At 34.4% G+C, this 57,671-nt stretch carries 55 protein-coding genes and 1 tRNA gene (1 of these 56 running past the window's edge); 49 read left to right on the plus strand and 7 right to left on the minus strand.

The window, feature by feature from the left end; genetic code table 11:
* The first annotated feature begins 3 nt into the window (after positions 1 to 3).
* A complete protein-coding gene (gene tuf, locus AC07SW_RS04995) occupies positions 4 to 1,191 on the plus strand; it encodes an elongation factor Tu (RefSeq protein ID WP_109841423.1) in 1,188 nt (395 codons plus the stop codon).
* Between the two features lie 47 nt (positions 1,192 to 1,238).
* Here the strand turns inward: tuf and gloA are convergent, their stop codons facing one another.
* Complete coding sequence (gene gloA / locus AC07SW_RS05000) at positions 1,239 to 1,619, minus strand: lactoylglutathione lyase (RefSeq protein WP_034570916.1); 381 nt, start codon at positions 1,617 to 1,619, stop codon at positions 1,239 to 1,241.
* A 169-nt stretch (positions 1,620 to 1,788) separates the two neighbouring features.
* Here gloA and AC07SW_RS05005 point away from each other — a divergent pair, with 169 nt between their 5' ends.
* Positions 1,789 to 4,137 carry a tetratricopeptide repeat protein gene (locus AC07SW_RS05005; protein WP_119907733.1) on the plus strand — a complete coding sequence of 783 codons (2,349 nt, stop codon included), beginning with the start codon at positions 1,789 to 1,791 and terminating at the stop codon, positions 4,135 to 4,137.
* Here the strand turns inward: AC07SW_RS05005 and AC07SW_RS05010 are convergent.
* Together AC07SW_RS05010 and AC07SW_RS05015 are read right to left on the minus strand one after the other, a co-directional pair.
* Positions 4,118 to 5,353 (minus strand): PLP-dependent aminotransferase family protein, encoded by a 1,236-nt coding sequence (locus AC07SW_RS05010; protein ID WP_119907734.1) that lies wholly within the window; start codon positions 5,351 to 5,353, stop codon positions 4,118 to 4,120. The two genes, AC07SW_RS05005 and AC07SW_RS05010, sit on opposite strands and share 20 nt — an antisense overlap.
* A gap of 41 nt (positions 5,354 to 5,394) precedes the next feature.
* A complete protein-coding gene (locus tag AC07SW_RS05015; protein ID WP_162919145.1) occupies positions 5,395 to 6,321 on the minus strand; it encodes a tyrosine-type recombinase/integrase in 927 nt (308 codons plus the stop codon).
* A 244-nt stretch (positions 6,322 to 6,565) separates the two neighbouring features.
* On the opposite strand from AC07SW_RS05015, the gene purC reads away from it, so the two are divergent.
* From purC to rlmD, 20 genes are all read left to right on the plus strand, one after another.
* On the plus strand, positions 6,566 to 7,285 hold the full coding sequence (purC, locus tag AC07SW_RS05020) for a phosphoribosylaminoimidazolesuccinocarboxamide synthase (RefSeq protein ID WP_494632372.1): 720 nt from the start codon (positions 6,566 to 6,568) through the stop codon (positions 7,283 to 7,285).
* 27 nt (positions 7,286 to 7,312) lie between these two features.
* Positions 7,313 to 7,561 carry a phosphoribosylformylglycinamidine synthase subunit PurS gene (purS, locus tag AC07SW_RS05025; protein WP_034570911.1) on the plus strand — a complete coding sequence of 83 codons (249 nt, stop codon included), beginning with the start codon at positions 7,313 to 7,315 and terminating at the stop codon, positions 7,559 to 7,561.
* The gene (gene purQ / locus AC07SW_RS05030) at positions 7,562 to 8,236 is read left to right on the plus strand and encodes a phosphoribosylformylglycinamidine synthase subunit PurQ (RefSeq protein WP_074401990.1); all 675 of its coding nucleotides are present in this window, start codon (positions 7,562 to 7,564) and stop codon (positions 8,234 to 8,236) included.
* Positions 8,236 to 10,464 (plus strand): phosphoribosylformylglycinamidine synthase subunit PurL, encoded by a 2,229-nt coding sequence (gene purL / locus AC07SW_RS05035; RefSeq protein WP_494632373.1) that lies wholly within the window; start codon positions 8,236 to 8,238, stop codon positions 10,462 to 10,464. Before purQ ends, purL begins: the two co-directional genes overlap by 1 nt.
* Positions 10,449 to 11,888, plus strand: coding sequence for an amidophosphoribosyltransferase (gene purF / locus AC07SW_RS05040; protein WP_494632374.1), 1,440 nt, complete (start codon positions 10,449 to 10,451; stop codon positions 11,886 to 11,888). Before purL ends, purF begins: the two co-directional genes overlap by 16 nt.
* A 41-nt stretch (positions 11,889 to 11,929) precedes the next feature.
* Positions 11,930 to 12,970, plus strand: coding sequence for a phosphoribosylformylglycinamidine cyclo-ligase (purM, locus tag AC07SW_RS05045; protein WP_463685212.1), 1,041 nt, complete (start codon positions 11,930 to 11,932; stop codon positions 12,968 to 12,970).
* Between the two features lie 2 nt (positions 12,971 to 12,972).
* A complete protein-coding gene (gene purN / locus AC07SW_RS05050; RefSeq protein WP_494632376.1) occupies positions 12,973 to 13,554 on the plus strand; it encodes a phosphoribosylglycinamide formyltransferase in 582 nt (193 codons plus the stop codon).
* 22 nt (positions 13,555 to 13,576) lie between these two features.
* Positions 13,577 to 15,109 (plus strand): bifunctional phosphoribosylaminoimidazolecarboxamide formyltransferase/IMP cyclohydrolase, encoded by a 1,533-nt coding sequence (purH, locus tag AC07SW_RS05055; RefSeq protein ID WP_135022615.1) that lies wholly within the window; start codon positions 13,577 to 13,579, stop codon positions 15,107 to 15,109.
* A 71-nt stretch (positions 15,110 to 15,180) separates the two neighbouring features.
* Entirely contained in the window at positions 15,181 to 16,449 is a 1,269-nt protein-coding gene (gene purD / locus AC07SW_RS05060) for a phosphoribosylamine--glycine ligase (RefSeq protein WP_135022616.1), read from the plus strand.
* A 30-nt stretch (positions 16,450 to 16,479) separates the two neighbouring features.
* A complete protein-coding gene (locus AC07SW_RS05065; protein ID WP_119907743.1) occupies positions 16,480 to 17,127 on the plus strand; it encodes a GntR family transcriptional regulator in 648 nt (215 codons plus the stop codon).
* Positions 17,128 to 17,278: 151 nt separating this feature from the next.
* Complete coding sequence (locus AC07SW_RS05070) at positions 17,279 to 18,331, plus strand: YibE/F family protein (protein ID WP_238329372.1); 1,053 nt, start codon at positions 17,279 to 17,281, stop codon at positions 18,329 to 18,331.
* On the plus strand, positions 18,328 to 19,086 hold the full coding sequence (locus tag AC07SW_RS05075) for a YibE/F family protein (protein ID WP_135022618.1): 759 nt from the start codon (positions 18,328 to 18,330) through the stop codon (positions 19,084 to 19,086). The genes AC07SW_RS05070 and AC07SW_RS05075 overlap by 4 nt, the downstream gene beginning before the upstream one ends.
* Before the next feature lie 214 nt (positions 19,087 to 19,300).
* A complete protein-coding gene (pcrA, locus tag AC07SW_RS05080) occupies positions 19,301 to 21,526 on the plus strand; it encodes a DNA helicase PcrA (RefSeq protein WP_494632377.1) in 2,226 nt (741 codons plus the stop codon).
* A gap of 23 nt (positions 21,527 to 21,549) precedes the next feature.
* On the plus strand, positions 21,550 to 23,574 hold the full coding sequence (gene ligA / locus AC07SW_RS05085; RefSeq protein WP_494632379.1) for an NAD-dependent DNA ligase LigA: 2,025 nt from the start codon (positions 21,550 to 21,552) through the stop codon (positions 23,572 to 23,574).
* A 4-nt stretch (positions 23,575 to 23,578) separates the two neighbouring features.
* The gene (locus AC07SW_RS05090) at positions 23,579 to 24,730 is read left to right on the plus strand and encodes a CamS family sex pheromone protein (protein WP_034573634.1); all 1,152 of its coding nucleotides are present in this window, start codon (positions 23,579 to 23,581) and stop codon (positions 24,728 to 24,730) included.
* Positions 24,731 to 24,881: 151 nt separating this feature from the next.
* Positions 24,882 to 25,187: an Asp-tRNA(Asn)/Glu-tRNA(Gln) amidotransferase subunit GatC gene (gene gatC / locus AC07SW_RS05095; RefSeq protein ID WP_034570873.1), complete on the plus strand. Its 306-nt coding sequence runs from the start codon at positions 24,882 to 24,884 to the stop codon at positions 25,185 to 25,187.
* Positions 25,184 to 26,635 (plus strand): Asp-tRNA(Asn)/Glu-tRNA(Gln) amidotransferase subunit GatA, encoded by a 1,452-nt coding sequence (gene gatA / locus AC07SW_RS05100; RefSeq protein WP_494632380.1) that lies wholly within the window; start codon positions 25,184 to 25,186, stop codon positions 26,633 to 26,635. The genes gatC and gatA overlap by 4 nt, the downstream gene beginning before the upstream one ends.
* Before the next feature lie 14 nt (positions 26,636 to 26,649).
* Positions 26,650 to 28,080, plus strand: coding sequence for an Asp-tRNA(Asn)/Glu-tRNA(Gln) amidotransferase subunit GatB (gene gatB, locus AC07SW_RS05105; RefSeq protein ID WP_034570867.1), 1,431 nt, complete (start codon positions 26,650 to 26,652; stop codon positions 28,078 to 28,080).
* Between the two features lie 41 nt (positions 28,081 to 28,121).
* Positions 28,122 to 29,165 carry a diacylglycerol kinase gene (locus AC07SW_RS05110; protein ID WP_034570864.1) on the plus strand — a complete coding sequence of 348 codons (1,044 nt, stop codon included), beginning with the start codon at positions 28,122 to 28,124 and terminating at the stop codon, positions 29,163 to 29,165.
* A gap of 145 nt (positions 29,166 to 29,310) precedes the next feature.
* Positions 29,311 to 30,687, plus strand: coding sequence for a 23S rRNA (uracil(1939)-C(5))-methyltransferase RlmD (gene rlmD / locus AC07SW_RS05115; RefSeq protein ID WP_494632381.1), 1,377 nt, complete (start codon positions 29,311 to 29,313; stop codon positions 30,685 to 30,687).
* 47 nt (positions 30,688 to 30,734) lie between these two features.
* Here rlmD and AC07SW_RS05120 read toward each other — a convergent pair whose 3' ends face one another.
* A complete protein-coding gene (locus tag AC07SW_RS05120; protein ID WP_034570857.1) occupies positions 30,735 to 31,496 on the minus strand; it encodes a response regulator transcription factor in 762 nt (253 codons plus the stop codon).
* Between the two features lie 237 nt (positions 31,497 to 31,733).
* Here AC07SW_RS05120 and AC07SW_RS05125 point away from each other — a divergent pair, with 237 nt between their 5' ends.
* From AC07SW_RS05125 to AC07SW_RS05220, 20 genes are all read left to right on the plus strand, one after another.
* Positions 31,734 to 33,074 carry an acetaldehyde dehydrogenase (acetylating) gene (locus AC07SW_RS05125; protein WP_494632383.1) on the plus strand — a complete coding sequence of 447 codons (1,341 nt, stop codon included), beginning with the start codon at positions 31,734 to 31,736 and terminating at the stop codon, positions 33,072 to 33,074.
* A gap of 144 nt (positions 33,075 to 33,218) precedes the next feature.
* On the plus strand, positions 33,219 to 33,986 hold the full coding sequence (locus tag AC07SW_RS05130) for a GH25 family lysozyme (RefSeq protein WP_034570855.1): 768 nt from the start codon (positions 33,219 to 33,221) through the stop codon (positions 33,984 to 33,986).
* A gap of 27 nt (positions 33,987 to 34,013) precedes the next feature.
* The gene (locus AC07SW_RS05135) at positions 34,014 to 34,853 is read left to right on the plus strand and encodes a metallophosphoesterase (RefSeq protein WP_119907752.1); all 840 of its coding nucleotides are present in this window, start codon (positions 34,014 to 34,016) and stop codon (positions 34,851 to 34,853) included.
* Between the two features lie 100 nt (positions 34,854 to 34,953).
* A complete protein-coding gene (locus AC07SW_RS05140) occupies positions 34,954 to 35,310 on the plus strand; it encodes a YxeA family protein (protein ID WP_494632384.1) in 357 nt (118 codons plus the stop codon).
* A 209-nt stretch (positions 35,311 to 35,519) separates the two neighbouring features.
* Positions 35,520 to 36,545 (plus strand): YdcF family protein, encoded by a 1,026-nt coding sequence (locus AC07SW_RS05145; RefSeq protein ID WP_034570847.1) that lies wholly within the window; start codon positions 35,520 to 35,522, stop codon positions 36,543 to 36,545.
* Between the two features lie 111 nt (positions 36,546 to 36,656).
* Positions 36,657 to 37,457, plus strand: a complete 801-nt coding sequence (locus AC07SW_RS05150) for an aldo/keto reductase (RefSeq protein ID WP_311780079.1) — start codon at positions 36,657 to 36,659, stop codon at positions 37,455 to 37,457.
* 93 nt (positions 37,458 to 37,550) lie between these two features.
* Positions 37,551 to 38,255: a DNA/RNA nuclease SfsA gene (gene sfsA / locus AC07SW_RS05155; RefSeq protein WP_034570844.1), complete on the plus strand. Its 705-nt coding sequence runs from the start codon at positions 37,551 to 37,553 to the stop codon at positions 38,253 to 38,255.
* Between the two features lie 38 nt (positions 38,256 to 38,293).
* A complete protein-coding gene (locus AC07SW_RS05160) occupies positions 38,294 to 39,295 on the plus strand; it encodes a Gfo/Idh/MocA family protein (protein ID WP_034570842.1) in 1,002 nt (333 codons plus the stop codon).
* Positions 39,296 to 39,482: 187 nt separating this feature from the next.
* A complete protein-coding gene (locus tag AC07SW_RS05165) occupies positions 39,483 to 40,754 on the plus strand; it encodes a DEAD/DEAH box helicase (RefSeq protein WP_494632386.1) in 1,272 nt (423 codons plus the stop codon).
* Between the two features lie 65 nt (positions 40,755 to 40,819).
* Positions 40,820 to 43,492 (plus strand): sigma-54-dependent transcriptional regulator, encoded by a 2,673-nt coding sequence (locus AC07SW_RS05170; protein ID WP_494632387.1) that lies wholly within the window; start codon positions 40,820 to 40,822, stop codon positions 43,490 to 43,492.
* 253 nt (positions 43,493 to 43,745) lie between these two features.
* Positions 43,746 to 44,999, plus strand: coding sequence for a PTS sugar transporter subunit IIC (locus AC07SW_RS05175; RefSeq protein ID WP_034570834.1), 1,254 nt, complete (start codon positions 43,746 to 43,748; stop codon positions 44,997 to 44,999).
* 280 nt (positions 45,000 to 45,279) lie between these two features.
* Entirely contained in the window at positions 45,280 to 45,597 is a 318-nt protein-coding gene (locus tag AC07SW_RS05180) for a PTS sugar transporter subunit IIB (protein ID WP_034570831.1), read from the plus strand.
* Positions 45,598 to 45,632: 35 nt separating this feature from the next.
* Positions 45,633 to 45,962 (plus strand): PTS lactose/cellobiose transporter subunit IIA, encoded by a 330-nt coding sequence (locus AC07SW_RS05185; protein WP_494632388.1) that lies wholly within the window; start codon positions 45,633 to 45,635, stop codon positions 45,960 to 45,962.
* 75 nt (positions 45,963 to 46,037) lie between these two features.
* Positions 46,038 to 46,361, plus strand: coding sequence for a PTS sugar transporter subunit IIB (locus AC07SW_RS05190; protein ID WP_119907757.1), 324 nt, complete (start codon positions 46,038 to 46,040; stop codon positions 46,359 to 46,361).
* Positions 46,362 to 46,514: 153 nt separating this feature from the next.
* Positions 46,515 to 46,832 (plus strand): PTS sugar transporter subunit IIB, encoded by a 318-nt coding sequence (locus AC07SW_RS05195; protein ID WP_494632389.1) that lies wholly within the window; start codon positions 46,515 to 46,517, stop codon positions 46,830 to 46,832.
* A 34-nt stretch (positions 46,833 to 46,866) separates the two neighbouring features.
* Positions 46,867 to 47,196, plus strand: coding sequence for a PTS lactose/cellobiose transporter subunit IIA (locus AC07SW_RS05200; RefSeq protein WP_494632391.1), 330 nt, complete (start codon positions 46,867 to 46,869; stop codon positions 47,194 to 47,196).
* A gap of 91 nt (positions 47,197 to 47,287) precedes the next feature.
* Positions 47,288 to 48,685 (plus strand): PTS sugar transporter subunit IIC, encoded by a 1,398-nt coding sequence (locus tag AC07SW_RS05205; RefSeq protein WP_490427941.1) that lies wholly within the window; start codon positions 47,288 to 47,290, stop codon positions 48,683 to 48,685.
* A 194-nt stretch (positions 48,686 to 48,879) separates the two neighbouring features.
* Positions 48,880 to 49,101: a hypothetical protein gene (locus tag AC07SW_RS05210; RefSeq protein WP_034570817.1), complete on the plus strand. Its 222-nt coding sequence runs from the start codon at positions 48,880 to 48,882 to the stop codon at positions 49,099 to 49,101.
* Between the two features lie 13 nt (positions 49,102 to 49,114).
* On the plus strand, positions 49,115 to 49,303 hold the full coding sequence (locus AC07SW_RS05215; protein WP_119907759.1) for a DUF3188 domain-containing protein: 189 nt from the start codon (positions 49,115 to 49,117) through the stop codon (positions 49,301 to 49,303).
* The gene (locus tag AC07SW_RS05220) at positions 49,300 to 49,713 is read left to right on the plus strand and encodes a DUF3284 domain-containing protein (RefSeq protein WP_494632392.1); all 414 of its coding nucleotides are present in this window, start codon (positions 49,300 to 49,302) and stop codon (positions 49,711 to 49,713) included. The genes AC07SW_RS05215 and AC07SW_RS05220 overlap by 4 nt, the downstream gene beginning before the upstream one ends.
* 418 nt (positions 49,714 to 50,131) lie before the next feature.
* On the opposite strand, the gene AC07SW_RS05225 is transcribed toward AC07SW_RS05220, so the two are convergent.
* A tRNA-Arg gene (locus tag AC07SW_RS05225) sits at positions 50,132 to 50,204 on the minus strand.
* A gap of 98 nt (positions 50,205 to 50,302) precedes the next feature.
* Positions 50,303 to 51,541: an aminopeptidase gene (locus AC07SW_RS05230; protein WP_494632394.1), complete on the minus strand. Its 1,239-nt coding sequence runs from the start codon at positions 51,539 to 51,541 to the stop codon at positions 50,303 to 50,305.
* A 530-nt stretch (positions 51,542 to 52,071) separates the two neighbouring features.
* Between AC07SW_RS05230 and AC07SW_RS05235 the strand changes: the two genes are divergently transcribed.
* Positions 52,072 to 52,635: a TetR/AcrR family transcriptional regulator gene (locus AC07SW_RS05235; RefSeq protein WP_034570785.1), complete on the plus strand. Its 564-nt coding sequence runs from the start codon at positions 52,072 to 52,074 to the stop codon at positions 52,633 to 52,635.
* 62 nt (positions 52,636 to 52,697) lie between these two features.
* Here the strand turns inward: AC07SW_RS05235 and AC07SW_RS05240 are convergent, their stop codons facing one another.
* Positions 52,698 to 53,138 carry a flavodoxin gene (locus tag AC07SW_RS05240; RefSeq protein ID WP_034570784.1) on the minus strand — a complete coding sequence of 147 codons (441 nt, stop codon included), beginning with the start codon at positions 53,136 to 53,138 and terminating at the stop codon, positions 52,698 to 52,700.
* Between the two features lie 228 nt (positions 53,139 to 53,366).
* Between AC07SW_RS05240 and map the strand changes: the two genes are divergently transcribed.
* From map to AC07SW_RS05270, 6 genes are all read left to right on the plus strand, one after another.
* Entirely contained in the window at positions 53,367 to 54,122 is a 756-nt protein-coding gene (map, locus tag AC07SW_RS05245; RefSeq protein WP_494632395.1) for a type I methionyl aminopeptidase, read from the plus strand.
* Between the two features lie 93 nt (positions 54,123 to 54,215).
* Complete coding sequence (locus AC07SW_RS05250; RefSeq protein ID WP_494632396.1) at positions 54,216 to 55,145, plus strand: YihY/virulence factor BrkB family protein; 930 nt, start codon at positions 54,216 to 54,218, stop codon at positions 55,143 to 55,145.
* 246 nt (positions 55,146 to 55,391) lie between these two features.
* Positions 55,392 to 56,126, plus strand: coding sequence for a YveK family protein (locus tag AC07SW_RS05255; protein ID WP_135081357.1), 735 nt, complete (start codon positions 55,392 to 55,394; stop codon positions 56,124 to 56,126).
* A 12-nt stretch (positions 56,127 to 56,138) separates the two neighbouring features.
* Positions 56,139 to 56,858: a CpsD/CapB family tyrosine-protein kinase gene (locus AC07SW_RS05260; protein ID WP_494632398.1), complete on the plus strand. Its 720-nt coding sequence runs from the start codon at positions 56,139 to 56,141 to the stop codon at positions 56,856 to 56,858.
* A complete protein-coding gene (locus AC07SW_RS05265; RefSeq protein WP_494632399.1) occupies positions 56,855 to 57,622 on the plus strand; it encodes a tyrosine-protein phosphatase in 768 nt (255 codons plus the stop codon). Before AC07SW_RS05260 ends, AC07SW_RS05265 begins: the two co-directional genes overlap by 4 nt.
* A 12-nt stretch (positions 57,623 to 57,634) precedes the next feature.
* Positions 57,635 to 57,671 carry the start of a sugar transferase gene (locus AC07SW_RS05270; RefSeq protein WP_413537192.1) on the plus strand. The gene runs 626 nt beyond the window's last position, so 37 of the gene's 663 nt are visible here — the first part of the coding sequence; its start codon is at positions 57,635 to 57,637; its stop codon lies beyond the right edge, outside the window.

Here is a 57,671-nt window from a genome sequence, read left to right on the forward strand (position 1 = left end):
GTTATGGCAAAACAACATTATGAAAGAACAAAAGAACATGTAAACATTGGAACAATTGGACACGTCGATCACGGGAAAACAACATTAACAGCGGCAATCACATCAGTTTTAGCGAAAAAAGGTCTTGCAAATCCTCAAGATTACGCTAGTATTGATGCTGCCCCAGAAGAACGCGAAAGAGGAATTACCATTAATACAGCTCATGTAGAGTATGAAACAGAAAAACGCCACTATGCTCATATAGATGCACCAGGACACGCAGATTACGTAAAAAACATGATTACTGGAGCTGCACAAATGGATGGCGCAATTTTAGTGGTATCTGCAACAGATGGTCCTATGCCACAAACACGTGAACATATTTTGCTTTCACGTCAAGTTGGAGTAGAAGATTTGATTGTTTTCATCAATAAAGAAGATTTAGTCGATGATCCAGAATTAACCGATTTAGTTGAAATGGAAATTCGTGAATTATTAACAGAATATAAATACCCAGGTGATGACATCCCTGTGATTCGTGGTTCTGCTTTAAAAGCATTAGAAGGAGATCCAGCAGCAGAAGCAAAAATTATGGAATTGATGGATACCGTTGACAGCTATATCCCAACACCAGATCGCGATAATGCAAAACCATTCTTAATGCCAATTGAAGATGTCTTTACGATTACAGGTCGAGGAACTGTCGCAAGTGGTAGAATCGATCGCGGTACCGTTAAAGTTGGCGATGAAGTCGAATTAATTGGACTATTCCCTGAAACGAAGAAAACAACCGTGACAGGAATTGAAATGTTCCGTAAAACACTTGATTTTGGAGAAGCAGGCGATAATGTTGGAATTCTATTGCGTGGTATCGGTCGTGAAGAAATTGAACGTGGTCAAGTATTAGCAAAACCAGGCAGTATTACACCTCATACAAAATTTAAAGGTGAAGTATATGTCTTGTCTAAAGAAGAAGGAGGACGTCATACCCCATTCTTTAATAATTACCGTCCACAATTCTACTTCCACACGACTGATGTAACTGGAGTGATTGAACTTCCAGCAGGAACTGAAATGGTGATGCCTGGTGATAATGTAACAATTGATGTAACGTTAATTGCACCTATCGCCGTTGAAATGGGAACGAAATTCTCCATTCGTGAAGGTGGTAGAACCGTTGGTGCAGGAGTTGTAACTGAAATTGAAGATTAAACAAAAAAAGACACTTTTGAAGAAAATTCAAAAGTGTCTTTTTTTGTTTAGTTAGGAATAACTTCGATTTTATAACCATCTGGATCTGTAATAAAATAATAGCCAAATTCCAAACCAGGCAATCCTTTGAAATCCGTGACATTCAAACCAGCTGCCACTTGTTTTTCATGAAGCTCTTTAATATTATCCACGCCAATAGCAATATGACCATAGCCATTCCCTAAGTCGTAAGCCGTTTCTTGGTCATAATTATAAGTTAGCTCCAACTCATAGTCACTGTTATCAAAAGCGAGATAAACCAGTGTAAATTGATGCTCTGGAAAATCAAGACGACGACTTTCTTTTAAACCCAGTACATTTGTGTAAAAATCAAGAGATTTATCTAAATCTTTAACACGAATACAAGTGTGTAACATTTTTGAAGACATTATAAGCCACTCCTTTTGAAATTTAATTATTCTTTGTATTTAGGATACAGGGAAATGTGGAATAAAACAAGGGAGGAGTTTATAAAATTACCAAACATTATTGTAACGATAGTAATTTTATTCTTTATGTGATAAACTCAAAATAACTATAAATTATTTGGAGGTATTTATGAATGAAACAGTAAGTAATTTTGTTAAAGAAAATTTTTTTAATATAGTGACTGTTATAGTGACTGTTATACCACTTATTGTAGGAAAACCTTTAATTACGTATCTTAAAAAAAGAACTTTAAGAAAAAAAAGTTATCCACATTCTCTAAGACCAGACATTAAATATTTTACTGATCGAAAAGAAATTACTGAAGAAATATTTAATGAAATGAAGTCAGTAAAAGCTGGAGAAATTTTTACAATTTATGGCTCTGCTGGTATTGGAAAAACTGAATTTATGAAATTAATGAATTTATTTTTCAATTCGGTTTATATTAATAAGGATGAAAGAGGAAAAGAACTATATGCTAGATATACTACGCACAAAATATCCACAAAATCTGAATCTTATATGTATGATTGTAAAAAATTAGATATCTATCAAATAATTAATTTAATTTATGATTCTTTTGGATTAGAATATAAAAATTATAAAAACTTTGATAGAATTTCATCAGATCTTTGTCAGAAAAATAAGAAAAAAAATCAAATTGTTTTTATTTTTGAAAATATTGAAACTAATGACCTTGCTAGTTCTATTTATGAATTTTTTTCTTCAATTATTACACACAGTAAAAAAACGAAATTTTTCTTTTTTGCAGTTTACTCAAGTGCAATTATACCTAAGGATTTAAGTACTAGCAAAATAAAAAAATTAACTAATTTTTCTTTAGACCACACATCTGAATTTTTTTCAAATCATAATCTGATTTTTAGTGAAAATGAAATTGTAAAAATACATCAGATAACTAATGGTAATTTAGAATTATTAAAGACTGTTGTCCAATTTATACAGAGTAGAGGGCACAATGAATTAAAGCTAATACTAAAATCTAAAGATATGGCAAGTTATTATTTCGAACATTTAAATGAAAACAGTAATGATTTAGAATTTTTTAAGGCTTATTTAGCATTATCTATCTCTAATAAAGATGTTGGGAGTACAGATATCCAATTTTTTTTAGATAAGGATTTTGATATTCCAGTGACAGTTACTAGATTATTGAACGCTGGATTTATCTTTCAGTCAGTTAATTCTTATACAAAATTTTCAATATCAAAAACATTTTTACCGATTCTTTATGAATTTAGCTATTCAGATATAATTAGTAAACAAAAAAGAATAAATGAACTTATTGAAAAAAAAGTTATTTTTCTAGGAGATTTTAAAATTATTCATCAACTTTTTGATAATAGATATTCCAATAATATTGTAGATATATTAAATACAAAACAATCAGAAAAAAATTATACGATAGCATTGAAAATTTATGATTTGATGACATCTAGTGTAAGTTTGACAGAATATTTGGTTAATTTTAATGAGCAGTTTAATGAAATACTCTATTGTGTATTAGAGGCGCTTGTAGGCTCTGGAAGTTATAGTCAAGCCGAGGACATTATAGAAAATCAGCTATATGGAAAATATTTTAATATAAGAAATAAAAATATCACTAAAAAAAATTTAAAACTACATTTTTTTCAAGCAAACTTGTATCATCTTCAAAATAGATATGAAGATGCATTGAATATTTATGAATCTCTTTTAAATTCTGATTTAGTAAAAGAAAAAAATTATCCAAAAGCTAAGGCTAGCTGGGGTATTGCTCATGTATATAGACATATCGGAAAATTTGAGGAAGCAAATAATTATTATGAAGAGACGATTGAAATTTGTAAGAAAAAAGAAAAAGAGACGATTGATATATATATAAAATGCATGAATGAACGAAATAGTATATACATGTATTTAGATAGACCTATACCGTACGAATATGATTCTTATTTTGATAAAATTATTTTTAAATGTGAGAAAATTAGGAACAACAAAGTTGCTGAACTTTCTACAAATAAGTATAAAGCAATTTATCATACTAAAAATCAAAATTACATTGAAGCACTTAAGCTGATTAACAAGACAATTGATGAATATGAGTTAAAAAAAGAAAGGTTAAGATTTAATTTATACTATGAAAAAGCAGAAATTTTAAGGCAAATGGGTGATTATGATGAAGCTCTATACTACTATAAAAAAAGTCTCCATTCTTCTATGCATAATGGAGACAAAAATATTCAATTATATAGTTTATTAGGTATTATTTGTTTGGAATTAAAAACAAATAGATTATTAATACATGAAAACCAAGAAAAACAAATAGAAACGCTTGAAAGATGCTACTTACTTTGTAAAAATGGTGAAGAAATTTGTTTTCAATTAGGGCAAGAACATGTATATAAATTAAAAAAAATTGTAGATTTACAGAATGAAAATGATCTGTTTCTTAATACTATGTTGCCTCTGTTTTGAAGGTGAACTCAATTTCTCTAGGAATATTTAATTGATCCATTAAAGTCAATGTATCTTTTTGATTATCTTTAAGTGAGTCTATAATATTAGCTATTTCTTTGATGGGAGAATAATCCCACTTTAACCTTGCTATTTCTTGAGTACCTAATCTTATACCGTGAATATCAAATAGTTTTTTCACTTTTTTATTCAATGTAATATTGTATTTAAATGCATTTGAGTAAATTGTATTCATTAACTTTTCAGATGTTTTTATAAATATTTGATGTGTGTAGGTAGCTTGATTTCCAATAAAAGGAATATCAAATTCTCTTTTTCTCAATTCTAATCCTAATTCTTGGGCATAGTTGATTATTCTTTTTGAATATTCTACACCAAATATTTCCATTTCAAATAAAGCATACAATAAACTTACTACTTGATGCATTTGAGTATGCCGAATATATTTAGGACTTATATTAGAATCGATTTTTAGAGCCCATTCTTTTGAACATGTCATTATTAATCCGTTTGCCGGTCCAGGTAAAGTTTTATGGGTTCCTCCGAATACAATACTATTATCAATGGTGATTAATGGGTTATCCAGTTGATTTCCAGCTATTAATCCTAATGTTTGGCTAGCATCATATAAAAATACTGTATTTTCAGGTAATTTTAATTTACTATAGTTTGGAGGGTTTATAATATCAGAAGGGGCATAAAGAAAATAATTGATATTTTCTTTTTTTAATATTTGATATGTTTCATCATAATCAATTGAATAGTTCTCGAAATCAAAAGGCATATTAAAAATAATCAAACCTAACCTTTCGCAAACATTTTTCATAGATTGATGGCCTCCACATTGACTATCTGATACCATGATTTTATCACCATTTTCTGTAATTGACATTAATAATGAAGTTACACAATTCATACCAGATAATGTTCGGGCATCTGCATAGATAGAGCCGAATAATTTTGTACACTGCAAATTTATCAAGTGATAAATATCAAAAAGAAATGTACTTCCTATGAAATTATTTAAAGGGTCGTATGAATGTAATCCATTCATAATATAACGTTCCTGATAATCACTTGATAATGGAATCTTTACAAAAGGGGATATTAAATTTTCCGCTGCACATAATGGTAATGTATTAATCTTAGTTTTTAGGAAACACTTCTCTATATCTTGATAATTTTGATAGTACTCTAATTTTTTTAACTCATTCATTTAAAAACCTCCAAATAATTTATAGTTATTTGGAGGTTTTTCTATTCTTTTTTATTTTCAAATAATGAATTTCGGTAATTGTATTTCTCTAGAACGTATTTTTTTCGATTTGTTGAGACTTGTGTATAAATTTCAGTCGTAGAAATACTAGAATGTCCTAAAATTTCTTGAACTTCTCTAATATTTGCACCATTATTTAATAATTCAGTAGCAAAGGTATGTCTTAAAAAATGTGGCGTTGCAGCTGAATTAATATTGGCTTTTTCTTTATATTTTTTGAAAATATGCTCAATTCCAAAAATCGATAGCTGTTCTCCGTATTTATTAATAAACAGATGATCGGTTTTTGGTAAAAGTAAATCTCTAAGAGCTAGCCAATTTTGAATCGCTAATCGAACCTCGGTACTTGAAATGTAAATCATTCGTTCTTTTCGATTTTTACCATAAATAATAATGGTTTGTTCAATAAGATTGTAATTTTCCAACATAATACTAGAAAGTTCACCAATTCGGATTCCTGTACAAAAAAGTAATTCTATAATGGCAATATCTCTTGTACAAATCATTTTGCGATAAGTTGTTTTTAAAATAGTGTGCTCTAAGTAGATTGTGTGGATTAAATCGGCTATCTCATTTTTATTCAATGTTTTAGGTAAATTTTTTGGAATGATAAAATCATTTTTTTTAAGACGTAAAGGTTGATGTCCAACAATCATTTCTTTTTCAAGAGCATAATTGAAAAACATTTTATAAGTCGTTAGTTTTCTTCTTAGTGTTCGGGGTTTTAATTTTTGTTCTTTTTGCAAATAGGTTAAGTAATCGATGGTTCCTGAAGTCCAGTCTACTTTTCGTTCTTTGCAAAAAAGGTGCAATCCACTAAGGTCACAGCGATAGGCGTAAATAGATTTTTCAGAAAGATTGTTTAAGCTTTCTTTTTCTTGTAAAAATTGTTGAATGATTTTTTCCATTAGTCTGCTCCAATTTAAAAGAATGTGCGTGTAATCCCGCTTCCTTAGTATAATCATAATCTATAAAAAAAGAAACATGCTCCTAATGCGAATTATTTATACATTAAAAGTTTTTAATGTTCGTTATTTAAGTTGACATCGAATTGGCAGATTGTTAAAATGAATATGTGTTTAAGACGAACGATTTATAGTTTAAAACCTTTTATTGTTCATTTATAAGATAATGTTAATTGGAGGTCTTTTTTTGGAAAAGCAGGAGCTTTTATATGAAGGGAAAGCAAAAAAATTATATAAGACAAGTGAATCAGATGTGATATGGGTTGAATATTTAAACCAAGCAACAGCATTAAATGGGAAAAAAAAGGATTTGATTCAAGGCAAGGGTGAATTGAATAACCAAATTACAAGCCTACTTTTTAGCCTGTTAAAAGAAGCAGGTGTTCACAATCACTTTATAAAAAAACTGTCAAAAACCGAACAATTAATTGATTCAGTTACAATGTTTCCTTTAGAGGTCGTTCTAAGAAATATTTCTGCTGGAAGTTTTTCAAAAAGATTTGGCGTGAAGGAAGGAACTCCTTTAGCTAATCCAATCATTGAATTTTACTTAAAGGACGACAAGCTAGACGATCCGATGATGAATGAGGAACATATTCAATTATTAGAGCTAGCAACAGCAGAAGAAATCAAAAAAATTAAAAAAATGACATTAGAAGTAAATACAGCCTTACAAAAAGTATTCAAGAAAATCGATATCCAATTGATTGATTTTAAACTAGAATTTGGCAAACAAGCAGATGGAAACATTCTACTAGCTGATGAAATATCTCCTGATACTTGCCGCTTATGGGATGTGAAAACAGGCGAACATTTAGATAAAGACGTTTATCGCCGGGACTTAGGGAATCTAGTTCCCGTCTATCAAGAAGTATTCGAACGTTTGTTAAAACTTGAATCAATCTAAAAAAATAATAAAAAGGGAGTTGCTGATATGTATTTTGTAAAAGTTTACGTCACTTATAAACAATCGGTTTTAGATCCACAAGGAGAGGCCGTAAAAGGGGCCGTTCATCGTTTAGGTTATCAAGAGATTGAAGAAATTCGAATCGGAAAATATTTTGAAATTAAAGTGAAGAAAACGACTCGACCAGTTCAAGAAACCATCGAAGAAATTTGTGATAAATTACTCAGCAACGTTGTGATGGAAAGCTATCGTTACGAAATACAGGAGGAAAACTAAATGAAATTTGCAGTCATTGTTTTTCCTGGTTCTAACTGTGATGTGGATATGCTGACGGCGATAACAGATTGTTTAGGAGAGGAAGCAGAGTATGTTCGCCACGATGAAACCAGTTTAGCAGGATTTGACGGTGTTTTATTACCAGGAGGTTTTTCTTACGGTGATTATTTAAGGTGTGGCGCAATTGCACGCTTTTCTTCGATTATGAGTGAAGTCATCCGTTTTGCAAATGAAGGCAAACCTGTTTTTGGAACATGCAATGGGTTTCAAATTTTATTGGAAGCAGGCTTGTTACCAGGTGCGTTACGTCGTAATGAATCTTTGCATTTTGTGTGTAAAACAGTCGAATTGGTAGTTAATAATCAAACACCGTTTACATCTTGTTATCAAGCGAATGAAACTATTCAGATTCCAATTGCCCATGGGGAAGGGAATTATTATTGCGATGAAGCGACATTAAAAGAATTACAAGAGAATCATCAAATTGTGTTTACTTACGGAAATGAAAATCCAAATGGAAGTATTGCGAATATTGCAGGCATTATCAATAAAGAAGGAAATGTGCTAGGCATGATGCCTCATCCAGAAAGAGCGGTTGAACAATTACTAGGTTCCGATGATGGCTTAAATTTCTTTAAATCAATGATAGAGAACTTTAGAAAGGTGACAAACTAATGACAACAATCCAATACACAGAGCCGACAGCAGAAGAAATTAAAGAGCAAAAAATTTACCAGCAATGGGGCCTAACGGATGAAGAATACACAACGATTAGCGAGGAAATCTTAAAACGTTTGCCTAATTACACAGAAACAGGTCTTTTTTCAGTGATGTGGAGTGAACATTGCTCTTACAAAAATTCAAAACCGGTTTTACGTAAATTTCCAACTACAGGAAAACAGGTTTTACAAGGCCCCGGTGAAGGTGCTGGAATTGTCGATATCGGAGACAATCAAGCGGTTGTGTTTAAGGCGGAAAGTCACAATCATCCTTCTGCTGTGGAGCCTTATGAAGGAGCAGCAACAGGTGTTGGTGGAATTATTCGTGATATTTTCAGTATGGGGGCAAGACCCATTGCTATTTTAGATTCCCTACGCTTTGGCGAGCTAAACAACGAGCGAACAAAATATTTGTTTGAAGAAGTTGTAGCGGGCATTGCAGGCTATGGAAATTGTATTGGAATTCCAACAGTCGGTGGTGAAATTGCCTTTGATGATTGTTATGCAGGAAATCCACTTGTGAATGCTATGTGTGTAGGTTTAATTGATCATAAAGACATTCAAAAAGGACAAGCTAAAGGAATAGGGAATTCTATCATGTATGTTGGCGCTAAAACAGGGCGAGATGGTATTCACGGTGCGACCTTTGCTTCTGAAGAATTCAATGATGAAGAAGAAACCAAACGTTCTGCCGTTCAAGTAGGCGATCCTTTTATGGAAAAACTGTTATTAGAAGCCTGTTTAGAGTTAATTTACGATTATCAAGAAATTTTAGTTGGGATTCAAGATATGGGGGCAGCTGGGCTCGTTTCGTCAAGTGCAGAAATGGCTTCTAAAGCGGGGAGTGGCTTGATTCTTAATTTAGATGACGTACCACAAAGAGAGACACAGATGACACCTTATGAAATGATGCTTTCTGAATCACAAGAGCGTATGCTGATTTGTGTGAAAAAAGGGGAAGAAAACCAAGTAGTTGAGCTATTTAAAAAATATGAATTAGATGCTGTAACAATTGGAGAAGTGACAGACGATGGCATGTATCGACTGTATCATAAAGGAAGCCTAGTGGCTGATTTACCTGTAGATGCTTTAGCAGAAGATGCTCCAACTTATTATAAACCCTACACTGAACCAGCTAGAATCCAAGCTTTTAAGGAGATGGAAGATTATCAACCAGAAGCTAATTCGTTTATCGATACACTAAAAAAGCTGCTACAACAACCCACAATTGCTTCTAAAAAATCTGTTTTTGAAAAATATGATTCAATGGTTCGTACCAATACAGTGGTGGGACCAGGAAGTGACGCAGCCATTTTACGCGTTCGGGGAACAGATAAAGCCATTGCAATGACAACGGATTGCAATGCACGTTACTTGTATTTAAATCCTGAAGTAGGTGGACAAATTGCGGTTGCCGAAGCAGCTCGAAATATAGTGTGTAGTGGAGGGAAGCCTCTAGCAATTACAGATTGCTTGAATTACGGAAACCCCGATAAACCAGATATTTTCTGGGAATTATGGACGTCAGCTGACGGGATTTCAAAAGCCTGTGAAGTTTTAGATACTCCTGTAATATCAGGAAATGTATCTATGTATAACGAATTTAATGGTCAAGCCGTTTATCCAACTCCAGTGATTGGAATGGTTGGTTTAGTAGAAAAATTAACGCACATAACAACACAAGGCTTTAAAAAAGCAGGAGACTATATTTATGTCATTGGAAATACCAAAGCGGATTTTAATGGTTCTGAATTACAAAAAATGGAATTAGGAAAAATTGAAGGAAAGTTAATGGACTTCGATTTAGCAGTCGAGCAAAATCGCCAAGCTAAAGTACTATCAGCCATTCAAGCAGGTTTAGTTGAAAGTGCTCATGATACGAGTGAGGGTGGTTTAGCAGTTGCGTTAAGCGAGTGTGCGTTTGAAAATGAAGTAGGAATCGATGTGGCGGTTGATTTGCCAGATATGTGGCTATTCTCAGAAACGCAATCACGATTTGTGCTTTCCGTTAAGCAAGAAAATGCAGCAGCTTTTTCAAAACTGATGGGAGAAGAGGCTGTTTTAATCGGAGAAGTCACAGCTGAACCAATCGTGACAATGAAGACCCAACAAGGAACTTATCAAGTAGCAACAAATGAACTAAGACAACTATGGGAGAAGGCGATTCCGTGCTTACTGAAGTAAAAAGTTTAAACGAAGAGTGTGGTGTTTTTGGTGTTTGGGGTCATCCAGAGGCTGCACGCTTAAACTATTTTGGATTACACAGTTTACAGCATCGAGGGCAAGAAGGTGCTGGTATCGTGGCAAATCATCAAGGCGCGTTAAAAGGCCATCGAAACGTCGGCTTGATTTCAGAAGTCTTCAAAGATGAGAGAGAGCTAGAGCGTTTAAAAGGCGATTCAGCAATCGGCCATGTTCGCTATGGAACAGCTGGTAGTGGAGGAATCAATAATATTCAGCCCTTTTTGTTTAAATTTTATGACGAAGAGATTGCTTTAGCTCATAACGGCAATTTAATTAATGCCAAAAGTTTACGGTTAGAACTAGAACAGGGAGGTGCAATTTTTCATTCCAATTCGGATACAGAAGTTTTAATGCACTTGATTCGTCGAAGTAAGGAAGCCCAATTTATTGATAAATTAAAAGAAAGCCTTAAAACCGTTAAAGGTGGCTTTGCTTATATATTAATGACAAGTGATGCGATGATTGGAGCACTTGATCCAAACGGATTTAGACCTCTTTCAATCGGACAAATGAAAAACGGAGCCTATGTGTTAGCAAGTGAAACCTGCGCACTAGACGTTGTTGGAGCAACCTTTGTCAGACAGGTGATGCCTGGTGAGATTGTCATTATTAATGACGAAGGGTACACCATTGAAACGTACACAGATGACACCACAATGGCAATTTGTTCAATGGAATATATTTATTTTGCGAGACCAGATTCTGATATTGCTGGTGTGAATGTGCATACGGCTCGAAAAAATATGGGACGTAGATTGGCAGAAGAAGCGCCAATTGATGCAGATATTGTGATTGGTGTACCGAATTCTTCCCTATCTGCTGCTAGCGGATACGCTGAGAAAAGTGGCATTCCATATGAAATGGGTTTAATTAAAAATCAATATATTGCTAGAACTTTTATTCAACCAACACAAGAATTAAGAGAACAGGGAGTTCGTATGAAGCTGTCGGCTGTTCGAGGTGTTGTAGCTGGTAAAAAAGTGGTGATGGTAGATGATTCAATCGTTCGTGGAACGACAAGTCGCCGTATTGTGCAACTTTTAAAGGAAGCTGGAGCAAAGGAAGTTCATGTTCGTATTGCTTCTCCGCCATTACGCTATCCTTGTTTCTATGGAATCGACATTCAGACTAGAGAAGAATTGATAGCAGCCAATCATTCCGTTTCAGAAATTAAAGACTTAATCTTTGCAGATAGCTTATCTTTTTTAAGTGAAGAAGGATTGATTGAATCGATTGGTTTAAATTTTGATGCACCTTATTCTGGATTATGTATGGCCTACTTTAATGGCGATTTTCCAACAGATTTATATGATTATGAAGCAGATTACCTCAAATCATTAGAAACAGCACCGGTACTCAAATAAAAATGGTATCAAAAAGCAAAGAATTTGGAGGGAATTAGATAATGGCAAATGCTTATTCAAAAGCAGGAGTAGACGTTGAGGCTGGATATGAAACCGTTGAACGCATTCAAAAACATGTGAAAAAAACAGAACGCAAAGGTGTTATGGATGTAATTGGTGGATTTGGTGGTTGCTTCGATTTAACCCAATTAAATGTAAAGGAACCTGTTTTGGTTTCAGGTACAGATGGGGTTGGAACAAAGTTAATGATTGCTATTCAACAAGATAAACATGACACAATTGGAATTGATTGTGTGGCAATGTGTGTAAACGATATTGTGGCCCAAGGAGCAGAACCTCTTTATTTTTTAGATTATATAGCGACAGGAAAAAATGTTCCTGTTCGTTTGGAAAAAGTAGTTGCAGGTGTAAGTGAAGGGTGCATTCAAGCAGGAGCTGCTTTGATTGGTGGCGAAACTGCAGAAATGCCTGGTATGTACAACGATGATGACTATGATCTAGCTGGTTTTGCTGTTGGTGTAGCAGAAAAAAAGCAATTGATAAAAAAAGCGGATATTAAAGAAGAGGACGTTTTGATAGGTATTGCTTCAAGTGGGATTCATTCAAACGGGTATTCATTAGTTCGTAAGGTTTTTTTTGAACAAAATGAGTTTGATTATGACTCGATATTACCCGAATTAAAAGGTGAACCATTAGGATCTATTTTATTAACACCCACTAAAATTTATGTTAAAGCGTTGCTTCCATTAATCAAAGAAAGAAAAATTCATGGAATCGCTCATATAACTGGTGGCGGGTTTGTTGAAAATATTCCACGGATGCTTCCTAATAATTTAGCTGCCCATGTGCAGTTGGGAAGTTGGGATGTATTGCCTATTTTTCAAGCATTGCAACTTTACGGTACTATTCCTGCTCATGAGATGTACGAGATCTTCAATATGGGGATAGGAATGGTAATTGCTGTTTCAAAAGATGACGTTAAAAGCGTTTTAGAACAATTGAAAAAGGCCGGAGAAACAGCTTCAGTTATTGGATGGATTACGAAACGAACGGATGAAGCATTGATTTTAGAAGAGGTGTAGGGATGAAAATAGCCGTTTTTGCTTCTGGAAACGGAAGTAATTTTGAAGCGATTGCGAAAAGCATGAATCAAGGAGAAATTGAAGGTGCGATTGTGTTGGTTTTTTCTGACCGCACAGAGGCGTATGTTTTAGAGCGAGCAAAAAGCTTACAAATTCCAGTTCGGTCTTTTTCACCGAAACAATTTGCAAATAAAGTTGAATATGAAAGAGAAATTTTAAAAGAACTGGAAGCAAAAGAAGTGGAGATGCTTGTTTTAGCAGGATATATGCGTTTGATTGGTCCAACTTTACTAAATGCTTATCCAAATCGTATTTTAAATATCCATCCTGCCTTACTTCCTGAATTTCCAGGTTTGCATGGCATTCGAGATGCTTTTGAAGCAGGAGTTAAGCAAACTGGCGTGACGGTACACTATGTTGATAATGGCGTGGATACAGGTCCCATTTTAGCTCAAAAAAGAGTTAATATAGAAGAAAATGAAACATTAGCAAGTTTGGAATTAAAAATCCATCAAGCAGAACATCAGCTTTATCCAGAAGTGGTTCAAGAAGTCATTCAGGCGATTAAAAAAACTGGAAATTAAACATAAAGGGGCGTTTTTCAAAATGAAAAGAGCGTTAATCAGTGTGTCAGATAAAGCAGGAATTATTGAATTTGCAAAAGCATTAGTTGAAAATCAAGTAGAGATTATTTCAACAGGTGGCACAAAGCAAGTTTTAGTAGAGGCGGGAATTCCAACGATTGGGATTGAGGAAGTTACCAACTTCCCTGAAATGATGGATGGCAGAGTTAAAACCTTACATCCGTTAATTCATGGTGGTTTGCTAGGACGTAGAGACTTAGTGAGTCATACAAATGCAATGGAGGAGTATGGCATTCAACCAATTGACTTCGTTTGTGTAAATCTTTATCCCTTTAAAGAAACCATTCTGAAAAAAGATGTGACGACAGCAGATGCGATTGAAAATATTGATATTGGTGGGCCTAGTATGCTTAGAAGCGGAGCGAAAAATTACGCCTCGGTTACTGTTGTAGTAGATCCTGCTGACTATGCTCTTGTGATTGCCGAATTGACAGAAAATGGTGGAACAACTTTAAAAACAAGAGAGCGTTTAGCTGCCAAAGTATTTCGTCATACTGCTAGTTATGATGCACTGATTGCGAACTATCTAACAGATTTAGTTGGAGAAGAGGCGCCTGAAAAAGTAACATTTACTTATGATCGTAAGCAAAGTCTTCGCTATGGTGAAAACAGTCATCAAAAAGCTAGTTTTTATGAAGACCCTTTAACGGTTGATTTTTCAATTGCGAATGCAAAACAAATTCACGGCAAGGAACTGTCTTATAATAATATTAAAGATGCGGATGCTGCGATTCGAATTGCAAGAGAGTTTAGTGAACCAGTAGCGGTAGCAGTGAAACATATGAACCCATGTGGTGTTGGAATTGGAGAAACAATTTATGAAGCATTTGAACACGCCTATCAAGCAGATAAAGTCTCCATTTTTGGTGGGATTATTGTGCTAAATCGCGAAGTAGATCTTGCAACAGCTGAAAAATTACACACTATTTTCTTAGAAATTATTATTGCTCCAAGCTATACGAAGGAAGCCTTAGCATGTCTAACCAAGAAAAAAAATCTCCGTTTGATGACCTTGAATTTTGAACAGCCGGTTGTAAAAGGGACAGAACAAGTGAGTGTGTTAGGTGGACTGCTTATTCAAGAACAAGATTTATTATTAGGAGAAGCTCCTGAATGGGACGTTGTAACGGAAAGAATACCGACAGTTGAAGAATTAAAAGCAATGGAATTTGCATGGAAAGTCATGAAACATGTGAAAAGCAATGCAATTGTAGTAGCAAATGACCACCATACATTAGGGATTGGTGCAGGCCAAATGAACCGAGTAGGATCTGTTAAAATTGCGTTAGAACAGGCTGCTGGAAAATTAGAAGGAGCAGTTCTAGCAAGTGATGCGTTCTTCCCAATGAGTGACAGTGTTGAATATGCGGCAACACATGGAATTGAAGCGATTATTCAGCCAGGCGGAAGTATTAAAGATCAAGAATCAATTGAAATGGCAAATAAATACGGTATCACAATGGTCTTTACAAAGGTTAGACATTTTAGACACTAATAAAACCTGCCTTTACTAGTTTTAGTAAAGGCTTTTGCATTCTTATAAAATCAATCAAAGGCGGGATAATAATGAAAGTACTTGTAATTGGTAGTGGGGGAAGAGAACACGCGATATGTAAAAAATTAGCAGCAAGCCCGAAAGTATCAACTGTTTATTGCGCAAAAGGAAATGAAGGGATGCAACAAGACGGCATTCAGCTTGTTGATATTGAAGAAAACAATCACGCAGCGTTGATAGAGTTCGCTAAAAAAGAACGGATTAATTGGACCTTTGTGGGGCCAGAAATGCCATTAATGAATGGAATTGTGGATGATTTTCTTGCAGCAGGATTGAAAATATTTGGACCAACTAAAAAAGCAGCTTTGATTGAAGGTTCAAAAGATTTTGCTAAACAGCTAATGACAACCTACCAAATTCCAACAGCAGCTTACCAAACATTTACAGATTATGAACAAGCTTTATGTTATGTAGAAGAAAAAGGAACGCCAATTGTCATTAAGGCAGACGGATTAGCAGCTGGAAAAGGGGTCGTAGTTGCTGAAGATATGAATGTTGCAACGTTAGCATTAAAAGATATGTTGTTAGATGGGAAATTTTCAGGAGCAGAAAAGCGAGTAGTCATTGAAGAATTTTTAAGTGGCGAAGAATTCTCATTATTGGCGTTTGTAAGCAATAATAAAATTTATCCAATGCCGATTGCCCAGGACCACAAGCGAGCTTATGAAGGAGATAAAGGACCTAACACAGGAGGGATGGGAGCCTATTCACCTGTTCCACAAATCCCCGAGAGCATGATTGAAGAAGCTGTTGAAAAAGTTTTAAAGCCTGCCGTACAAGGAATGCGTTCTGAAGAAAGAGAATTCACTGGGATTTTATATGCAGGCCTTATTGCTTCTGAAAAGGGAGTCAAGGTAATTGAATTCAATGCTCGATTTGGAGACCCAGAAACGCAAGTTGTCTTAAATCGCTTAACAAGTGATTTTGCACAACTCATTGATGATTTATTAAATAATCAAGTTCCAGTTGTTGAATGGCAAAAAAAAGGATATGATATTGGCATTGTCATTGCAAGTGATGGGTATCCAGAAGCCTATCAAAAAGAAATAATACTACCTGATTTAACGAAACTTGAAGAGGTACAAGTTTATTATGCAGGAGTCAAAAAAAATAAAACTGGAAATTTAGTTTCAAATGGTGGTAGAATCTATTTAATAGAAGCTCAAGGTGATACCTTAAAGGAAGCTGCAGATAAAGCTTATCAGCAATTGAAAGCAGTGGATACTGAAGGAACCTTTTATCGAATGGATATCGGGAAAAAAGCAATGAAACAGAATTGAAATAAATACTGAAGTTGGTGGGAATTCATTATGCCTAGGTCGAAAAACTTAGAAAAAGTTGCGTATCATTATTTAAAGGAACAGATTCAATCAAAAGAATGGTTGCCACAAACGCATATCACAGAACAAAAGATTTCAACTTGTTTAGGAATTAGTAGGACGCCTATTCGAAATGCTTTTTTAAAGCTACAAGAAGAGGGCTATTTAACGATTATTCCTCATAAAGGTGCAGTGGTAACAGAACCTAAAATTAAATTTAAAGAATACGCTGACCGACTAGAGTATATTGAATTGATGATTGTTCATCAACTTCATTTTATAGAACTAAAAGAGATTCAACTTGACTTTCCTAAATTAGATTGTTTATTGAATCAGATGATCGCCTGTATTGAACAAGGTGACGTTCAGTTATATGACGAAAAAGAGCGTCAACTGATTCGTGTGTTTTTACAAAGCGGGAAAAATGATTACATGATGAGCAGTGTTATGGATACGATTCGTAGTCTTCACCAACAAAAAGACTCTGAATTAGCCTGTATATTGAAAAAAAATATTCCTAAAAAAATTCATCACTATTCTCTAATTGTAGATCTTCTAAGAAAAAGACAATTTGGACTGGCTAGAAAACAAGTCCGAATCGCAGTTAATCAGTTAGTATTAAGTGTTTTAAATGATTAAAATTTAACTAAGAATTTTCTATTATATGAATTTTTTTGTAACCGCAATGCTACTATAGAGATTGTGGTTATTTTGTTTGAATGAGAGAGGCGATTGTTTGAAAAATAATAAAACAATTTTTTTTGTAGGTATTCTTTTTTTGAGTGTCCTTTTGTCGTGGTTTTTTGTAACGCATAATGCGCATTTATATCAACAGACGGTTGTGAAAATAACAAAAAATACCGTTGTAAAGTCAGTTGAGACAACGGATGCAACACATAATAAAGATCTGGTCACAACGCAAGAATTGACAGGGATTGTAAAAAATGGCGCTCATCAAGGCGATAAAATTTTATTGAAAAATGAGTATTCTTTATCAGGGGCTCATGATGAAAAATACCGAGTTGGAGATGAACTTTTTGTTTCCATTTCAAAAAAATCAAAAACACCTTTGGAAGGCTCTATTGATGGTGTTAAGCGAGATCAATATTTGTTAATTGTCGGATGGATTTTCCTACTATCTGCTTTATTTGTTGGAAAAAAAAGTGGCGTTTTTTCAATTATTAGTTTGATTCTAAACATTGTGATTTTATCAATTGTACTTGATTATTATATTCGTTCTGAAAATGGCAATTTACTGATTATTTCAATGGGAATGGTTGTACTATTTACGGTGATTTCACTCTTTTTAGTCAGTGGAAACAACAGGAAAACCTATGCCGCAATTATTTCCACGTTAATTGGAACGTTTATTTCCTTTTTCATTGCTTACGGAGTGATGAACCTACTTGGTGATCGAGGGTTAAGATACGAAGAAATGCAATTTTTAACTCGTGCACCTCGAAAAGTTTTTTTAGCAGGAGTATTGATTGGTTCGCTAGGTGCAGTAATGGATGTAGCTATTATTATGGCATCAACAGTACAGGAGTTGGTTACTAAAAATAAAGAGATTTCTAAAGAAGCCCTTGTGAAATCAGGGCTGGAGATTGGCAAGGATATTATGGGGGCCATGACAAATGTACTGTTTTTTGCATATATTAGTGGGGCAGTTCCAATGGTCTTACTGTATTTAAAAAATGGTGCCGCAATTGGTTACACACTTTCAATGAATTTATCGTTAGAACTAGTACGAGCTTTAGCAGGAAGTATTGGGATTGTCTTGACGATTCCAATTGGGTTGTACATTTCTATTTACTTCATCCATAAGAAAGGCGGGATCAAATGACTGTACTAGTGGGTCTTGCTATTATTTTATTTATTTTAATGAGAATAATTGGTGGAGAAAAGGGAACTAAATCTTTTATTGCCTTATTTTTAAATTTTGTCATTGTTTTTATGATGATGTTATTAACGGTCTATGAAAAAGACCCGATATTCTTAACCTTTATTGCCTGTATTTTAGTAAGCTGTGTCAATTTGTTTTACATTAATGAAGTCAATTTAAAGACAAAGACAGCTTTTGTGGCAACTTTAATGACGGTTTTTATTTTATTCATCTTGGTTTACGGGTTAATGGAGTTTGCCAAAATCCAAGGATTTGGTGAAGAAGAAGTAGAAGAACTAAGCACTTTTTCATTCTATATTGGAATTGACTTTATAAAAGTAGGGATTTCAACCATTTTGTTAGGAATGATTGGAGCAGTTACCGATACAGCAATTTCAATTGCTTCTGCAATGAACGAAATCTACTTCCATAATCCATTGTTGACTAAAAAAAATCTTTTTAAATCAGGTATGACGGTTGGAAAAGATATCTTAGGCACCACCACTAACACCTTATTTTTTGCGTTTGTAGGAGGATACCTAGCGCTTATTCTTTGGTTTAAAGATATTTATTATTCTTTTGAAACTATTATTAATTCCAAAGTATTTATGGCGGAAGTTTTATCTGTTCTTTGTATTGGAATTGGTGCTATTTTGATTATTCCAATTACGGCTTGGCTCACATCAATGGTTTTGACAAAGGTAGAAAAAACGTAACGGAAGAAAGGACGAGCTGCTAAAAAAGCTTCGTCTTTTTTATTGGATAGTTTGAAAACTCTTATTCTTTTTTTAAAGAAGTTTTCGTGTTTTTTTGCTATAATGGACTAATGTATAAAATGAGCAGATAGTGTCTAGTTTTTGAAAATTCGATCCAATGGATTTAAAACGTCTAACGTTCACGAAATTGCTTGAAATAGGAGGATGTTATTAATTGGTATTAAGAGATGATTTATTAAATGGAATGAATCCACGTCAAAAAGAAGCTGTGATTCACACAGAAGGGCCTCTTTTGATTATGGCTGGTGCTGGTAGTGGAAAAACACGCGTGTTGACACATCGTATCGCGTATTTAATTGAAGAAAAACAAGTAAATCCATGGAATATTTTAGCCATCACATTTACAAATAAAGCTGCTAAAGAAATGAAAGAACGGGTCGCTCGTTTAATGAAAACAGGAGGCAATGATGTTTGGGTTTCTACTTTCCACTCAATGTGTGTCCGCATGCTACGTCGTGACATCGATAAAATCGGTTACAATAAAGCCTTCACTATAAGTGATCCAAGCGAGCAACAAACTTTGATGAAACGTATTTTAAAAGAACGTAATATTGATCCAAAAAAATATGATCCTCGTGCAATTTTAAGTCAAATCAGCAATGCAAAAAATGAGTTGATGACACCCAATGATTACCGTGAAACTGCAAGCAGTCCTTTTGAAAAAATAGTCGCCGATTGCTATGATGATTATCAAAAAGAGCTACGTCGCAATCAAGCAGTAGATTTTGATGATTTAATTATGCTAACAATTCGTCTATTCCAAGATAGCCCCGAAATGTTAGATTATTATCAAAATAAATTTCATTACATTCATGTGGATGAGTATCAAGATACCAACCATGCACAATACACACTTGTTAATTTATTAGCGAAACGGTTTAAAAACCTTTGTGTCGTGGGAGATGCCGATCAAAGTATCTATGGCTGGCGTGGTGCAAATATGGAAAATATCTTGAATTTTGAAAAAGATTATGCTGACGCAGAGGTTGTTTTACTAGAGCAAAATTACCGATCAACTAAAATGATTCTTAAAGCGGCTAATGATGTGATTGGCAATAATAGCAATCGTAAAAAGAAAAAATTATGGACAGACAATGATGATGGAGAAAAAATTACCTATTATCGAGGTCAATCCGAACACGATGAATCTCGTTACATTGTGTCAAAAATGCAAGAAGAAATGCGCGAACGTGGTTTAGCATATGGCGATTTTGCCGTGTTGTACCGTACGAATGCACAGTCCCGTGTTATTGAGGAAAACCTGTTGAAATCCAATATTCCCTATAAAATGGTCGGCGGACATAAATTCTATGATCGCAAAGAAATTCGGGATGTTTTAGCTTATCTAAGATTAATTGCAAATCCGGAAGACAATATGAGCTTTGAACGGGTTGTAAATGTTCCAAAACGAGGAATTGGTCCAGGAACCGTTGATAAATTAAGAACAGCTTCAAATCAATATGGTTGGTCAATGCTTGAAACAGCTCTTAATGTGAGTATTACACCAATTGCTGGAAAAGCTGCAGGGGAATTGGAAGCATTTGGTTTTATGATGAAAGACTTAAGACAAATGCAAGAATACCTGCCAGTAACAGAATTAGTTGAAGAAGTTTTAAAACGCAGTGGTTATTTAAAAGCCTTAAAAGCAGAACAAACCTTAGAATCTGAAACTCGAATTGAAAATATTCAAGAATTTCTATCTGTAACGCAGCAATTTGAAAAAGATAGTTCGGAAGACAAAAGTTTATTAACCTTCTTAACGGATCTAGCACTTGTTTCTGATTTAGATAATCTAGAAGAAGAACAAACCAGTGAAGTAACCCTAATGACTCTTCACGCAGCAAAAGGTCTTGAATTTCCCATCGTCTTCTTGATAGGTGTGGAAGAAGGTGTCTTTCCACTTTCAAGAGCCTTGATGGAGGAAAATGAACTAGAAGAAGAACGTCGTTTAGCCTATGTTGGGATTACTCGTGCGGAACAAAAATTATACATTACAAATGCCTATTCACGGATGTTGTATGGACGCACGCAAGCTAATCCAGCCTCTCGTTTTATCGCTGAAATTAGCGAAGAAGCTTTAGAGTCTGGTAACCAATTTACTGGGAATACACCCTTTAGAAGTAGCGGCAGTCCAGTTAGTCGAATGCAAGCTACCAAAGCCACAAGTAGTATTTACCAATCGCCTGTTTCAAGCAAAACAGAAAGCGGCGCGGAAAAATTAGGTTGGTCTGTTGGCGACAAAGCACTTCATAAAAAATGGGGAACAGGAACAGTTGTTAAAGTCAGCGGTGACGCGAATAATTTAGAATTAGATATTGCTTTTCCTGAACAAGGAATTAAACGTTTATTAGCAGCCTTTGCACCAATCGAAAAAGCTTAAAATTAAGAAAAGAGGGGTCTTAAATGACTGAAAAGTATTCATTTGATCAAGCCAAAGAAGAAGTTTTTCAATTAAGAACTAAATTAGAACAATATAGTTATGAATACTATGTAAAAGATAACCCCTCCATTGAGGATCATGAATACGATAAACTTTATCACCGTTTAGTTGAACTTGAAACGGAATTTCCCGATTTAGTAACTGGAGATTCCCCAACCCAACGAGTGGGTGGCACTGTTTTACCAGGCTTTACAAAAGTAGTTCATGAAATTCCAATGCTAAGTTTAGGCAATGCCTTCAATAAAAACGATTTGCTTGATTTTGATCAACGAATTAAAAAATTAGTTGAAGGAGAGGTTGAATACATTTGCGAGTTAAAGATTGATGGACTGGCAGTGTCGTTGAAATATGAAGAAGGAAAACTAGTTCAAGCAGCTACAAGAGGAGATGGAACAGTTGGCGAAGATATTACGCAGAATATCAGAACGGTGAAATCAGTCCCACTCCGCTTAAAAAAACCTTATTCAATTGAAGTTCGTGGCGAATGCTATATGCCAAAGTCTTCATTTTTAAAATTAAATAAAGAACGAGAAGAAAATGGCGAAGATGTTTTTGCTAATCCAAGAAATGCGGCAGCAGGTAGTTTGCGCCAGTTAAACCCTAAAATAGCGGCTAAGCGTAATCTGAGTACTTTTTTATACACAGTAGCTGACTTTGGTGAATTGACAGCGACTAGTCAAGAAGAAGCTTTAAATCAATTAGACGAATTAGGCATCAAAACAAATCATGAACGCAAGTTGTGTCAATCAATAGAAGAAGTGTGTCAGTATGTCGAAGCGTTTCATGAAAAAAGAAGCGAATTACCTTATGAAATTGATGGAATTGTAATCAAAGTCAACCGTTTTTCAACACAAGAAAAACTAGGTTTCACAGTTAAAGCCCCCCGCTGGGCTATTGCGTATAAATTTCCAGCAGAAGAAGCTCAGACGATTGTAAGAGAAATTGAATGGACAGTAGGTCGAACAGGAGTTGTAACACCAACAGCTATTATGGACCCCGTTCGTTTAGCTGGTACAACAGTACAACGAGCAAGCTTACACAATGTAGACTTAATTAAAGAGCGCGACATTCGTTTACTCGACACAGTTGTTATTCATAAAGCAGGAGATATTATTCCAGAAGTAACGAGAGTAGTCCTTGATAAACGTGAAAAGACAAGTGAACCTTACCAAATCCCAACCCATTGTCCCGCTTGTGACAGTGAATTGGTTCACTTAGAAGAAGAAGTCGCACTGCGTTGTATGAACCCAAAATGCCCTGCTCAAATTACGGAAGGCCTGTCTCATTTTGTTTCAAGAAATGCAATGAACATCGATGGTCTAGGCAATAAAGTCATCATTCAAATGTACGAAAAAGACCTTGTACACGATGTAGCAGATTTGTATAAACTCACATTTGAAGAACTGCTTACACTAGATAAAATCAAAGAAAAATCAGCTAATAATCTATTGGCGGCGATCGATAATAGTCGAAGCAATTCAGTTGAGCGCTTATTATTCGGCTTAGGGATTCGTCATGTTGGTGCTAAGGCTGCTAAATTGGTAGCAGAAGAGTTCGGCTCAATGACTGGAATCCGTCAAGCAACGAAAGAAGAAATTTTAGCAATCGATGGAATAGGTGACATTATTGCAGAAAGTCTTCAAACTTATTTTTCATTACCTGAAGTAACGGAATTGATAAACGAATTAGCAACTTTGCAAGTGAATTTAGATTACTTAGGAAAGAAAAAAAACGAAGTCGTACAAAGTGATTCAGTATTCAATGGGAAAACGATTGTCTTAACTGGAAAACTAACGCATTTCACGCGAGAAGAAGCCAAAGTTCGAATTGAAAATCTTGGTGGCAATGTAACGGGAAGCGTATCGAAAAAAACGGATATTGTCGTAGCAGGATCGGATGCGGGTAGTAAACTAGCAAAAGCTGAAAAGTTAGAAATTACGGTTTGGAATGAAGATCAATTACTAGAACAACTGGAAGGAGAGGAATAACTTGATGAAACGAAAATTAATAGTGTTAGCAGCGTCATGTGGATTGCTTTTAACCGCATGTGGTGACGTTACAGGAAACAATCAAACGACAACAACAGATACTTCAACAAGTGAAAAGGCGAAAGCAACTACTAGTCAATTGTCTAAGGACTATTATCGAAACGTCATTAATGATGGGCAATACAAAGTGAGTCAATCAAGAGGGGTTAGTTTAAGTTTAAACTCAGGATACAACATCAAGGCATTTGAAACAGGTTTAATGAATCTGTCTCATTCAGAATTCCCAACGGACACTTACTATTTTCAAGAAGGACAGCAACTAGATGCGGAAACAATTTCTAAGTGGATAAAACGTAGCTCAGGCGATAATCCAGAACCTGATTTAACAGTGAGTGATCCTGAAGGATTGAATCCAGTAGATAATGGGGAACTTGAACCAGATAAGCGTGCACCTAAATATTTAAGCCAAATTTTAGAACAAAATTACATGGTAAAAGATGGCGATAACTTTAAATTAGCAGGTATAAGTATTGGCTTAGCATTAAATAGTGTCGATTATTACCAAAAAGTACAATACGGAGCAGAATTTAAAACCGACATCCAACGAGCTAACTTAGAAGCTGAAGGGAAGAAAATGGCAAATGAAATTGTTGCACGTTTGCGTAAAATGGAAGGCTTAGGAAATATTCCAATTACAGTAGGTCTTTTTGAACAAACGCCTAAAGATAGTTTAGCTGGCGGTGTTTTCTTTAGCGAAGGCGTTAGCAAAGATGGCGCTGCAACTGTTGCTAACTGGAAAGACATTAACGAAAAGAAAGTGATATTCCCAAGAACAGATGGCGAAACCAGTAATGAGACAACGAGTTTTGAAAACTTTAAATCTCAAGTTCAAAGCTTCTTCCCAAATTTAAATGGTGTTACCGCAGAAGCGACATACAGTGGAGATCAATTGATTAAAATGAAGGCAACCGTAACGACTCAATTTTACGGTCAATCTGAAATCATTGCCTTAACACAACACGTGTCAGACAATGCATCAAAATATTTACCGCCGAATATTCCAATTGAAATCTCGATTAATTCAATTGATGGAATGGAAGCCTTCTTAAATCGGGATAGTGGGGAAAAAGAATTTCAATCTCATGTTTTCGATTAATTATCTTAAAAATAGCAGAAGTTGAAGTAAAGTTTCCTACTTTACTTCACTTTTTTTGTAAATAAGATAGTGCCCTTAAGCGGTTTATGATAGAATAGGAACTGAGTTTCCAATTTGGAATAAAGAAAAGAAGAAAGAGGGTTGAATAAAATTGGCAATTACTGAATCAGAAGTAAAACACGTTGCTAAGCTATCGAAGCTAGCATTTAAAGATAGTGAGATTGCTCATTTTACAGAGCAAATGGATCAAATCATTGGAATGGTTGAACAACTTGAAGCCATCGATACAACTGGCGTACCCATCACAACACATGCACTAGAAACAGTAAATGTAATGCGTTCTGACGTTGCAACTGAAGGAACAGATCGTAAAGAGCTCTTTAAAAATGTAAAAACAGAAAAAGATGGACTAATTCAAGTTCCAGCAATTATGGATAACGGGGAGGCTGGAGCATGAGTTTATTAGAGAAAGACTTAACCGAATTACATGACTTATTGATTTCAAAAGAGATTACTGCCGTAGATTTAATGAACGCTACCTTTGACCGTATCGAAGCAACGGAAGATAAAGTAGACGCTTTTATTACAGTCAGTAAAGAAGAAGCGTTAGCGTTAGCTAAAAAACTAGACGAAAAAGGCATTGACGAATCCAATGTTTTAGCAGCAATGCCAATCGGAATTAAAGATAATATTGTTACAAAAGATATCAAAACAACTGCAGCAAGTAAAATGTTGGAAGATTTTATTCCAATTTATGATGCAACGGTTATGAATAAAGTATATGAATCAGACATGATTCCAGTTGGAAAATTAAACATGGATGAATTTGCAATGGGCGGAAGTACAGAAACGTCTTACTTTAAACAAACCAAAAACCCATGGGATTTAACAAAAGTTCCTGGTGGCTCTTCAGGTGGATCAGCAGCAGCCGTTGCGGCTGGACAAGTTCCAATTTCACTTGGTAGTGATACCGGTGGAAGTATTCGTCAACCAGCAGCCTTTACGGGTATTGTTGGAATGAAACCAACTTATGGTCGTATTTCGCGCTTTGGTTTGATTGCTTTTGCTTCAAGTTTAGATCAAATTGGACCATTTACACGTACAGTAAAAGACAATGCCTACGTGCTAAATGCAATCAGTGGATATGATGCCAACGATTCAATGAGCGCTAAAACAGAAGTACCGGATTTTACAGCTAAATTAAACCAAGACATCAAAGGTATGAAGATTGGTGTTCCAAAAGAATATTTACAAGAAGGTGTAGCTGAGGACGTTAAAAACGCTGTTCTTGAAGCAATTGAAACCTATAAAAAATTAGGTGCAACGGTTGAAGAAGTTAGCTTACCGCATTCAAAATATGGGATTGCCGTGTATTATATCATTGCATCAAGTGAAGCTTCATCAAACTTGCAACGCTTTGACGGCATACGTTACGGTTACCGTTCGCCAGAAGCAAAATCATTAGATGATTTATATGTAATGAGCCGCTCAGAAGGCTTTGGAATGGAAGTAAAACGTCGTATCATGCTTGGAACCTTCTCACTAAGCTCAGGCTATTATGACGCTTATTTCAAAAAAGCAGGCCAAGTTCGTACATTGATCAAACAAGATTTTGAAAAAGTCTTCAATGACTACGATCTAATCTTAGGTCCTACAACGCCGACAACTGCCTTTAATTTAGACGAAAACATGGACGACCCATTAACGATGTATATGAACGATATCTTAACCGTTCCAGTTAACTTAGCCGGTGTACCAGCGATTTCAATTCCTTGTGGTTTTTCAAATGGCTTGCCAATTGGGTTACAACTGATTGGAAAACATTTTGATGAAGCAACGATTTATCAAGCTGCTTACGCATTTGAACAAGCAACTGAATTTCATAAAGAAAAACCAAACTTGTAGGAGGAGAAAACCAGATGAACTTTGAAACAGTAATCGGACTAGAGGTCCATGTAGAATTAAAAACAGAATCTAAAATGTTTTCGCCATCCCCTGCTCATTTTGGAGCAGAACCAAACACGAATACCAATGTGATTGACTGGGGATACCCAGGCGTATTGCCTGTAGTCAATCAGCAAGCCATCGATTTTGGGATGCAAGCTGCGTTAGCTTTAAACTGTAAAATTGCTAAAGACACAAAATTTGATCGTAAAAACTATTTTTATCCCGATAATCCCAAAGCCTACCAAATTTCTCAATTTGATAAACCCATCGGCTATGATGGCTGGATTGAAATTGAAGTAGACGGCGTTAAAAAGAAAATCAGAATTGAACGTGTTCATTTGGAAGAAGATGCTGGGAAAAACAACCATGGAACAGATGGTTATTCATATGTTGATTTAAACCGTCAAGGAACACCTTTAATCGAGATTGTATCAGAAGCAGACATGCGCTCACCAGAAGAAGCATACGCGTATTTAGAAGCGTTAAAACAAATCGTACAATTTACAGGTGTCAGTGATGTGAAAATGGAAGAAGGCTCAATGCGTTGTGATGCCAATATTTCACTTCGTCCAATTGGCCAAGAACAATTTGGAACAAAAGCAGAACTTAAAAACTTAAACTCATTTAATTTTGTTAAACGTGGCTTAGCTCACGAAGAAATTCGTCAAGCACGTGTGCTCTTATCAGGTGGCATCATCCAACAAGAAACACGCCGCTTTGATGAAACAACAGGTGAAACAATTTTAATGCGTGTTAAAGAAGGTTCAAGTGATTACCGTTATTTCCCAGAACCAGATCTTCCTAATTTCGTCATTGATGACGAGTGGATTGAACGCGTTAAAAATGCCATTCCAGAAATGCCAGCATCTCGTCGCAAACGTTATGTCGAAGAGCTTGGTTTACCTGAATATGACGCTATGGTACTAACGTTAACAAAAGAAATGTCTGATTTCTTTGAAGCAACATTAGCAGAAAATGCAGATGCAAAACAAGCGTCTAACTGGTTGATGGGTGAAGTTTCTGCCTATTTAAACAGCGAAAGACTTGAATTAGCCGATACAAAATTAACACCTTCCAACTTAGCAGGTATGATTACGTTAATCGCTGATGGAACAATTAGTTCTAAAATTGCGAAAAAAGTTTTCCGTGAATTAATCCTAAACGGTGGAGATGCGAAGAAAGTCGTTGAAGCTAAGGGATTAGTCCAACTATCAGATCCAGCACAACTATTGCCAATGATAAATGAAGTCTTAGATAACAACGCACAATCAATTGAAGATTTCAAAAATGGGAAAGATCGTGCAGTTGGTTTCTTAGTAGGCCAAATCATGAAAGCGACAAAAGGACAAGCGAATCCAGGCGTTGTGAACCAATTGTTAAATCAAGAATTAAGTAAACGATAGAAGTTATATTGGAGAGGAAACTTTCCATGAGGAGGATTTATATGAGAGCAAGAGTCATTTACAATCCAACTTCAGGAAGAGAAGTCTTAAAGAAAAATTTAGTCGACATCTTACAAATTCTTGAAGCTGAGGGTTATGAAACAAGTGCTTATGCCACGACGCCAGAGCCTAATTCTGCCAGAAATGAAGCTGAACGAGCAGCAAAGGATGGCTTTGAATTGATTGTAGCAGCTGGTGGCGATGGAACGATCAATGAAGTGGTTAATGGCATTGCTGGACTTGAAAACCGTCCGAAAATGGCCATTATTCCGGCGGGAACCACAAATGATTACGCACGAGCACTTCATATTCCTAGAAATGATGTAGTTGCAGCTGCTAGGGTTATCACAAAGAAACAAACGGTGAAAATGGACATTGGAAAAGCAAATGACACCTATTTTATCAACATTGCAGGTGGCGGTTACTTAACGGAACTGACCTATGACGTTCCATCCCAATTAAAATCAGTTTTTGGCTATTTAGCTTATTTAGTAAAAGGCGCAGAAATGTTGCCAAGAATCAAACCAATTCCAATGAAAATCGAGTATGATGAAGGGGTTTTTGAAGGAAAGGCCTCCATGTTTCTACTAGGACTAACCAATTCTGTTGGCGGTTTTGAACAAATCGCACCAGATGCCCATTTAGATGATGGTTATTTTTCACTAATTGTTGTAAAAACAGCCAATGTTGTAGAATTGCTACACTTAATCGCGTTAATGCTAAATGGTGGAAAACACATTGACCATCCTAAAGTACTGTACACAAAAACCAAGATGGTTAAAGCCCAACCACTAGATGATTCAAAAATGATGATTAATTTAGATGGAGAATATGGTGGAGATGCCCCAATGACCTTCACTAATTTAATTCAGCATATTGAAATGTTTGGCGATGTGGATGCAATTCCAAATGATGCTGTAACAGCAGAAGATGAGGCTTTTGAAGATGCTGAAGAAGCCTTTATCAAAGAAGTTGAAGGCTTGACAGATGAAGATATTAATGGCGATGGCATCATTTCTAAGCCTGAATCTGAAGAAAAAAATTAAAAATCAATAAATGAGCTTTGAGTTTGCTGTCCTTTTGTGAGATACTCTAAAAGGACAGCAAATTTTTATGTTGAGAATTCGAACATGTCACTTAATTCACGAACCAAATTTTACAGATAGATGGTACCAACGAAGGGAGCTTTTTATGAAAGCAAATAAAGAAATACCAGTTAAAAAGAATGAGAAATACACAGTTAAGGTTGAAGATTTAACACACGAAGGAATGGGTGTTGCCAAAATCGAAGGATACCCACTATTTATTGAAAATGCACTTCCAGGAGAAGAAATGGAAGTTAAGATTCATAAAACAGGAAAATCATTTGGTTTTGCAAAAGCAATGAAACGTCTAACTTCAAGTCAAAATCGTGTTGAATTACAAGACGAAAACTACACACGCGTTGGAATTACTCCATTGCAACACATGTCGTACCCAGCACAACTTGACTTTAAACGTCAACAAGTGCGCAATGTGATGCAACGAATTGCTAAATTACCAGAAGTACCTGTTTTTGAAACAATCGGAATGGCTGAACCATGGGGCTACCGCAATAAAGCTCAAATTCCAGTACGTAAAATTGATGACAAATTAACAACAGGTTTCTTCCGTAAAAATAGCCACGACGTTATTCCAATGGAAAACTTTAAAATTCAAGACCCTAAAATTGATAAAGCGATTCTGGTTGTGCGCGATATTATGCGTGAATTTAATGTGAAACCATACAACGAAGGCCCAAATACTGGGAACCTACGTCACATTATCGTCCGCCGTGGTTATTATACCGGTGAAATGATGATTATTTTAGTAACAAGAACACCAAAATTATTCCCAACAAGTAAAATTTTACCTGCTATTACGGAAGCTCTACCAGAAGTAGTCAGTATTGTGCAAAATGTTAATCCAACACGTACAAATACGATTATGGGAGACGAAAATATTATCTTATGGGGTCGCGATAATTACCGTGATTCATTGTTAGGAAATACTTTTGAAATCTCAGCTCGTTCATTCTATCAAGTGAATCCAAAGCAAACAGAAAAACTATACCAAACTGTTTTAGATTATGCAGAACTAACTGGAGAAGAAACGGTTATTGATGCTTATTGTGGAATTGGAACAATTTCCCTTTCATTAGCTAAAGCTGCAAAACAAGTTTACGGAATTGAAATGATTGAAGCAGCTGTTGAAAATGCGAAAAACAATGCTGAAATCAACGAAATCGATAATGTGACGTTTGAAACAGGATTGGCTGAAGAAGTAATGCTTCAATGGAGCGACGAAGATATGAAAGCTGATCTTGTAGTTGTCGATCCACCACGTAAAGGATTAGAACCAAGCTTTATCGAAGCTGTTGTAAAAATGCAACCGACAAAAATGATTTATGTAAGTTGTAACCCAGCAACATTAGCAAGAGATTTAGCGTTGCTAAACGAAGGTGGCTACAGTGTTGAAAAAATTCAACCAGTTGACCTATTCCCTCAAACTCACCATGTTGAGAGCGTAACATTACTTGTCAAAAAATAAACTCGTAAAAAGGTACTCTCCTATTTTTAGGACAGTACCTTTTTTATTTATATACTTGTTGGAAGACACTCACCCTGCAATTTTTTACGATATTGGTAAGGTGAAAAGCCCGCTTTTTTCTTAAATAATTTACTAAAGTAAGTCGCATCAAGGTATCCTACAGTACCAGCAATTTCAGTGATAGAATCATCTGTTTTCATCAATAGCTGCTTCGCTTTTTCGATTCGATAATTGGTTAAATAATCAATAAAATTCATTCCAACAGCTTCTTTAAAAAAGCGACTAACATAATGCCGGTTTAAATGCATGACATCTGATAACGTCGTTAAATTAATTTCTTCATCAAAATGGTCATGAATATAATCTAACATCATATTGACTTGTTCTTTAGCTAAATTTGAAGGCTTATTATTTAAAATATCCATTAAAGATACTTGATTAAGGGATTTAACTGAACGATCGATTGCAAACTTCAATTCATCCAAATCAATTGGTTTAACTAAATAATCTAAGAAGCCACAACGCAACGCATGATGGACAGTTTCAAAGTCATTTTTTTTTGTAAAAATAATGGTTTTTAAATTTGGTAACTGCTGAGAAAGTTTTCTTTCTAGCGAAAATCCATCTAAAAAAATGGTATCCATATCTAATAGCATCATTTCAGGGAGAAAACGGTCTGAAATCTTAAGAGCTTCTTCTTCTGTTGTTGCATCAGGCAGTATTTTAATATTCATAAAGGTTTCTTCAATTAATTTTCGAATAGCCCTTCTTTCAGATAAGTCATCACTAACGATTAATAAACGACACATTTTACCAACTCCTTTAATATAAGATTTAGTATGTAAGTCACATTTGTGAAATTTCCCTTGTTATTATATGATACCTTTAATTCAATAAGGTTTCAAGTATCTTTCTTTGTGAAAAAATAAATAAGTCGAAAGGTAAATTTTTTCCAAAAACATCTCAAAATATTCCCTAACAAATAGGGTAAAATAAACTAAACTTATGTTGTAAGCGTTTTTAATAAAAGCGAGGGAGCGATTTAAATGACAAACTATCAATCATTCAATGAAGTAGAAGAGTTAGTAGCGAATGCTAAAATAGCACAAGAAAAATTTGCAGATTATACACAGGAACAAGTAGATAAAATTATTGAATCAATTTATCAAAATACATTGAAAAATGCAGAAAAATTAGCGATTTCAGCAAATGAAGAAACAGGATTTGGGAATGTACCTGATAAAATAATAAAAAATACCTTTGCAAGCGAGCAAGTCTATAACAGTATTAAAGATCTTCCAACAGTAGGCATAATCAATCGTCGTGAACAAGATAAAATTATTGAAATTGGCATACCATTAGGAATAGTAGCAGGATTGATCCCATCAACAAATCCAACATCAACGGTTATCTTCAAAGCGATGATTGCATTGAAAACTAGAAATGCTATTATTTTTTCACCCCATCCAAAAGCGTTAAAGTCTATTTTAATGACAGCAGAAATTATTGATAAAGCAGCAATTGAAGCTGGTGCACCAGCAGGTTTAGTTCAAGTCATTACACAGCCAACACTTATTGCAACAGAAGACTTAATGAAACATAAAAATGTAGCCTTAATTTTAGCAACAGGTGGAAAAGCAATGGTAACAGCAGCCTATAGTTCAGGGACTCCCGCAATCGGTGTAGGACCAGGCAATGTACCAGCATTTATTGAATCTTCAGCAAATGTTGAAGAGGCCATTGAGGCGATTGTTAGCAGTAAATCATTTGATAACGGTGTTATCTGCGCATCAGAACAGGCTATTGTTGTTGAAGAATCTATTAAAGCAGAAGTTGTAGCAAAACTAAAAGAAAAACAGGTTTACTTTATGAATTTAGAAGAATCTGAAAAAGTAAGTAAATTTATTTTACGAGAAACAGGCGCTTTAAATCCTGAGATAGTTGGGAAAAATGCAGAAGCAGTGGCGGATTTAATTGGTATTTCGGTACCTGCTGGAACAAAAGTTTTAATTTCAGAACAAACAGAAATTAGCAAACACAATCCTTATTCAAGAGAGAAACTAACACCTATTTTAGGACTTTACACAGTCTCTTCATTTGAAACAGGAGTAGCTACTTGTAAAGCATTACTTGAAAATGAGGGAATGGGTCATACAGCTGTAATTCATACAACAAATGAATTGAAAGCTGAACAGTATGGATTAGAAATGCAAGCATCGCGAATATTAGTAAATACACTAGGAGCATTAGGTGCAATAGGCGCAACAACGAACCTAGCACCGTCAATGACTTTAGGATGTGGAGCAATGGGTGGGAGTAGCACCACAGACAATGTCACAGCGCATCACCTATTAAATGTAAAACGTATTGCATATGGGGTAGAATAAGCTAAAATTAAAAAGAGTAGAAACTTACTATAGTAAGTTTCTATTTTTTTGTTTTTGAAAAAGAAAAACTCCCAAATATTGTAAATTATGATAAACTAGACGAAAAGCAATCTCGTATTTAGTGATAAATAAGACTAGGAGGTTTTGACGATCTATTATCTGCAAAAAGATCCTAAAATAAATAAAATTAAGTTAACGGCAATCATTGGTGTCATTTTGCTAGTTAGTATGGCAATTAGTTTATTTGTCGCTAAAGAATCAAATTGGTCACTTTTCAAAGAAGATACAAAGTCATTTCCGGTCAAAGGCATCCAAGTGTCACAAGAGGATGGCTACTTAGATTGGCAAGGAATTGAAAGCAATCAACTGTCTTTTGCGTATATTAAAGCTACAGAGGGAAGCAATTACACAGATGACCAATTTGCAATTAATTGGGAGAGAATCCAAGGAACGTCACTAAGAAGAGGTGCTAGTCACTATTTTAGTTTTGATAGCCCTGGAGCAACACAAGGTAGTCATTTTAATCAAGTTGTTTCCACTCAAAAAGGCGACTTACCTTCAGTTGTGATGGTTGAATTGTACGATCAATACAAGCAAAATCCACCTGAAAAAGAAAGTGTTGTCAAGGAATTAAAGGCATTTATTCAAGTTGTTATGGATGAAAAAGGACAGAACTTAATTTTATGTGTGGATGCTAATGTCTATCAAAAATTTATAAAAAATGAATTTGTAGAATCTGATATTTGGTTAGTTGATACAAAAAATAAACCAAGTAAAGAAGAGAATATTCCTTGGAAGTTCTGGGAATACACAGAAGAAGGCGATTTATCAAAGGGCAGTATTAAACAAAAAAGCCTAGATTTAGCGGTATTTAATGGTGACAAAGATCAATTTGAAAAATTTGGACAATAGGAAAAGAAAGGGTATGGAGGCTATTTTATGAATTATTTAATTTTAGGTATCGTTATTTTGATAGGAGTGGGACTCTATTTATATAGTCAGAATCATTGGATTAAAATTACACAGTATAATATTGCGATTCCTTACCTAGCAACAAGTCTTAAAAAAACAAAGATTGTTCATTTATCTGATTTACACATTCCAAGACACAATGTTTCTTTGGATAAATTGGTTGCAAAAGTAAGGGAAGCCAAACCAGCTTTAATTCTTTTAACGGGTGATTTAGTAGACATCCGAGTAGAAGAGTTTCCAAAATTGGAATTATCTCGAATAGCGAGTGAATTAGTAGCAATCGCACCAACCTATGCCGTCACTGGAAATCATGATGTATCAAGTGGACACTTACAGGAGTGGGAAGATATTCTAAGTTCACAAGGAGTTCGAGTTCTAATTGATGAAGCTGAATGGTTGCAAATTAGCAATGCAGGCCTTGTTATAATGGGGTTATCTGAAAAAGAGAATTTTAAGTTGCAATCAACTCCTATTTTAAGTGGAATTGAATTGAGTGAAGGAATGCTAGAACAACCCAAAATTTTATTAGCACATCATCCTGAATTTTTTGAAAGCTATCATTTGGATCAAGTTAAATCTCCAGATATTACCTTTAGCGGACATGCACATGGAGGACAAGTAAGAGTACCTTTTATTGGGGGACTATACGCTCCTGGACAAGGAAAATACCCAACTTTTTCAGAAGGCATTCATTATCACTCACAATTAAAAAGTAAACGATTAGTGATTAGTCGAGGTATAGGAAATTCGACGTTTCCATTTAGAATCAATAATCGACCAGAGCTAGTTGTTGTGACACTCAACTGATATGACTAAACTGTAAGGTTGATAGACTAAATTGTAAGTTCATTAAAAGGACTTTTTTCTTTCAAAAAGAGATAATGTAAGAAAGAAAAGAGGGATTAAGATGAAAAAAGGAATTGCATTAATTATTTTAGTAGTAGCTGTTGCAGCAGGATTTTTTTATCAAAAAGAATATACTGGTAAAGAATATTACACACAAATCATAACTGACGGTCATAAATTTATTCAAAAGGATGATCAAGGTCGAGAAAGCATTAACTATTCTTATAATCAAAAATTTTACAACGAAGATGGAGAATTACAAAAATTATCTTTTAATGGAGGATTCGATCGCCCATTAAAGAAAAATGCTTACTTGAAAGCTAAAGTTCACCCTAAAAAAGGTGTCCTTTCATGGGAAGAAGTTTCAAAAAGCGAAGTTCCTAAAAAAGCTTTAGAAGAAATTGAAAAAAATCAATAAACATTATTTTCTGATGTCTAATCATACTTGAATCTAATCTAAAAAAACCAAAAGAATTTTTGGTTTTTTTTATTTACTTTTTTTTAGCAAGTTAATTCAGAATCTTTAAAAGCAAATCAGATGCAAGTGGAAACTTAATCTATTATACTAAGTGTAGATTTGATAAACTATTAATAGAGAAATGCAAATTGTTATAGAGGAGATGAAGCATGGAGTTCGTTATTTTAGCAAGTTGTTTTATTATAATAGGTATGGTGGTTTTATTAAGAGAGCGTCGCAGTTTTTTTGGAGGAATGAGTGTAGCATTTGGAAGTATTTTTCTTACGCTAACTTTGTTGTCATTACTATTAGTTCAAATAGGTGAAGTGTCTAACAAAGGTTCATTTATTGTTCTAATGATTGTTTATTTACTATTTCCGGTATTATTTTTAGGTGTCAGTATTTTCTTTATTGTTAATACACATATTATGAATACTAAGGAAGGGCGTAGTGTAACTGCAAAACTTTCAGCGTTATTAGGATTGAATTTATTGATTGTTGTACCTGCTTTTTTTTATTTAATAACTATCGGATCAGGTGAAATACATTTAGTTCTTTTTTCAGCAATTTTATTTTTGATCTTAAGTGATCTGTTGATTTCTTTTTTCTTTATTTGTTATTTATTTTATTCTTGGATGTATCAAATGATTCCTATAAAAAAACAAATTGATTATATTATTGTTCTGGGTTCTGGAATAAAAAGTGAAGAAGTTCCCCCCTTACTAAAAAGTCGGTTGGATAAAGCCATTGAATATTACGTTAAAAATAGTTCTAGTAAAATAGTTGTGAGCGGTGGGCAAGGAGCAGATGAGCCAGTATCAGAAGCGTTTGCTATGAAGAAGTACTTACTATCTCAACAAATCCCAGAAGAAAAAATTTTGGTTGAAGATGCTTCAACGACAACCTATGAGAATATGAAATTTTCTAAAAAAATAATTTTCGAAGATTGGAAAAATGATAAAGAAAATCCAAAAATTCTCTTTTCAACTAATAATTATCATGTTTTAAGAGGTGCACTGTATGCCAGAAAAGCCCAATTAAAGGCAGAAGGAGTTGGAGCTCCAACGGCGCTCTATTTTTTACCAACAGCACTAATTCGTGAATATATTGCTCTATTGATGTTATACAAAAAATTTACTATTAGTATGATTTTTTTATGTCTGTTAATGGTAATTCTTAGCGCACTTCCTATTTAGCAGACACACTAAAATAGGTTTGACTAGGCTACTTTAGTATAAGGGTTATTCTTTGAATTCACTCTTTAAATTCGTTACACTTAACTTAATCTATAAAGGAGCGTGATACGAATGGTAGTAAGTTTATTAGACAGATTGCCTTTGAAAAACGGGTTAACGATTCCAGGTATAGGATTAGGAACATACGGTATGGACGACAACGAAGTAGAAGAAGTTGTTTTTACGGCAATTATGAATGGCTATCGCTTGATTGACACAGCGACAATGTACAATAATGAAGTCGGAGTTGGCCGAGGCATTAATCGAGCAATCAATGCAGGTATTTCAAGAGAAGAACTTTTTGTTGTGACGAAAATTTGGAAAAATGAGATGGGCTTTGATTCTACATTAAAGGCCTTCGAAGCAAGCTTTAAACGACTTGAATTAGAATATATCGATCTATTATTGATTCACTGGCCAAATGAATCAGATGATGTTAATTTAGATACCTGGCAAGCGATGGAAACTTTAGTGGAAGCTGGACGAGTAAGAGCGCTAGGAGTAGCAAACTTTACCCGTGGTGATTTAACACCCTTATTAAAATCTGCTAAAATAAAACCGACGGTCAATCAATATGAAATTTATCCTGGTCATAGTCAAGAAGAGCTACATGAATTTTGTGAGAGCAAAAATATTGTTTCAATGGCTTACTCACCCTTAAAAAGAGGCAAATTAACTACTGAAAATAAATTATTGAAAATTGCGAATAGACACAATAAAACAGTTTCACAGGTGGTATTACGATGGAATATTCAAAGAGACGTTATTCCTATCCCTAAAACAACCCATAAAGAACGATTAATTGAAAATGCAGCGATTTTTGATTTTGAATTATCAGATGAAGACATGGATATCCTTAATGAGATGGGTTAAAATAAAATCGAAAGGCTAAAAGAATTTCTTTTTAGCTTTTCGATTTTTTAGTATAGAAAAGAACAGACTAAATTAAAATAGATGAGGTGTTTTATGGTAGAGTATCGAGAGATTGTGAAAGGAACCTTTATCGAACGACCAAATCGTTTTATTGCTATCTGCCAAGTTGCAGGAAAAGAGATTGTAACACACGTTAAAAACACTGGACGATGCAAAGAATTGCTCATACCAGGAGTGACGGTATACCTAAATTATGTTCCCTCTAAAACGAGAAAAACAGATTATGACTTAATTTCGGTTTTAAAAGGAAATAGACTGATAAATATTGACAGTCAAGTTCCTAATGAGATAGTTGAGGAAAGCTTATTGACTGGAAAAATGCAGTTGCCAGGGGTTAAAGGAATCATCCAAACCTTAAAAAGAGAAGTTGTGTATCAAAATTCAAAATTTGATTTTTATTTTGAAACCGATAAATCTGAAAAAGGATTTATTGAAGTAAAAGGAATGACCCTAGAAAAAAATAACCAAGTGTCATTTCCAGATGCTCCAACTTTAAGAGGATTAAAACACGTTAATGAACTAATTCATGCCGTGAAAGTAGGATTCTATGGATGTGTTTGTTTTATTGTTCAAATGGAAGGAGTAGAATCTGCAACAATTAATCGAAAGATGCAGCCAGCGCTTCAAGAAGCAATGGAAAACGCATTAAAAACTGGTGTTAATACAATAGCTTATACTTGTCAGGTGACCCCTAAAACGATTACAATAAATAAGTCGATTCCTTTTAAACTAAATTGATTTAATAGAACGATGAAACTAATTGAGGACGTGAAGCAATGTTAAATTTAGGAATTATTGGAACAAACTGGATTACGAATCAATTTATTGATGCTGCCATTGAAACAAAAGAGTACCAGCTAGTGGCTGTTTATTCACGAAAAAAGGAACAAGCTGAAACTTTTGGAAAACCTTATGGAGCCACTATTTTTGAGACAAAATTAGAAGATTTTGCAAACCATCCAGGAATTGATGTTGTTTATATTGCTTCGCCAAATAGCCTACATTTTCAACAAGCGTTGACATTAATGAAAGCGAAAAAACATGTAATCGTTGAAAAGCCGATGTTTTCAAATCCAACAGAATGGCATGCTGCTAAACAAGTAGCCGAAGAAAACGATGTATTTCTCTTAGAAGCAGCAAGACATATCCACGAACAAAATTTTGCAATTGTAAAAGAAGAATTAACGAAAATAGATGATATCAAAGGGGCAACCTTTACTTATATGAAATACTCTTCTCGCTATGATCAAGTGCTAGAAGGACAAGAACCCAATATTTTTTCACCACACTTTTCAGGGGGGGCTTTATCTGATTTAGGTGTGTATGGTGTGTATGCTGCAATTGGTTGGTTTGGGATGCCGATAAGCTGTCATTATTTTGCACAAAAAATCGCAACGGAAGTTGACGGAATGGGAACCATGATTTTAAGATATCCAGGTTTCGATGTGACACTCTTAACAGGTAAAATGGTTGATTCGTACTTACCTTCAGAAATCTACACACTTAATCAAACCATTCTTATGGATGGAGTAAACGCCATTTCGTCAATTGAAGTCATTGACCGTAAAACAGCGACACGTCAAGAACTAGCAACACCCCCTCAAGAAAATCCAATGGTAGATGAAGCAAAAGCCTTTGCTAAAGTATTGAATCATCCAGAAGATAAAAAAAATCAAGAGCTTTATCAATCGTGGTTATTGCTAAGTCAACAAGTGAATGAAGTGCTGAAAAAACTTAGAGACGATGCAGGCATTGTTTTTGACGCAGATAAAATTTAAATAAGTAAACAAAAACCATTGGATGAAAAAATCTAATGGTTTTTTGATGATATAAATTTAAATTGCGGATAATAAAATAGAGTAATTTAAATAAAAAAGGAATTTATTAAAAATATCCAACAAAAGGACGTTTTTTTAAAGTATAATAGATAAGATGAACGATAGAGAAACGGGGAAATTACACACTATGGATAAACTAACAAACGAACTACAAGCATACTGGGAAAAATTAGCGTACAATCAACCTTCTGCAATTCAAGAAAAAGTATTTACGCCATTAATTGAAGGCAAAGATGTGATCGGCATTTCACCAACTGGAACAGGAAAAACAGTGGCTTACACACTACCGCTTTTAGAAACAATCGTGCCAAAGGCTGGGTTACAAGTTGTTATTTTAACACCCTCACAAGAATTAGCTGTTCAAGTGGCAGCCGTTGTAAAAGAATGGGCGAAACAAGTAGACATTAAAGTTCAACCCTTAATTGGTGGAGCCAATATTAAACGTCAGCTAGAAAAATTAAGAGACAAGCCTGAAATTATTGTAGGAACAGCAGGTCGAATTTTAGAAATTTCTGATTTAAAAAAATTAAAATTACACCAAGTGAAAACAGTCATTTTAGATGAAGCAGATCACTTACTTCAACAAGATCAGTTAGCAACTGTTAGAAAAGTAGTAGCTAAAATGCCAAATGAACGACAAATGGGTTTTTTCTCAGCAACCAGTAATGAAATCATGACTGAGATGCCAAAATGGTTTAATAGCGATCCACTATGGATTGATGTAACGAATGAAGATGAGTCACATGGTACCGTTGTTCATGGCTATATTGAAACGCCAACAAGAAAACGTGTTGAAGTTATTAAACGATTAACACAACTCCCTGACTTCAGTGGTTTGGTATTTATCAATAACGTAGCCAATTTAGTAACTGTAGCTGAAAAATTAAGTTATGAAGGTGTTTCCGTTGCGGTCTTACATGGCGAAAAATATAAAACAGAACGTCAACATGCTTTGCAACAATTTAGAAATAAAAAAGTAAAACTTTTATTAACAACTGATGTGGCGTCAAGAGGATTAGACATTCACGGTTTGCCTTATGTGATTCAATATGATTTACCGATGACTAAAGAAAGCTATATTCATCGTTCAGGCAGAACGGCTAGAATGGGGGCTGACGGAACAGTTTTAACCTTGGTGAATGACCGAGAACGTCGCGAATTTAAAAAAATTGTCGAGCCTTTAGAGATTGAATTAACGCCATTGTATCTATTTGGCGGAGAAATTGTTACTGAGCGTCCAGAACAAACAGAACAAGTTGAAGTAGAAAGTAAACCAGCTTCTCCAAAAGTAAAAAAAGAAAAGAAAAAAATTGCTCCCACTCCAGAAATTCCTAAAAAAAGAAAAAACAAAAAGAAAGATCAAAAAAACAAAGGGGCAAGAAGAAAAATAAAAGAATAAAGATAAAAAAGCCCATTTTATTTAAAAATAGAAGTTTGAACAAGTTTAGATTGGGGGAATACTAGTTGTCTAATCGAAAAAAAGATATTTTAAATTTTTTAGAAAATCGATCTGAACAATTTACAGCAGTTGAGATTGCAAAAGAATTGGATTTAGATCGTGCAAACGTAAGTAGATATTTAAATGATTTGTTTAAAGAAAAAGCCATTGAAAAAATAAACGGCAGACCAGTTTTGTATCAACGCCTTGATAAAAAGAAAGAACATGCGACAAATGATACCGAATCCTTTGCTCATCTTATTGGGAATAAAGAATCTCTTAAAGTAATGATTCAACAAGCAAAAGCGGCCATTTTATATCCCCCAAGAGGATTACACACTATTATTTTTGGTAAAACAGGAACAGGGAAATCCCTATTTGCTGAGTCGATGTACCACTTTGCAGTAGAGTCAGAAACATTAGCCGCAGACGCTCCTTTTATTTCTTTCAACTGCGCGGATTATGCTCAAAATCCTCAATTATTATTTGGTCATATTTTTGGTGTTAAAAAAGGTTCCTATACAGGGGCTACCGAAGATCGCCCTGGGTTAATGAATAAAGCAAATGGAGGAATTCTTTTTTTAGATGAGATCCATCGTTTGCCTCCAGAAGGACAAGAAATGCTCTTTACTTTCATCGATAAAGGGATTTACCGTCCGCTAGGTGAAAGCAGTCAAGTCCATGAAGCAAGTGTTCAAATTATAGGAGCGACAACAGAAAATTCTGATACATTACTGTCAACGTTTAATCGCCGTATTCCAATGATGATTACATTACCTCCATTAGAAGAAAGATCAATTGATGAACGCTATGAATTAGTTGCTACTTTTTTACAAAAAGAATCAGATCGTCTTGGCCAAAAAATTGTCGTAGAAAGAGAAGTATTATTAGCTTTCATGTTATACCATGCAGAGGGCAATATTGGACAAGTCCAAAGAGATTTAAAATTAGTATGCGCGAAAGCATTTTTACACTACCGAACTCACCAAGAAGAATATTTACGTATTTCCCAAAAAGATTTGCCATTACAAGTTCAAAAAGGATTGCTTTTAGTCAAAGAAGCGCCTGAACGTATGGAACGATTAATTGATCATAAAACCAGTCAATTTAGCTATGTTCCAAGTGGTCAAGAAACAGATAAAGATATGGGTGTATACAGTATTATTGAGGAAAAAGTAGATGAAATTTTAGCAACAGGTTCAATTGATGACATCAATTTAGAAGAATTAATGGCAACAGATATGAACAAATATTTTAGAGATTATGTTGAAAAATTATCGATGAGTGAAGTTCATCAAGATTTGATCCCAGAAGATATTCGAAGTTTAACGGACCAACTCTATGACTTAGCCGAAGAACGACTAGATCGAAGCTACAATCCAAAAGCGCGTTTTGCATTTGCACTACATTTGCAAAGTTCGATTGAACGTATCAAAGAAAATCGTCAAATTGTTCATCCAGATTTAAACAATGTTCGGAAAAATTATTCAAAAGAATTCCAAGTAGCCATTGATTTATCTGGTATGATTGAAGAAAGTTTACAAATTGAAATCCCTTTTGATGAAATCGGTTTTATTACCATGTTTTTAACGATTGATATTAGCGACGCAGTAGTACCGCAAGAAGAACTCGTCTCTATTATGGTTCTAATGCATGGGCGATCAACAGCAACTAGTATGTTAGAGACTGTACAAGAATTGCTAGACACCAAAGTTGGAGTCGCTATTGATATGCCATTGACGATGGAAGTTCAAAAGATGTATGAGCGCGTTAAAACAACAATACTTGCAGATCGAGAGTCTTATAAACATGGATTATTAGTATTGTCCGACATGGGTTCGCTAACTTCTTTTGGCAATATGCTTTCTGAAGAACTAGGCATTCGTACAAAATCCCTTTCTATGGTAAGTACGCCTATTGTGTTAGAAGCAGTAAGAATGGCATCAGTAGGAAGAACGTTGGAAGACATTTATCAAAATTGCCAACTTTCATTTGAAAATTATTCAAAACATCCTTTAACCAATGAAAAACCGCAAAAAAAAGCTGTATTAGTCACCTGTTTTACAGGGGAAGGTGTAGCAAAACATTTAAACGAGCGAATCAGCCCTGTAATTGATGAAAGTCGCACGAAAATTATTCAATTACAATTTTTACACAGAGAAGCATTCAAACAACATATTGATGATTTGATGGAAGAATATGAAATTAAAGCGATTGTTGGGACTGTTGAATTTGATTATCAAAACATTCCATATTTTTCAGCCTATGATATTTTTAATGATGAAAAATTAAATATTTTAAAACGAATTGTTGACGAAGAAATTCCTGTAGAACAAATGATTCAATCACTAGAAGGAACGATTCGTAATGTTGGTTCGGTTCATAAACTAGTGATGCTTTCTCAAAAAATTGTCCACCAACTTCAAACAGATATGCATATTATTGTTGAACCGGGTGTCGATACAGGAATTATGATTCACTTAGCCTTTTTAGTTGAACGCTTAAAAGTAGGGACGGTTATTCGTAATTTTCCTAATTTAGAAGAGTATAAAAAACAACATCGAATCGAAATGGATATTGTTAAAACAGCTTTAATGGCAATTGAAAAACAATATGGCGTTCTAATGGTAGAAGATGAAGTAGCCTATATTGTTCAAATGTTTATTGACAATAAAGTTCAATTAACAATTAATAAATAACGAGTTAAATAAATAAAAATACACAAAAATGAAAGTGTGTAAGGTACTGTAGCTATTGTGTATTAAATGAAAACCATGAAGAAAACTTGATTTTAAAGCTTTCTTCGTGTTTTTTTATTTTGGCACGATACTTGCATATAATAAACAATGTAAGGGGTTAAATTAAAAAAGTTAAAATAGAAAAATTTGTTTTAAGCAATTATTTATTGGCAATGATTTTAATTTAAACCTCAATTATAAGGAGGCAATAAAAATGGATGGATTTATTAATTTTATGGAGAAATACTTTATCCCACCTGCGTCAAAAATCGCAGCGCAACGTCACTTAGTGGCAATTAGGGATGCATTTATTGTAACAATGCCACTAATGATTTTAGGATCATTGGCAATTTTGATCAATAATTTACCAATTCCAATGTATCAAACATTTATGAACAATACTTTTGGTGAAGAACTTTGGAAGAGTTTCGGTGGAAATGTTTGGAACGGAACTTTTGGTATCTTATCAGTTTTAATCGCTTTCATGGTTGCCTACAACCTAACAAAGCATTATGGTAAAGATGGCGTAGCAGCAGGTGTTGTTTCTGTAGCATCTTTCTTTGCTCTTGGTGGAGCAACAGGAATGGCTTCAAACGGATTGTTTATCGCACTATTAGTTGGTTTGATTTCTGCTGAGATTTTTTCTCGTCTAGTTGGAAATGAAAAACTAATCGTAAAAATGCCAGAAGGCGTGCCACCAGCAGTAGCAAAATCATTTGCAGCGTTATTCCCAGCAATGATTACAATTAGTATCTTTGGTTTAATCACAACAATTTTCTTAGCATTCGGTGTTAAAGATTTAGTAGCGTCATTCTACGAGTTGGTTCAACAACCATTTATGGGATTGGCAAATTCATTGCCATCAGCAATGCTATTAGCATTTATTACACCATTCCTATGGTTCTTTGGATTACATGGCGCGAACATGGTAGAGCCATTAATGCAAACAATTAATTTACCAGCAATTGAAGCGAATCAAGCGGCAATCAAAGCTGGCGAAGTAGCACCCTATATTGTAAACAAACCATTCTTTGATTCATTTGTAAACTTAGGTGGAACAGGTGCAACATTAGGTTTAATTATTGCTATTTTCTTATTTGGACGTCGTAATAAAGCTTATAAAATCGTAACAAATTTAAGTACAGCACCAGGGATTTTTAATATTAATGAACCAATGATGTTCGGTTTGCCAATTGTGCTAAACCCATTAATGTTCATTCCATTTATTTTGACACCAGTTGTTTTAGTAACTGTTGCATACTTGGCAACTAGTTCTGGACTTGTACCAGCAGCAACGGTAATGCCACCATGGGTAACTCCTCCAATTATTGGCGGATTCTTAGCAACTCAAAGCGTTGCAGGTGGAGTATTAGCAGCAGTTAACTTATTAATTTCAGTTGTAATCTACGCACCATTTGTAAAAATTGCTGAAATTCAAGAATTAAAACGCGAAAAAGAAGTAGCTTAAATTTAAAGACATCCCACAATTTTAAGCGTGGGATGTTTCTTTATTGGTATTGACTATAATCAGTCTACTAAAATTAGCTTCAAGCGATAGTGTAAAGGGAAAAAGAAGCGTGCAATCAATAAAGTTGCTGTTTAAATGAAGTGTGTAAAAATTTAAGGTAGAGAGTGTAATTAAATGAATCCTAAAAACATTGGTATATCTGGATTTTGATGATTAAAAGTTGGCACGGAACTTGCATTATAGTAAAGTGTAGACAATAAGAGAAACGGAGTGAATAACAATGGCAGATAAAACAATCATGTTAGTATGTTCAGCAGGAATGAGTACAAGTTTATTAGTAACAAAGATGGAAAAAGCAGCAGAAGCAAGAGGACTAGACGCAGAAATTTTTGCAGTATCCGCTTCAGAAGCTGATACAAATTTAGAATCAAAAAATATTGACGTGATGCTATTAGGCCCACAAGTACGCTTTATGAAAGCCCAATTTGAACCTAAATTAGCAGAAAAAGGAATTCCATTAGAAGTAATTAATATGCAAGATTACGGTATGATGAATGGCGAAAAAGTATTAGATCAAGCGTTAAGCTTAATGAAATAAAAATACACAATTAGTAGATAGAGGAGCGTTTAATTATGGCAAATCAAGAAAATTTAGAAACAATCATGGGATTAATTATTAACGGAGGAAATGCTAAGAGTGATGCAATGGAAGCCATTCATGCAGCAAAAAAAGGTGATTTTGAGTTGGCAGATCAAAAATTAATTGATTCAGACAAAGCATTGGTAGAAGCTCATCATTCACAAACTAGTATGCTTACACAAGAAGCAAAAGGCGATCATGTAGCAGTAACATTGTTAACCGTACACAGTCAAGATCATTTAATGAATGCAATCACATTCCGTGACTTAGCAGCTGAGATGGTTGATTTATATAAAAAAATGGCTGGCGTTCCAATCGCTTAAGCACAAGCCACTAAAGTAAAGATAGGAGATATTCTCCTATCTTTTTTTAAGAAAGTAAATAGGAGGTACAACCAATTGGAAAAGAAAAAGATTATGGTAGTATGTTCAGCAGGAATGAGTACCAGTCTCTTAGTTTCAAATATGGAAAAAGCAGCAAAAAGTAAGCAGTTGCCTTTTGAAATATTTGCTCTTTCAGGTTCAGATGTGAATACCTATTTAGAAGAAAAAGAAATTGATGTCATGTTACTAGGTCCACAAGTACGTTTTATGAAAAAACAGTTTGCGCCTTTGCTAGAACCAAAAGGAATTCCTGTTGAAGTAATTTCAATGAAGGATTATGGCTTGATGGACGGAGAAAGTGTGTTGGATTGGGCAGATAAATTAATGAAGAATCAATGAAATAACTTATCTGTGTAAACAGTCCTCAAAGTGTGTAGAATAAAAAAGATATTGGAAACGTTATAATGATAGCGTTTCCGATATCTTTTTTATTGGCACGAAACTTGCATTATAATAAAGTGTAAACAATAAAAAGAAACGGAGTGAATGACAATGGCAGATAAAACAATCATGTTAGTATGTTCAGCAGGAATGAGTACAAGTTTATTAGTAACAAAGATGGAAAAAGCAGCAGAAGCAAGAGGACTAGACGCAGAAATTTTTGCAGTATCCGCTTCAGAAGCTGATACAAATTTAGAATCAAAAAATATTGATGTGATGCTATTAGGCCCACAAGTACGCTTTATGAAAGCCCAATTTGAACCTAAATTAGCAGAAAAAGGAATTCCATTAGAAGTAATTAATATGCAAGATTACGGTATGATGAATGGCGAAAAAGTATTAAATCAAGCATTAAATTTAATGAAATAATCGCAAAATCCTTATAAAAAAGAGTAGAATGCGGATGTTTGCTGAACAAAATTTAGAAATTATTATGGGATTGATTATCAATGGGGGAAATGCTAAAAGTGATGAGATGGAAGCCATTCATGCGGCTAGAAAAGGTGATTTTAAATTAGCCAATCAGAAATTACAAGTGGCTGATGAGTTTTTAATAAATGACCATTACTTTACAAACAAAGATGCGCACGAAAAAGCGAATGAGAACGATGTAGGCATAACTTTATTAACCGTACACAGTCAAGATTATTTAATGAATGCAATCTTATTTCGTGATTTAGCTGGAGAGATGGTAACTGTCTACAAAAAAATGCTTCAAGCATCTATTGATTAGCAAAAATGAATTAAAATTGGATATTATCAAAATAAATGAAAACGCTTTTATTTATTTTATAACTATTAATTAAATTTTGGGAGGAATAAAAATGAATGGTTTGATGAATTGGCTCGAAAAATATGTGGTTCCAGTTGCAACAAAAGTAGGATCACAGAAGCACTTGGTTGCTCTACGTGATGCTTTTATTGGTACAATGCCAGCAACTATGGCAGGATCGATTGCAGTACTGTTAAATGCCTTCTTACGTGATTTTCCTACTGAATGGGGATGGACAGGTTTTGTTAAAGCAATGGATCCAATCATTGGAGTTAATGGATTTGTTTGGACAGGAACTTTAGCAGTTGTAGCAGTTATTTTCTCAATGACATTAGGTTATAATTTAGCTAAAGCTTATAAAGTAGATGCTTTATCAGGTGCAGTGGTTTCACTAGCAGCATTTGTAATGGGATTAGCACAAGCAGCAACCGTTGATTTCCCACTAAAAGCTGTTTTATCTAAAAGCGCTGTAACAATGATTACAGATGCAGGTGGACAAGTAGCAACAGCAGATGGCGTTTCAGTTATTTCATCAACAGGTGGTAGTTATTTTAATATTGGCGCACACTTAGGTGGCACTGGACTATTTACAGCAATGTTATTCGGATTTATTTCAGTTATTATTTTCTCTAAATTAATGTTAGCAAATATTACAATCAAAATGCCAGAACAAGTTCCACCAGCAGTATCAAAAGCTTTTGCTGCAATTATTCCAGCAACAGTTGCGTTATATGTTTCAGGTATTATCAATTTCGTATTTACAAAAGTAACAGGAATGGCTATTATTGATTGGATTTCTGCAGAAATCCAAGCGCCGCTATTAGCGCTATCACAAGGCTTTAGCGTTGTACTACTAATTACTTTCTTAGTTCAATTGTTATGGTTCTTTGGAATTCATGGACCTAACGTATTAGCACCAGTTCTAGAATCTATTTGGGGAACTGCAGGGCTTGAAAATGTAAACGCTGCACAAAAAGGTTTGCCACTTCCTTATGAGTGGGTACGCGGATCATTTGATGCTTATGTTTGGATGGGTGGTTCAGGTGGTACGATTGTCTTGATTATTGCCATCTTACTATTCTCAAAACGCGCAGATCAATTAACTGTTGCTAAGTTATCATTAGCGCCAGGAATTTTCAACATCAATGAACCAGCAATGTTTGGTTTGCCAATTGTATTGAACGCTATTTACTTTATTCCATTCTTATTAGCACCATGTGTGATGGTAACAATTGCTTACTTTGCAACAACACTTGGTTTAGTAAGTCCAATCAAAGTTCAAGTGCTATGGGTTATGCCTCCGTTCTTAAATTCATTCCTTGCAACTGGCGGGGACTGGCGTGCACCAATTTTAACCTTAATTAATTCAGTTGTTGCTTTTGCAATCTGGACACCATTTGTATTAGCAGCAAATAAAATTGATCCAAATGCAGGTGAAGTAGACGCATAAAAATAACGGTTTGCTTCGATGGATCAGTCATCAAAGCAAACCGTTTTATTATTAGTGTGTAAATTTAAAAGGTATGTGTAATTGTTTAGACTAATTAAATCGTTTTAAAATAAGGTTTTCAGAGCTAACTACTTGGCATGAAACTTGCATTATAGTAGAGTAAGGAACCTAATCAAGAGAAAAGAGGGAACCCGATGATCGTATTAAATGCACCAGTTCAACAAGATAAAATAATTGAAACGTTAACAACGTATAATGAAGAAGGATTAACTTTTGAGTTTATTGAAAAAAAAGGAATGAAATTGTATTTCAACACAAATGCAACTGATCTTGAAGCCACTGCAAAAAAAGTAAAAGAAATTATTAAGGAGACTCCTTATGGTGCAGTGTTATATTTTCAAGTAACCGCAGAATGAAAGGATGAGTCATATGCTTAAGAATGGATTGTTTGTAATGAGTATCGGCTTGCTGATTATTATGATGAGTGCTGTTGGAAATGGAATGATTATCAATTATTCTGTGTTAATCACAGGAGGATTCATTTTAGCAGTGGGCTATCTTATTTATCGAAAAGGCAAAGCTCAAGGGATTAAAAAAAGTGGAGGGGAAAATGAATGAAAATTACAAAAGAATTAAATGTATCCGCTCAATATTTTTACGACCGAGTGATGGAATCTGTGTTGTACGATATTCGTGTACACACAAAGAAAGCCTTAAGAAGAAATCAATTAGCAGGTTTTACTTATAAAAAACAATTCAATAAAACATCTACTGGTAAAATTGTGATTACTGAAATGGTAGATAACAAAGCGTATGCATTCACAACGGAAACAGTGAAAAATAAATTTGAAGTAGCCTACAAAATTGAAGCGTTGGATGCTAATCGTTGCCGTATTCATTATGAAGAAAAAATGGAGTCTTTTGGAACGATTCAAAATTTAAATGACCAACTACTAGGTATTATTTTAGGTTACTTTAGAAAACGAAATATGAAAAAGATGCTAACTTCGATTGAAGTTACAAATTAAAAACAGCTGTTCACAATTTGTGGACAGCTGTTTTATTTTACTGATTTAACCTTTCCTTTAGTTTTTATTAACAGAATGTTCATAGCTCTTCGGTAAGATAGATATATATATATAGGTAAGAATGTTCTTAAAGATGAGAGGAATGATTGGATGATTCATTTATTATTTTTTCTTATTTATTATCAAAAGCAACCCATTATTGAAATTAATGAGTATAACGAAATGACAGTCGTATGGGAAACAATAAAACCCCAGACGTCGTCTAACTAGATTAAAAGCAACCATTCTTTGTAATAAAGAATGGTTGCTTTTTAGTTTGAGTTCTTTAATTGTTTTTTTTAACTCACAAATTTAAAAAAATACATAAAAATAAGCTGATATAAAAACCAAGAAGGCTAATATACCAGCATTAATCAAACGTTCCTAACAGGATTTGAACCTGCGACACATCGTTTAGGAAACGAATGCTCTATCCCCTGAGCTATAGGAACAAAAGAAATCTCTTACACAGTTTCTCATGGTTTAAAAAAAATGTCTAGCCCTTAAAAAGAAAAAGAACCCGTAATATAAAATTACGAGTTCTTTTCTATTATGCCCAGTTTCCGTTTCTAAAGATTGGAACAATTGAGCCATCTTTACGGATTCCGTCAACATTCATTTCATTTGAACCAATCATAAAGTCAACATGGACATTGCTACGGTTTAAACCAGCAGCAATCAATTCTGCTTCTGTCATTTCTGTACCACCTTCTAAACTAAACGCATAGGCTGATCCTAAAGCTAAATGATTAGAAGCATTTTCGTCAAACAAGGTATTATAGAAAACAATTCCTGATTGAGAAATAGGAGAGGGGTCTGGAACCAAGGCAACTTCACCTAAACGAGCAGAGCCATTATCTGTAGCAATTAATTTTTTTAAAACGTCTTCACCTTGTTTAGCGGTAACATCCACTACTTTGCCATCTTTAAAAGTAAAGGTCATATCTAAAATAGTCGTGCCGGCATAGCTAAGTGGTTTAGTACTTCTTACTAAACCATCTGCGCGATTTGCGTCAGGGGCTGTGAAAACTTCTTCCGTAGGCATATTCGCCATGAATTTCTCACCACGGACATTAAAACTACCAGCGCCTTCCCAACGATGATTTGTTGGCAAACCAATGGTCAAATCAGTTCCAGGAGCAGTGTAATGAAGAGCATCAAATTGTTCTTTATTTAATTCATTTGCTTTTGCTTCTAACAGCTGATCGTGATTGACCCAAGCTTCAACAGGATTGCTTTCATAAATACGTGTTGTTTTGAAAATTTGATCCCATAAAGCGTCTACTTGTTCCTCGGAGGTTGCTAAGTCAGGGAAGACCTTAGCTGCCCATTTAGCACCAGCTGCAGCAACGACTGACCAACTAACTTTATTTGATTGAGTAGCTGTGCGTTGCTCTGAGAGAGCTTTTCCAACAGCACTTTGGTAAGCTGCAACTTTATCTGTATCTACGCCAGCAAGAGCATCAGGGTCAGCAGAACGAACACTAATACGACTTGCGCCTTTTTCAATTTGGTCAATAGATTCATCAATTTTATATTGAGGAATGTCTACTAAACGTTCTTCAGGAGTACCTAAAAAAACTTCACGACTAATTTCATCATCTAACCATTTTACAATGACTTCTGTTGCACCTAATTTGTAAGCTTCTTTAGTAATCAAACGAGCAAGTGGTGCTTGTTCAACATCTATTTGTAACACAACGGTGTGGCCTTTCGATACATTTACGCCTGTACTGACAATTAATTCAGCATATTTTTGTAGATTTTCTTTAAAATTTGGTAATACCATTTTGAATTCCCCCTGAATTAAGATTGTAAAAATTGAAAAACTATATGTTTATAATAGCATAAGGAGAGGTGGGAAACAATTTGTCAAATTAAAAAAAAAGACTAAAATCATTACAAATGTTGTTCATTTTTTAAGGTTTCATAAAATAACTTTAAGAAAAACGTCACATTTTTTAGAATAATGACTATATACGTTAAAAAGTTCTTTTTTTTCTGTTGTAAAGGTGTTAAAATAACAATAACATTTATTGTTAATAGTTAAGGAGGGTAAAAATTAACATCGAAGATTTATAAAAGAAATCAATAGTTAAAAAAAAGAGACTAGTTATTATTTTGGAATCTTTTTAAAGATAGGTAATGTAAGTGTTTAATGCGATTATTTTATTCATTGATGAACATAAAAAAACAGACAGCCATAATGGTCGAACCAGATAGTTAAAATAGCATTTTGTCAAATAACAAATAACTATTTTTTATTATACAAATACAGTAAAGTAACTAACCCAACTAAATGAAATGAGGTGCAGCCGGATGGCTAGAAAAAAAACAATTACCAAACTACAAATATTAAACGCAGCATATGAAGTTGTTAGAACTGAAGGTTTCGGAGGTTTTACAGCACGTAATATTGCCAAAAAAATGAAATGCTCTACTCAACCTATTTATTTAGAATTTAAAAATATGGATGACTTGAAAAATGAATTATTTGAAAAAATTAAAAATTATTTAAAACAAGAAGTTTACTCAAATGAACATACAGGAGATGCATTGCTTGATGCATGTATCAACTACATTCAATTTGCAGATAAAGAAAAAGTTTTATTCCGTGCGTTGTATATTGAAAATCACTTAGGCATTGAAAAAATGCATAAAATTTCATTGGATTTTGCCATGCGATTAATGGAAGAAAATGAAGATACGAAAAATTTATCAAAAGAAGATAAATTTGAACTATTCACTAAGATTTGGATTGTAGCGCAAGGAATTGCGTCATTAATTTCCTCTGGTTTATTGCCAATGAATGAAGAAGATATTGAATCGAATTTACGTGATGCGTTATCTGATATGATTCTTGGTGCAAGATACAGTAAATAAAAAGAACGGACTTAGAATTTTCTAAGTCCGTTCTTTTTTTAGATATAAATATAAGTACAAGATTATAGCTTTGACGCTAATTCTTTTGCGAAGGTTTCTAATTTTTGAATATCTTCTTCTTCTACAGCTAAATCAACTTTAACGCTGTCAGCACCTTGTGTTGCGCCAGTTTCAATAAAACGAGCGGTGAAATCATCAACAGATTTGCAAAACTCATCATAAAATGTATCGCCAGAACCACAAGTTCCAAAAATTTTACCAGATAAATTAATTTCAGCTAATTCTTCATAAAAATCAACAATTTCATCAGGAAGATCTCCATCGCCATAAGTATATGTAGCGACGATACACAAATCCACATCCTCAAAATCTTCAGGATCAGCTTGAGTACATTCTACAGTTTCAACATCAATATCTAAGTTTTCTAATGCTTCAGCAACAACATCGGCAATTTCTTCCGTGTTTCCAGTCATACTCGCATAAACAATTTTAGCAGTTGCCATTTTTTAGTCCATCCTTTCTCTATCTAAATAGTGAACAAGTCTTATCGATTATAACAAAAACCGTCTTGTAAATGCAATTAGAAAACGATAAAATAAATAGGATTTCATAAGAAATCAACCACAATAGTACACAAATCAAAAAAATACGCTATAATATAGAAGATGATTATAAAAAAACTACCATACTAATCTAGTATCAAGAAAATAAAGAAATGAGGAATAGATAGAATGATTACACTAAAATCAACACGTGAAATTGATGCAATGGCGGAATCAGGTGCATTATTAGCCGATGTGCATATTGCTTTGCGAGATTTTATTAAACCAGGTATTACAAGTTGGGACATTGAAGAATTTGTAGATAACTATATAACTAAACACGGCGCTATCGCAGCTCAAAAAGGATTTGAAGGATATGAGTATGCGACTTGTGTTAGTATTAACGATGAAATTTGCCATGGTTTTCCTAGAAAAGAAGTATTAAAAGATGGTGACTTAATCAAAGTGGACATGTGTGTCGATTTAAAGGGTGCGTTATCGGATTCTTGTTGGAGCTATGTAGTAGGAAAATCAACTCCAGAATTAAATCATTTGATGGCTGTTACTAAAAAAGCACTATACGTTGGGATCGAACAAGCACAAGTTGGCAATCGAATTGGCGATATTGGCCACGCCATTCAAACTTACGTAGAAGGTGAAGATTTAGCTGTTGTCCGTGAATTCATTGGACATGGAATTGGACCAACGATTCATGAAAGTCCTGCAGTTCCTCACTATGGCGAAGCTGGCAAAGGCTTACGTTTAAAAGAAGGTATGGTAATTACAATTGAACCAATGGTAAATACAGGGACTTGGAAATCTAAAATGGACGACAACGGCTGGACTGCTCGTACAAAAGATGGTGGATTAAGCTGTCAATTTGAGCATACCCTTGCGATTACAAAAGAAGGACCTAGAATTCTTACCTCACAAAAAGATCAATAAGTAAAAAACGTTGAATGAAGATTCAACGTTTTTTACTTTAGAAAGAGTGAAGAAGGCTGTTGAATTTAGCTTTTGATGAATAAAGGAGCGATTATGGAGATAAAACAACGTTTAATGGATAAGAAAGAATTTATTCGATTAATTCAAACTATTAAAAAAAAGTATCAAGAAGCAGAGGTTACGAATTCTGCAGTTATTATTGCTTATTATTTGTTGCTTTCTTTTTTTCCAATCTTAATTGTAGTTGGAAATTTACTTCCTTTACTAAATTTAGATATGGAAACACTGATACCCTACATGCAAAGCTTGATTCCGGAATATATTTTTACTCAGTTAGAATCAACGATGTTAAACTTATTGACTTCTAGTAGTAGTGGCTTGCTATCTGTCGGTGTCATTGGAGCAATCTGGGCATCAAGTAAAGGCATGAATGCAATGCAAGTAAGCATGAACAAAGCATATGGCGTGGAGCCAAGAAAAAACATGTTTGTAATCCGTTTGGCATCGCTAGCATTTACATTAGTATTGATTTTAGGAATTGTTTTATTAGTGCTAATATTTAGTTTTGGGCAAATGATTTTAGATTATTTAACCCCGTTATTGCAATTATCTACTTCCACTTTAAAAACCTTTCAAACTCTGAAATGGCCAGTTACGTTAATTGTTTTATTTTTTGTTTTTATTCTTATTTACTTCATGGTTCCAAATGCCAATACAAAGATAAAAAGCGTTATTCCAGGAGCTTTATTTGCTACAGTAGGCTGGATGGCTCTCTCTCAGGGGTTTGCGATTTACGTGAACTATTTTTCAGGTAGAACCCAAAGTTACGGGACAATAGGAACAATGATTGTTTTGATGTTATGGCTAAATGGTTCGGGAATTATCTTAACATTAGGAGCTGTAATCAATGCTTCCTTAGACCAATTTTATCATGGAGAAATTGAAGAGAATACTAATGTGGTTGGAAAGTATCTAATAAAAAAATTTGATGAAGGTAAACAAAAAATTTCTAAGAAAAAATGAGAAGACCGTATTGTAAAAAAACTGTAAATCAATGTTTTTTATTTCTCTTTAAAGGGTAATTTAAAAAAAGTGAACGATGGAATATTGATGTAACTGTATCATAGAAAAAGAAATGAAATCTTTAAATAAGAGGATGTAAATTTTCATGGAAACATAAGAAAAAATGTTGCTGAGTATGATATAATTAGTAAGATTAATAAAAAAATAATAAATTAAATTAAGTAAAGTAGTTATTGGGAGGAAAAAATGGAAGAAACGATTAATTTATCAGAGTTGTTTGAAGTTATCCGTAAAAGAGTAGTGCTGATTATTTGTGGAGGATTGGTTGGAATTATTTTAGCAGCCGTTTTAACTTACTTTTTTATAACACCACAATTCAATTCGTCTACACAATTATTAGTGAATCGTGCTAAAGATGAGAGTCAGGTTGCCACTCAATGGAACGATTTGCAAACCGATGTCCAAATGATTAATACGTATAAAGATATTATTAAAGGTCCAGTTATTTTAGAGGACGTACGAAAAAAATTAAATAGCAGTGCAAGTGTTGAACAACTAGCTAGTAAAATTGAAATTGTTACCCAACAAAATTCACAAGTATTTACTATTAAAGTAACAGATGCAGATCCTTATAAAGCAGCAGATATTGCCAATACAGTAGCAGCTGTGTTTCAAGAAAAAATTGGAGGAATTATGAGTGTTCAAAATGTTACTCAAATTTCTAATGCGCATCCTAATACTTCGCAAGTTTCACCAAAACCGATGTTAAATATGCTAATCGGCTTTATAGTAGGATTGATGGTAGCTGTCGGTTTAAGTTTCCTATTAGAATTTATGGATAAAACAGTTCGTGACGAAAAATTCATATCAGAAGCATTGGGCTGGACGAATTTAGGAACAATCTCAGAAATGAGTTTTGATGAATTAAATGCAACGGCTCCAAGTTCAATTGTATCAAGAAGAACAAAAACCCGCGTATAAAGGAGAAAATCAATGTTTAAAAGTAAAAATAGTAGCAATCAAGGAAGTTTAAATGGGGCTAGTCTAATTACTACGACAAAACCTAATTCAGTTGTTGCAGAGCAATTTAGAACAATTCGAACAAATATTCAATTTTCTATGGTTGATAAGGATTTGAAATCATTAATTTTTACTTCATCAGGACCTGGAGAAGGAAAATCAACTATTTCAGCCAATACAGCAATTGTATTCGCTTCACAAGGAAAGAGAGTCTTATTAGTAGATGCAGATATGCGTAAACCAACAGTTCATAAAACCTTCAATATTCCGAACCATGAAGGTTTAACAACCTTATTAACTGAAAAAGATGTTAAATTAAGTTCAGTTATTCGTCAAGGAACCAATGAAAACCTGTTTATTCTAACAAGTGGTCCTATTCCTCCTAACCCATCTGAATTATTAGATTCAAACAAAATGAATAAGATTATCGAAATTCTAGAAGGGGCATTTGATTTAGTTATTTTCGATATGCCGCCAGTTATTACAGTAACGGATTCTCAAATTATGGCGACTAAAACAGATGGCACAATTTTTGTTATTAGAAGTGGTGTAGCAAATAAAGAAGCGTTAATTAAATCTAAGCAGCTATTAGATATTGTGAATGCGAATGTGATTGGCACAGTCTTTAATGGTGTAGAAAGAACAAAAGATAGTGCATATAAATATTATGGATTGGAGAGTGACACTGTATGATTGATCTGCATTGTCACATCTTACCTGGAATTGATGACGGTGCTCAAACAATGGATGATTCGATTGCAATGGCTCATGTGGCTGTTGCAGAAGGAATCACGCATATACTAGTCACACCACATCATAATAACGGCCGATATATTAATGCGAGTGCCACTATTATTGCTAACGTAAATGAACTTCAAGCAGAATTTGACAAACGACAAATTCCTCTAACATTATTTCCAGGTCAAGAAGTTAGAATAACAGGAGAATTAATAGAAGATATACAAAATGGCGCTATTCAATTTATTGACGAAGAACAACAATACTTATTAATCGAGTTTCCAACTATGACGATTCCTCAGTTTAGTGAGGAACTATTCTTTCAGTTAAATAAGAAAAAGATTACACCGATTATCGTTCATCCCGAACGCAATCAAATATTTATGGAGAATCCTAATAGATTAGGTGATTTTATTGAAAGAGGTGCTCTTGCACAATTAACAGCAGGAAGTTATCTAGGGAAATTTGGTAAAAAAATTGAAAAAGTGAGTAAACAAATGATTGAGGCAAATTTAGTTCATATCATTGCTTCTGACGCTCATAATGTCAGCACTAGAAATTTTCATTTAAAAGAAGCCTATGAAAAAATGGAGAAAAATGTTGGGTTAAAAAAAGTGGAGTTATTTAAACAAAATGCAAAAGATTTAATCAATGGAGAAACTATTATTCCAGTTTCTCCAAATAAGGTGAAAAATCATAAATTTTTAGGGTTGTTTTAACTGGAGGAGAAAATGGATCAATTTGAAAATAAATTTGGTATGTTAACTA

This window comes from Carnobacterium sp. GW821-FHT04C06 (assembly GCF_059420345.1).

Bases quoted from the DNA above. Each gene is read 5' to 3' on its own strand.
- tuf (WP_109841423.1), top strand. From the start codon at position 4: ATGGCAAAACAACATTATGAAAGAACAAAAGAACATGTAAACATTGGA.
- gloA (WP_034570916.1), bottom strand. From the start codon at position 1,619: ATGTCTTCAAAAATGTTACACACTTGTATTCGTGTTAAAGATTTAGAT.
- AC07SW_RS05005 (WP_119907733.1), top strand. From the start codon at position 1,789: ATGAATGAAACAGTAAGTAATTTTGTTAAAGAAAATTTTTTTAATATA.
- AC07SW_RS05010 (WP_119907734.1), bottom strand. From the start codon at position 5,353: ATGAATGAGTTAAAAAAATTAGAGTACTATCAAAATTATCAAGATATA.
- AC07SW_RS05015 (WP_162919145.1), bottom strand. From the start codon at position 6,321: ATGGAAAAAATCATTCAACAATTTTTACAAGAAAAAGAAAGCTTAAAC.
- purS (WP_034570911.1), top strand. From the start codon at position 7,313: ATGTATTTTGTAAAAGTTTACGTCACTTATAAACAATCGGTTTTAGAT.
- purQ (WP_074401990.1), top strand. From the start codon at position 7,562: ATGAAATTTGCAGTCATTGTTTTTCCTGGTTCTAACTGTGATGTGGAT.
- purL (WP_494632373.1), top strand. From the start codon at position 8,236: ATGACAACAATCCAATACACAGAGCCGACAGCAGAAGAAATTAAAGAG.
- purM (WP_463685212.1), top strand. From the start codon at position 11,930: ATGGCAAATGCTTATTCAAAAGCAGGAGTAGACGTTGAGGCTGGATAT.
- purN (WP_494632376.1), top strand. From the start codon at position 12,973: ATGAAAATAGCCGTTTTTGCTTCTGGAAACGGAAGTAATTTTGAAGCG.
- purH (WP_135022615.1), top strand. From the start codon at position 13,577: ATGAAAAGAGCGTTAATCAGTGTGTCAGATAAAGCAGGAATTATTGAA.
- purD (WP_135022616.1), top strand. From the start codon at position 15,181: ATGAAAGTACTTGTAATTGGTAGTGGGGGAAGAGAACACGCGATATGT.
- AC07SW_RS05065 (WP_119907743.1), top strand. From the start codon at position 16,480: ATGCCTAGGTCGAAAAACTTAGAAAAAGTTGCGTATCATTATTTAAAG.
- AC07SW_RS05075 (WP_135022618.1), top strand. From the start codon at position 18,328: ATGACTGTACTAGTGGGTCTTGCTATTATTTTATTTATTTTAATGAGA.
- ligA (WP_494632379.1), top strand. From the start codon at position 21,550: ATGACTGAAAAGTATTCATTTGATCAAGCCAAAGAAGAAGTTTTTCAA.
- AC07SW_RS05090 (WP_034573634.1), top strand. From the start codon at position 23,579: ATGAAACGAAAATTAATAGTGTTAGCAGCGTCATGTGGATTGCTTTTA.
- gatA (WP_494632380.1), top strand. From the start codon at position 25,184: ATGAGTTTATTAGAGAAAGACTTAACCGAATTACATGACTTATTGATT.
- gatB (WP_034570867.1), top strand. From the start codon at position 26,650: ATGAACTTTGAAACAGTAATCGGACTAGAGGTCCATGTAGAATTAAAA.
- AC07SW_RS05110 (WP_034570864.1), top strand. From the start codon at position 28,122: ATGAGAGCAAGAGTCATTTACAATCCAACTTCAGGAAGAGAAGTCTTA.
- rlmD (WP_494632381.1), top strand. From the start codon at position 29,311: ATGAAAGCAAATAAAGAAATACCAGTTAAAAAGAATGAGAAATACACA.
- AC07SW_RS05120 (WP_034570857.1), bottom strand. From the start codon at position 31,496: ATGTGTCGTTTATTAATCGTTAGTGATGACTTATCTGAAAGAAGGGCT.
- AC07SW_RS05125 (WP_494632383.1), top strand. From the start codon at position 31,734: ATGACAAACTATCAATCATTCAATGAAGTAGAAGAGTTAGTAGCGAAT.
- AC07SW_RS05135 (WP_119907752.1), top strand. From the start codon at position 34,014: ATGAATTATTTAATTTTAGGTATCGTTATTTTGATAGGAGTGGGACTC.
- AC07SW_RS05140 (WP_494632384.1), top strand. From the start codon at position 34,954: ATGAAAAAAGGAATTGCATTAATTATTTTAGTAGTAGCTGTTGCAGCA.
- AC07SW_RS05145 (WP_034570847.1), top strand. From the start codon at position 35,520: ATGGAGTTCGTTATTTTAGCAAGTTGTTTTATTATAATAGGTATGGTG.
- AC07SW_RS05150 (WP_311780079.1), top strand. From the start codon at position 36,657: ATGGTAGTAAGTTTATTAGACAGATTGCCTTTGAAAAACGGGTTAACG.
- sfsA (WP_034570844.1), top strand. From the start codon at position 37,551: ATGGTAGAGTATCGAGAGATTGTGAAAGGAACCTTTATCGAACGACCA.
- AC07SW_RS05160 (WP_034570842.1), top strand. From the start codon at position 38,294: ATGTTAAATTTAGGAATTATTGGAACAAACTGGATTACGAATCAATTT.
- AC07SW_RS05165 (WP_494632386.1), top strand. From the start codon at position 39,483: ATGGATAAACTAACAAACGAACTACAAGCATACTGGGAAAAATTAGCG.
- AC07SW_RS05175 (WP_034570834.1), top strand. From the start codon at position 43,746: ATGGATGGATTTATTAATTTTATGGAGAAATACTTTATCCCACCTGCG.
- AC07SW_RS05180 (WP_034570831.1), top strand. From the start codon at position 45,280: ATGGCAGATAAAACAATCATGTTAGTATGTTCAGCAGGAATGAGTACA.
- AC07SW_RS05185 (WP_494632388.1), top strand. From the start codon at position 45,633: ATGGCAAATCAAGAAAATTTAGAAACAATCATGGGATTAATTATTAAC.
- AC07SW_RS05195 (WP_494632389.1), top strand. From the start codon at position 46,515: ATGGCAGATAAAACAATCATGTTAGTATGTTCAGCAGGAATGAGTACA.
- AC07SW_RS05200 (WP_494632391.1), top strand. From the start codon at position 46,867: ATGTTTGCTGAACAAAATTTAGAAATTATTATGGGATTGATTATCAAT.
- AC07SW_RS05205 (WP_490427941.1), top strand. From the start codon at position 47,288: ATGAATGGTTTGATGAATTGGCTCGAAAAATATGTGGTTCCAGTTGCA.
- AC07SW_RS05210 (WP_034570817.1), top strand. From the start codon at position 48,880: ATGATCGTATTAAATGCACCAGTTCAACAAGATAAAATAATTGAAACG.
- AC07SW_RS05215 (WP_119907759.1), top strand. From the start codon at position 49,115: ATGCTTAAGAATGGATTGTTTGTAATGAGTATCGGCTTGCTGATTATT.
- AC07SW_RS05220 (WP_494632392.1), top strand. From the start codon at position 49,300: ATGAAAATTACAAAAGAATTAAATGTATCCGCTCAATATTTTTACGAC.
- AC07SW_RS05230 (WP_494632394.1), bottom strand. From the start codon at position 51,541: ATGGTATTACCAAATTTTAAAGAAAATCTACAAAAATATGCTGAATTA.
- AC07SW_RS05235 (WP_034570785.1), top strand. From the start codon at position 52,072: ATGGCTAGAAAAAAAACAATTACCAAACTACAAATATTAAACGCAGCA.
- AC07SW_RS05240 (WP_034570784.1), bottom strand. From the start codon at position 53,138: ATGGCAACTGCTAAAATTGTTTATGCGAGTATGACTGGAAACACGGAA.
- map (WP_494632395.1), top strand. From the start codon at position 53,367: ATGATTACACTAAAATCAACACGTGAAATTGATGCAATGGCGGAATCA.
- AC07SW_RS05250 (WP_494632396.1), top strand. From the start codon at position 54,216: ATGGAGATAAAACAACGTTTAATGGATAAGAAAGAATTTATTCGATTA.
- AC07SW_RS05255 (WP_135081357.1), top strand. From the start codon at position 55,392: ATGGAAGAAACGATTAATTTATCAGAGTTGTTTGAAGTTATCCGTAAA.
- AC07SW_RS05260 (WP_494632398.1), top strand. From the start codon at position 56,139: ATGTTTAAAAGTAAAAATAGTAGCAATCAAGGAAGTTTAAATGGGGCT.
- AC07SW_RS05265 (WP_494632399.1), top strand. From the start codon at position 56,855: ATGATTGATCTGCATTGTCACATCTTACCTGGAATTGATGACGGTGCT.